The 44,517-nt window shown below is 70.2% G+C and carries 38 protein-coding genes and 1 pseudogene; 8 read left to right on the top strand and 31 right to left on the bottom strand.

The features are described 5' to 3' along the window. The 11 genes from lepB (ACVNF4_RS04875) to proS all read right to left on the bottom strand — a co-directional run. A partial coding sequence (lepB, locus tag ACVNF4_RS04875; protein ID WP_461801400.1) for a signal peptidase I occupies window positions 1-752 on the bottom strand: 752 nt, incomplete at its 3' end. A 155-nt stretch (window positions 753-907) separates the two neighbouring features. After that, window positions 908-1,945: a signal peptidase I gene (gene lepB / locus ACVNF4_RS04880; protein ID WP_461801401.1), complete on the bottom strand. Its 1,038-nt coding sequence runs from the start codon at window positions 1,943-1,945 to the stop codon at window positions 908-910. Further along, a complete protein-coding gene (gene lepB, locus ACVNF4_RS04885) occupies window positions 1,833-2,936 on the bottom strand; it encodes a signal peptidase I (RefSeq protein ID WP_461801402.1) in 1,104 nt (367 codons plus the stop codon). Before lepB (ACVNF4_RS04885) ends, lepB (ACVNF4_RS04880) begins: the two co-directional genes overlap by 113 nt. Next, entirely contained in the window at window positions 2,929-3,606 is a 678-nt protein-coding gene (lepB, locus tag ACVNF4_RS04890) for a signal peptidase I (RefSeq protein ID WP_461801403.1), read from the bottom strand. The genes lepB (ACVNF4_RS04885) and lepB (ACVNF4_RS04890) overlap by 8 nt, the downstream gene beginning before the upstream one ends. Window positions 3,607-3,651: 45 nt before the next feature. Then, window positions 3,652-4,002, bottom strand: a complete 351-nt coding sequence (rplS, locus tag ACVNF4_RS04895; RefSeq protein WP_461801404.1) for a 50S ribosomal protein L19 — start codon at window positions 4,000-4,002, stop codon at window positions 3,652-3,654. Between the two features lie 140 nt (window positions 4,003-4,142). Next, window positions 4,143-4,976 (bottom strand): tRNA (guanosine(37)-N1)-methyltransferase TrmD, encoded by an 834-nt coding sequence (gene trmD / locus ACVNF4_RS04900; RefSeq protein ID WP_461801405.1) that lies wholly within the window; start codon window positions 4,974-4,976, stop codon window positions 4,143-4,145. Next, window positions 4,976-5,524: a ribosome maturation factor RimM gene (gene rimM, locus ACVNF4_RS04905; protein ID WP_461801406.1), complete on the bottom strand. Its 549-nt coding sequence runs from the start codon at window positions 5,522-5,524 to the stop codon at window positions 4,976-4,978. Before rimM ends, trmD begins: the two co-directional genes overlap by 1 nt. Window positions 5,525-5,630: 106 nt before the next feature. Further along, window positions 5,631-5,870, bottom strand: a complete 240-nt coding sequence (locus tag ACVNF4_RS04910; protein ID WP_005479813.1) for an RNA-binding protein — start codon at window positions 5,868-5,870, stop codon at window positions 5,631-5,633. Window positions 5,871-5,875: 5 nt separating this feature from the next. Beyond that, window positions 5,876-6,295, bottom strand: a complete 420-nt coding sequence (gene rpsP, locus ACVNF4_RS04915; protein ID WP_461801407.1) for a 30S ribosomal protein S16 — start codon at window positions 6,293-6,295, stop codon at window positions 5,876-5,878. Window positions 6,296-6,548: 253 nt separating this feature from the next. Next, on the bottom strand, window positions 6,549-7,145 hold the full coding sequence (locus ACVNF4_RS04920; RefSeq protein ID WP_461801408.1) for a hypothetical protein: 597 nt from the start codon (window positions 7,143-7,145) through the stop codon (window positions 6,549-6,551). A 262-nt stretch (window positions 7,146-7,407) separates the two neighbouring features. Further along, window positions 7,408-8,823 (bottom strand): proline--tRNA ligase, encoded by a 1,416-nt coding sequence (gene proS / locus ACVNF4_RS04925; RefSeq protein WP_461801409.1) that lies wholly within the window; start codon window positions 8,821-8,823, stop codon window positions 7,408-7,410. 201 nt (window positions 8,824-9,024) lie between these two features. On the opposite strand from proS, the gene ACVNF4_RS04930 reads away from it, so the two are divergent. Then, window positions 9,025-9,804: a class I SAM-dependent methyltransferase gene (locus ACVNF4_RS04930; RefSeq protein ID WP_461801410.1), complete on the top strand. Its 780-nt coding sequence runs from the start codon at window positions 9,025-9,027 to the stop codon at window positions 9,802-9,804. Here ACVNF4_RS04930 and ftsH read toward each other — a convergent pair. The 6 genes from ftsH to nsdA all read right to left on the bottom strand — a co-directional run bounded on the left by ftsH (window position 9,801) and on the right by nsdA (window position 19,543). After that, window positions 9,801-11,735 carry an ATP-dependent zinc metalloprotease FtsH gene (gene ftsH, locus ACVNF4_RS04935; protein WP_461801411.1) on the bottom strand — a complete coding sequence of 645 codons (1,935 nt, stop codon included), beginning with the start codon at window positions 11,733-11,735 and terminating at the stop codon, window positions 9,801-9,803. The genes ACVNF4_RS04930 and ftsH overlap by 4 nt on opposite strands. 107 nt (window positions 11,736-11,842) lie before the next feature. Then, a complete protein-coding gene (gene ffh / locus ACVNF4_RS04940; protein ID WP_461801412.1) occupies window positions 11,843-13,393 on the bottom strand; it encodes a signal recognition particle protein in 1,551 nt (516 codons plus the stop codon). A 217-nt stretch (window positions 13,394-13,610) separates the two neighbouring features. Further along, entirely contained in the window at window positions 13,611-16,049 is a 2,439-nt protein-coding gene (locus tag ACVNF4_RS04945) for a [protein-PII] uridylyltransferase (RefSeq protein WP_461801413.1), read from the bottom strand. Between the two features lie 26 nt (window positions 16,050-16,075). After that, the gene (locus tag ACVNF4_RS04950) at window positions 16,076-16,414 is read right to left on the bottom strand and encodes a P-II family nitrogen regulator (protein ID WP_055725071.1); all 339 of its coding nucleotides are present in this window, start codon (window positions 16,412-16,414) and stop codon (window positions 16,076-16,078) included. Beyond that, on the bottom strand, window positions 16,411-17,748 hold the full coding sequence (locus ACVNF4_RS04955; RefSeq protein WP_461801414.1) for an ammonium transporter: 1,338 nt from the start codon (window positions 17,746-17,748) through the stop codon (window positions 16,411-16,413). Before ACVNF4_RS04955 ends, ACVNF4_RS04950 begins: the two co-directional genes overlap by 4 nt. 316 nt (window positions 17,749-18,064) lie before the next feature. Continuing rightward, window positions 18,065-19,543: a transcriptional repressor NsdA gene (gene nsdA / locus ACVNF4_RS04960; protein ID WP_461801415.1), complete on the bottom strand. Its 1,479-nt coding sequence runs from the start codon at window positions 19,541-19,543 to the stop codon at window positions 18,065-18,067. 461 nt (window positions 19,544-20,004) lie between these two features. Between nsdA and ACVNF4_RS04965 the strand changes: the two genes are divergently transcribed. Continuing rightward, entirely contained in the window at window positions 20,005-20,658 is a 654-nt protein-coding gene (locus ACVNF4_RS04965; RefSeq protein ID WP_461801416.1) for a bifunctional DNA primase/polymerase, read from the top strand. A 177-nt stretch (window positions 20,659-20,835) separates the two neighbouring features. Here ACVNF4_RS04965 and ftsY read toward each other — a convergent pair whose 3' ends face one another. Next, window positions 20,836-22,014, bottom strand: coding sequence for a signal recognition particle-docking protein FtsY (gene ftsY / locus ACVNF4_RS04970; protein ID WP_461801417.1), 1,179 nt, complete (start codon window positions 22,012-22,014; stop codon window positions 20,836-20,838). Window positions 22,015-22,145: 131 nt separating this feature from the next. Between ftsY and ACVNF4_RS04975 the strand changes: the two genes are divergently transcribed. Both ACVNF4_RS04975 and ACVNF4_RS04980 read left to right on the top strand, forming a co-directional pair. Then, window positions 22,146-23,117, top strand: coding sequence for an LLM class flavin-dependent oxidoreductase (locus tag ACVNF4_RS04975; protein WP_461801418.1), 972 nt, complete (start codon window positions 22,146-22,148; stop codon window positions 23,115-23,117). Window positions 23,118-23,147: 30 nt separating this feature from the next. Then, entirely contained in the window at window positions 23,148-23,654 is a 507-nt protein-coding gene (locus ACVNF4_RS04980; RefSeq protein WP_461801419.1) for a hypothetical protein, read from the top strand. Here ACVNF4_RS04980 and ACVNF4_RS04985 read toward each other — a convergent pair. From ACVNF4_RS04985 to ACVNF4_RS05000, 4 genes are all read right to left on the bottom strand, one after another. Further along, window positions 23,567-24,982 carry a sugar porter family MFS transporter gene (locus tag ACVNF4_RS04985; RefSeq protein WP_461801420.1) on the bottom strand — a complete coding sequence of 472 codons (1,416 nt, stop codon included), beginning with the start codon at window positions 24,980-24,982 and terminating at the stop codon, window positions 23,567-23,569. The genes ACVNF4_RS04980 and ACVNF4_RS04985 overlap by 88 nt on opposite strands. Window positions 24,983-25,188: 206 nt before the next feature. Further along, window positions 25,189-28,779 (bottom strand): chromosome segregation protein SMC, encoded by a 3,591-nt coding sequence (gene smc / locus ACVNF4_RS04990; RefSeq protein WP_461801421.1) that lies wholly within the window; start codon window positions 28,777-28,779, stop codon window positions 25,189-25,191. A 202-nt stretch (window positions 28,780-28,981) separates the two neighbouring features. After that, window positions 28,982-29,185, bottom strand: coding sequence for a hypothetical protein (locus tag ACVNF4_RS04995; RefSeq protein WP_010353869.1), 204 nt, complete (start codon window positions 29,183-29,185; stop codon window positions 28,982-28,984). A 367-nt stretch (window positions 29,186-29,552) separates the two neighbouring features. Continuing rightward, window positions 29,553-29,834 (bottom strand): acylphosphatase, encoded by a 282-nt coding sequence (locus tag ACVNF4_RS05000; protein WP_461801422.1) that lies wholly within the window; start codon window positions 29,832-29,834, stop codon window positions 29,553-29,555. Window positions 29,835-29,971: 137 nt separating this feature from the next. Between ACVNF4_RS05000 and ACVNF4_RS05005 the strand changes: the two genes are divergently transcribed. Then, on the top strand, window positions 29,972-30,955 hold the full coding sequence (locus ACVNF4_RS05005; protein WP_461801423.1) for a CAP domain-containing protein: 984 nt from the start codon (window positions 29,972-29,974) through the stop codon (window positions 30,953-30,955). 80 nt (window positions 30,956-31,035) lie between these two features. Further along, the gene (locus ACVNF4_RS05010; protein ID WP_461801424.1) at window positions 31,036-31,434 is read left to right on the top strand and encodes a winged helix-turn-helix transcriptional regulator; all 399 of its coding nucleotides are present in this window, start codon (window positions 31,036-31,038) and stop codon (window positions 31,432-31,434) included. Between the two features lie 283 nt (window positions 31,435-31,717). On the opposite strand, the gene mutM is transcribed toward ACVNF4_RS05010, so the two are convergent. From mutM to recG, 8 genes are all read right to left on the bottom strand, one after another. Then, window positions 31,718-32,578, bottom strand: coding sequence for a bifunctional DNA-formamidopyrimidine glycosylase/DNA-(apurinic or apyrimidinic site) lyase (gene mutM, locus ACVNF4_RS05015; protein ID WP_461801425.1), 861 nt, complete (start codon window positions 32,576-32,578; stop codon window positions 31,718-31,720). A gap of 68 nt (window positions 32,579-32,646) precedes the next feature. After that, complete coding sequence (rnc, locus tag ACVNF4_RS05020) at window positions 32,647-33,435, bottom strand: ribonuclease III (RefSeq protein ID WP_461801432.1); 789 nt, start codon at window positions 33,433-33,435, stop codon at window positions 32,647-32,649. 17 nt (window positions 33,436-33,452) lie between these two features. Next, window positions 33,453-33,626, bottom strand: a complete 174-nt coding sequence (gene rpmF, locus ACVNF4_RS05025) for a 50S ribosomal protein L32 (protein ID WP_015657589.1) — start codon at window positions 33,624-33,626, stop codon at window positions 33,453-33,455. Window positions 33,627-33,628: 2 nt separating this feature from the next. Then, a complete protein-coding gene (locus tag ACVNF4_RS05030; RefSeq protein ID WP_461801426.1) occupies window positions 33,629-34,276 on the bottom strand; it encodes a YceD family protein in 648 nt (215 codons plus the stop codon). A 134-nt stretch (window positions 34,277-34,410) separates the two neighbouring features. Continuing rightward, window positions 34,411-35,493, bottom strand: coding sequence for a DivIVA domain-containing protein (locus ACVNF4_RS05035; RefSeq protein WP_461801427.1), 1,083 nt, complete (start codon window positions 35,491-35,493; stop codon window positions 34,411-34,413). A gap of 66 nt (window positions 35,494-35,559) precedes the next feature. Continuing rightward, on the bottom strand, window positions 35,560-36,039 hold the full coding sequence (coaD, locus tag ACVNF4_RS05040; RefSeq protein ID WP_461801433.1) for a pantetheine-phosphate adenylyltransferase: 480 nt from the start codon (window positions 36,037-36,039) through the stop codon (window positions 35,560-35,562). A 26-nt stretch (window positions 36,040-36,065) separates the two neighbouring features. Beyond that, on the bottom strand, window positions 36,066-36,680 hold the full coding sequence (gene rsmD / locus ACVNF4_RS05045) for a 16S rRNA (guanine(966)-N(2))-methyltransferase RsmD (RefSeq protein ID WP_461801428.1): 615 nt from the start codon (window positions 36,678-36,680) through the stop codon (window positions 36,066-36,068). 42 nt (window positions 36,681-36,722) lie between these two features. Continuing rightward, complete coding sequence (recG, locus tag ACVNF4_RS05050; RefSeq protein ID WP_461801429.1) at window positions 36,723-38,924, bottom strand: ATP-dependent DNA helicase RecG; 2,202 nt, start codon at window positions 38,922-38,924, stop codon at window positions 36,723-36,725. A 170-nt stretch (window positions 38,925-39,094) separates the two neighbouring features. Here recG and ACVNF4_RS05055 point away from each other — a divergent pair, with 170 nt between their 5' ends. Continuing rightward, window positions 39,095-40,927 carry an HSP90 family protein gene (locus ACVNF4_RS05055; protein ID WP_461801430.1) on the top strand — a complete coding sequence of 611 codons (1,833 nt, stop codon included), beginning with the start codon at window positions 39,095-39,097 and terminating at the stop codon, window positions 40,925-40,927. After that, window positions 40,920-43,877 (top strand): tetratricopeptide repeat protein, encoded by a 2,958-nt coding sequence (locus ACVNF4_RS05060; RefSeq protein ID WP_461801431.1) that lies wholly within the window; start codon window positions 40,920-40,922, stop codon window positions 43,875-43,877. The genes ACVNF4_RS05055 and ACVNF4_RS05060 overlap by 8 nt, the downstream gene beginning before the upstream one ends. 49 nt (window positions 43,878-43,926) lie before the next feature. Here ACVNF4_RS05060 and ACVNF4_RS05065 read toward each other — a convergent pair. After that, window positions 43,927-44,517: pseudogene (locus tag ACVNF4_RS05065) on the bottom strand (DAK2 domain-containing protein); the annotation flags it as partial.

Consider the following 44,517-nt stretch of genomic DNA (forward strand, 5'->3'; position numbering starts at 1 on the left):
CCACCGGCCTCGCCGCCACCGGCTCCCCTTCCAACCACCCCCGCCACCGGCCCATACGCCGCCCCCGCGAACACCAGCACCCCACCCACCACAATCAACGCGACGATCACCCGAACCGGCCCAGGCTCGGACAGCGCGCCCAGTTCCTCGAACCCCGTCGGCGCCTTCAGCATCCCGTTCATAGGCCACACAACGGCGTCCACGCGAGCCTTCACGGCGCTGCGGGCGACCGTGCCCCGCGCCGCGTCCGTGAGGTGGGCGGTGGAGTCCAAGGAGCCCTGGCGTTCGTCGCCGAGGAGGAAGAGGCGGCCCTTGGGGACGGTGATCGTCGGGAAGCCGGTGATCTCGGCGATCCCGTCGGCCAGGTAGGGCTCGGTGATCTGCTTGCCGTTGACGGTCAGCTTCCCGCCGGTGCAGCAGGCGACGGTGTCCCCGCCGACCGCGACGACCCGCTTGACGACAGCCGCGTTCTCCACCCACGTCTTGTCGTTGAAGACGACGACGTCCCCGCGCCGGACCTCGTCCCCGTCCACCCGCTCCGCGAGCACCCGGTCACCGCCCTTGATGGTGGGTGCCATGGAGTTGGTCGGCACGGTGTAGGGCCGGTAGACGAGCGCCGCCCAGGCGAACCCGCCCAGGAACATCACGATCCCCAACGCGACCACCGCCCCGGACAGCCGCTGCCCCAGTCGGCTGCCCGCCGAAGCCTGCCCGCCGCGCGAAGCCGTACTCGTCACACTCACAGCACCCATGACCCGGCACCCTACCCGGCGGTACCGAACCAGGTCAGCCCCTTCTCCGACCCGGAACCACCCCCAAAAACGCCCAGGGCCCGCCGAACCACACGAAGTGTGTCCGGCGGGCCCTGGGAAAGCACCAGCAAGATCCCGCAGGGAGCGGCTCTGTCTCAGTCCCGCGCCGCGGAACCGGAAGCCGAGACCCCCGCGTCCGCCGAGACGCCCGCCCGCTTCTTCCGCCGCCACAACACCACCGGCACCATGCCCGTCAGCGCGATCGCGGGCGGCGCGGCGTTCAGCGCCGCCGAGGACTGGTCGCTCAGCCCGGACTGGTCGAACGTGTCCGGCACCGGCAGGGTCCCCCACCGGTTGATGGGCCACGCCTTGACGATCGCGCGTCCCACGACCTCGTCGACGGGAACCATCCCGTGGTTCTTGTCGGCCTGGTTGTACCGGGAGTCACGGGAGTTCTGCCGGTGGTCGCCCATCACCCAGATCATGCCCTTGGGCACCTTGACGGTGAACTGCCCGCCCTGGTCGTCCATGGAGCAGGGCGTGTTCCCGGGGTACACGTACGGCTCGTTGAGGGCCTTGCCGTTGACCTTGAGCGGCCCGGTCCCCTTGCACTCGATGGTGTCGCCGCCGACCCCGATGACCCGCTTGATCAGGTCCTTCTCCTGCGCGGACGGCATGAGGCCGATCCAGCTCAGGAACGTCTGGATCGCGTTCGGGTCGGCGGTCGGCTCACCGGCGAGCCAGTTGTCCGGGTCGTGGAAGACGACGACCTCACCGCGCTCGGGCTCGGACCCGAACCACGGCGTGAGCTTGTCGACGAGAACCCGGTCGCCCTGCTGGAGGGTGTTCTGCATCGAGTCGGAGGGGATCGAGAACGCCTGCACGAGGAACGTCTTGATCAGCAGCGCCAGGACGAGCGCGATACCGATGAGGATCGGCAGCTCCTTCCAGAAGGAGCGCGGCTTCTTCGCCTTCGGCGCGGCCCCGTCGTCCCCGGAAGAACCCGAAGCCCCATCCACCCCAGGCGGCTGCTCCCCCGGACGCTCCCCGTCCGGGGCCGGACCCTCACTCACCGAACTCCTACTCCCTGAGGTCACGGCGTCGTCCGTCCCCGGGACGGCGTCTTCCACGGAACGTCCGCGGTGATCCTCGCCGTCCTGACCGGACCGTGCGCCAACCGCCACATCCCCCACGCCAGCTCCTCACTCTGTGCCGCTGCCTGCCCCACATACGGCGCAGGCCCACTACTCCCATAACGAGCGGGAGTTCCGCAGGGCTCGGGAGTCGGACTGTTCTGTTCGGATCGTCCGGAGCAACCCTATGCGACGGCGAGGAGGCGGCGGCCTTCTGCGACGTGGACTTGGCCACGGAAGCAAAGGTTTGCGGATCCTTGAAGCTCGTCCAGTGCCCGACCGGCCAGGCGATGACCATGGCCCGCCCGACGACCTCGTCCTCGGAGACCGTGCCGCCGTAGGACGTGTTCTGGTGGGAGCGGGAGTCCGCGGAGTTGGCCCGGTGGTCGCCCATCACCCACAGCCGGCCCTTGGGGACGGTGACCTGGAAGGGCGTCTGGGAGGGCTCGTTGCCCGGGTACAGGTACGACGCCTCCTCCAGCGGCACCCCGTTGACGGTGACCTTGCCGCCGGCGTCACAGCACTTGACGACGTCCCCGCCGACCCCGACGACCCGCTTGATCAGGTCCTTCTCGTTGTCGGAGGGCAGCAGCCCGATGAAGGTGAGTGCTTCTTTGGCCTGTTTGAGGACGACGGGGTCGCTCTTCTTCTTCGTCGTCTGCTCGTCCTGGAGCCATCCGCCGGGGTCCTTGAAGACGACGACGTCCCCGCGCTCGGGCTTGGAGCCGAACCAGGGCGTGAACTTGTCGACGAGGACGCGGTCCCCGATCTGGATGGTCTGTTCCATGGAGCCCGACGGGATGACGAACGCCTGCACCAGGAAGGTCTTCAGCACCAGGGCGATCAGCACGGCCACCCCGACGAGCAGGGGTATCTCCCGCATCGCGGAGCGCCGCCGCTTGCGCTTGACCTTCCGCTGGAGCTTGCGCCGCTCCGCGCGGGAGCGTCCGCTCGCCGCCTTCTGTCCCCCCGAGGTCCGCCGTGAGCCGGTGGGCAGGAGCTGTGCTGCCGCGCCGTCCGGTTCCTGGCGCCGTCGGCCGCGGTTACCCATGCGCACCCTCCGGCACGCGCGCGTAGGCGCCCTCCTCGTCCCGCAGCCGCCCGATCCGGCCCCAGGGCCAGACGACGTACTGAGCGCGCCCGACGACGGCGCCGACGGGGATCATCCCGCCGCCCGGCGAGCCGAGGTGGTCGCGGGAGTCGCTGGAGCGGCTGCGGTGGTCGCCGAGGACGAAGAGCGTGCCCTGCGGCACGACCACGGCGAAGGGCACCGAGGACGGGCTGTCGCCCGGGAAGAGGAACGCCGACTCGTCGACGGACCGGCCGTTCACCTGGATCCTCCCCTCCTTGTCGCAGCAGACCACGCGGTCACCGCCTACCCCCACTACGCGTTTGACGTAGTCGGAGTTCCCGAAGTACCCGGTGCCGTCGAACACGATGACGTCGCCGCGCCGCGGTTCGCCACCGAAACGGTACGCCAACCTATTTACGAGAACCCGGTCCCCGATCCTCAATCCGTTCTCCATGGATCCGCTGGGAATCTGGAACGGCTTGGCCACGAACGCGTTGAGGAGGAGGAGAAAGACCAGGCAGAGGAGGAGGCAGACGCTGATCCGGCCGCCGGGCACCCATGCGAAACGCGACCGGCCCTCCGGGTCGTCCGCCTGATCGGCGGGACCTGGTGAGCGGTCGCGTTCGGTTGATCGTACTTCGGTGTCCATCGGGGCCAGATGCTATCCGGCCCCGCTGTGACGACCGCCGTGAGATCAGTTGTCGCGCTTCTCCTTGATCTTCGCGGCCTTGCCGCGCAGCTCACGGAGGTAGTACAACTTGGCGCGACGGACGTCACCGCGGGTGACGAGCTCGATCTTCTCGACGATCGGGGTGTGCACCGGGAAGGTGCGCTCGACGCCGACGGAGAAGGAGACCTTGCGGACCGTGAAGGTCTCGCGGACACCGGCGCCCTGACGGCGGATGACTACGCCCTTGAACTGCTGCACACGGGAGCGGTTGCCCTCGATGACGCGGACGTGGACGTTGACGGTGTCACCCGGGCGGAAGGCCGGGACGTCGGTACGCAGCGACGCGGCGTCGACGGTGTCGAGCAGGTGAGACATTTCGTCTGCTTTCTTCGCCCATGCCACAGGTCATGAGCGGTACATAGGATTTTCACTACGAAGGTCGCTGCCCGGCCGCGAGGCGGACGTCGTGTCCCCCTGTGGCAGGGGCGCACACCGGACGGCACAGCAGCAGCGACCTATTCTTCCACGTCAACCGCACGACGCCAAAATCGGCCGTACGCGGCGCCCGCGGGATCGGGCGCCCAGCCGAGGATCGAGAGCATCTCCCGGTCCTTCTTGTCGAAGCCCTTCGGGTCGCAGCGCTCGATCAGGTCGGGCCGGTTCGCGGTGGTCCGCTTCAGCGCCTCGTCGCGCCGCCAGCGGGCGATCTTCCCGTGGTGGCCGCTGAGCAGCGTCTCCGGGATCTCCCGGCCACGCCACGCGGGCGGCTTGGTGTAGACGGGCCCTTCGAGGAGGTTCGCCATCGCGCCCGGCGCGAAGGAGTCGTCCCGGTGCGACTCGGCGTTGCCCAGCACCCCGGGCAGCAGCCGCGCCACGGCCTCGGTGACGACGAGGACGGCCGCCTCTCCGCCGGCGAGGACGTAGTCGCCGATGGACACCTCGTACACCGGCATCCGCGTCGCGTACTCGTCGATCACCCGGCGGTCGATGCCCTCGTAGCGGGCCGGGGTGAAGACCAGCCAGGGCCGCTCGGAGAGTTCGACGGCGAGTTCCTGGGTGAAGGGGCGTCCGCTGGGCGTGGGGACGATCAGCGCGGGCGTGTGCGCGCCGGTCTCGTACCCGTCGGCGAGGACGGTGTCGAGGGCGTCTCCCCAGGGGTCGGTCTTCATGACCATGCCGGGGCCGCCGCCGTAGGGGGTGTCGTCGACCGTGTTGTGCCGGTCGTACGTCCACGCGCGGAGGTCGTGGATGTGCACGCCGAGCTGCCCGCGCGCGCGTGCCTTGCCGACGAGGGAGACGTTCAGGGGGTCGAGGTACTCGGGGAAGATCGTGACGATGTCGAGCCGCATCAGGAGTCGCCCTCGTCCCGGGAGGAAGCGATCTCGGCGCGGTCGTCGATCAGCCCCGGAGGCGGCGTGATGATCGCCCGCTGTTCCTCCAGGTCGATCTCCGTGACGATCTCGGAGACGAACGGGATCATCACCTCGGTGCCGTCGGGGCGTTCGACGATGAAGAGGTCCTGGGAGGGCAGGTGGGAGATCTCGGTGATCCGGCCCACCTCGACGCCGTCGGCGGTCACCACGTCCAGGTCCATGAGCTGGTGGTCGTAGTACTCGTCCTCCTCCTCGGGCAGTTCCTCGGGGTCCACGTCCGCGATCAGCAGGGTGTTCCGCAGGGCCTCGGCACCGTTGCGTTCGGTGACGCCCTCGAAGCGCAGGAGGAGACGGCCGCTGTGCACGCGGCCGGTGGCGATGGTGAGGGGACCGGCGGACGCCGGATCGGTCGCGAGGACGGCGCCCGGGGCGAGCCGCAGTTCCGGCTCGTCGGTGCGGACCTCGACGGTGACCTCGCCCTTGATGCCGTGGGCACGGCCGACGCGAGCGACTACCAACTGCACTGTGCTTGATCTCCTGTCGAACATTGAGCCCATACGACTGCGGGCCGGGGACAGCCCCCCGTTGGGAAAGCCCTCCCCGGCCCGAGCCGGTGCTGCGTGCGATACGTCAGCGAACGTGATCGACGTCGACCAGGTCGACGCGGACCCCGCGCCCGCCGATGGCACCCACGACGGTGCGCAGAGCGCGCGCGGTGCGGCCGTTGCGGCCGATCACCTTGCCGAGGTCGTCGGGGTGGACCCGGACCTCCAGCACGCGCCCGCGGCGCAGGTCGCGCGAGGCGACCTGCACGTCGTCAGGGTTGTCGACGATGCCCTTCACGAGGTGCTCAAGCGCCTCTTCGAGCATGCTGCTCAGGCCTCGGCAGACTCGGACTCGGCGGCGGCCTCGTCCTTCTTCTCGGCCTTCTTCTTCTGGGTGATCGCCTCACCCTTGCCCTCGTCCTCGCCACCAAGGGCCTCGAACGAGACGCGGACCTTCTTCGGCTCGGCCACGAGCAGCGGAGCCGGGGCGGGCTCGCCCTTGAACTTCTGCCAGTCGCCGGTCTTCTTCAGGATGGCGAGGACGGGCTCGGTCGGCTGCGCGCCGACACCCAGCCAGTAGGCGACGCGGTCGGCGTCCACCTCCATCACCGAAGGGTTGTACGTCGGGTGGTACTTGCCGATCTCCTCGATCGCACGGCCGTCACGGCGGGTGCGGGAGTCGGCGACGACGATGCGGTAGTGAGGCGAACGGATCTTGCCCAGACGCTTCAGCTTGATCTTGACTGCCACGGGAGTGGACTCTCCTGGTTTTTGACGTGGTTGGGCACGACGAGCGAGCCGCGTGGGGTTGCGGTACCCGAGTGCCCGATGGACGCGTCAGCCGGAGGAGAGAGGGGTCCTGTGCGACTGTCGAGTACAACGAACCATTGTGCCACAGGGTAAAAGGGGATTCAGCCTCGGGTCGATGCCGTGCGCACCTCGGCGCGCACGGCATCAGGCGGCCGAACCGGCAGCCACGAGATGCCGGTCGGTACGCCACCCGCTACGCGGCCCCCACGATCTCGGGGATCCGGAACGGCTTTCCGCACCCCCCGCAGACGATCGGCGCCTGTGCGAGGACCGAGGGGACGACCCGCACGTTGCGCCCGCAGTCGCAGACGGCCTTGACGCGGACACCGCCCCCGGAGGAGCCGTGCCGTGCCGCCGGGCCCCGGAAGGCCCGCGTCGTCTCCGCGGTGGTCGCCGCGGTGTGGGCCTTCAGGGCCCGCTGGAGCCGCTCGATGGTCGGCCGGTAGCGCCGCTTGGCCTCGGGACTCAGCGTCACCAGTGAGAAACCGCTGCTGGGGTGCGGCTCCTCGGGGTGATCGAGCCCGAGTTCCTCGGCGATCGAGAGGAATCTGCGGTTGTGGTACCGCCCCGCACGGGACGTGTCACGCACGCCGCGCGCGGCGGCGATGCCATGGACTGCTTCGTGCAGCAGTCGCTCGAAGGAGAGTTCGTGACCGCACGCGGACGACGACTCCCCGATCAGGGACTCTGGCGCGGCAAGATCGGGCAGTTCGGGGTGGTACCGCTGGATGTCGGCCCACGCCTGTGCCAGCTCTGCGGCGAGAACAGGTGGTGTCTGTGTCGTGCTCACGTAATGACAACGAGCGGGAGTGCCGCTGTGTTCCTATTCCGGGCCATCCCAAATAATTTGCACGTACCCGTCAGTTGCCGCTGATGCGCGAAGACGAGGGCGGGTGCGCTGATCTGCGGAGAAGCCTCACAGCTCACCGCAAGGTGGTGCGTAGCCACAGATACGCCCCGGCGTGTACGCCGCCTCCACGCGCCGGGGGAGCTGGGAACCCCCGGGATGCAAGAGGTCTTTCGGCCGCCCTCACGCCCCCGGAGCCTCGCCCTCAGTATGCGCGCGCGACGACCGCGACAGTACCGGGTGCGTCCCCGTCGTCCGGCACCGACCCGTCCTCCGCGAGCAGACACCGTACGGTCAACGCCCTTGCCCCCAGCCTGACTTCGCCTTCTTCGCCGAGCACGGCCCACGGCACCCGGGCCCAGCCGCCCGCGCTCGCCGCCTCGATCGTCTCCTCGACGGTCCGGCACTCCGCGGTACGGGACTCGCGGCGCTCACGGGACTGCCGGAGCAGGAGTGCCTGGTCGTCCTCCAGGTACCCGGGAAGCAGCGCGGGAAGCGCGTCCAGCGTGACAGGCTCCTTGGTGCCGGGGATGCGGCGGACGAGGGTCGCCGTGCCGTCGGCCAGGTCACGCGGGCCGACCTCCACGCGCACGGGGACGCCCTTCAGCTCCCAGTCGACCGCGCGGCGCCCGAAAGGCGTGTCGGCACGGTCGTCCACCTTGACCCTGAGGCCCGCCGCGCGCAGCCGTTCGGCGACCTCGCGGACCTTGGCGAGAACCGCGTCGTCGTCCTTCACCGCCACCACGACCACCTGGACGTGGGCGAGCCGGGGCGGGACGCGCAGGCCGGCGTCGTCGCCGTGGGTCATCACCAGGGCGCCGATCAGGCGGGTCGTCGAACCCCAGGACGTCTGCCAGACGTGCTCCTGGCGGCCGTCCTTCGACAGGTAGCGGGTGTCGAAGGCCTTCGCGAAGTTCTGGCCCAGCTCATGGCTGGTGACCATCTGGAGGGCCTTGCCGTCGCCCATCATGCTCTCCAGCGTGAGCGTGTTGACCGCCCCCGCGAACCGTTCCTTCGGGGTCTTGCGGCCCGCGACGAAGTCGATGCCGAGGACGTTCTCCAGGAAGTCCCCGTACACCTCGCGCTGGATCCGCGCCGCGAAGTCCCGCGCCTCCTCGTACGTCGCGTGCGCCGTGTGGCCCTCCTGCCACAGGAACTCCGAGGTACGCAGGAAGAGGCGGGGGCGCAGCTCCCAACGGACCACGTTCGCCCACTGGTTGATCAGCAGGGGGAGGTCCCGGTAGCTCTGGACCCACTTCGAGAAGTACTCGTTGACGATCGTCTCGGAGGTGGGGCGGACCACCGCCGGCTCCTCCAGCGCCTTGCCGCCGCCGTGCGTGACGACCGCCAGCTCCGGCGCGAACCCCTCCACGTGATCGGCCTCACGGGTCAGGTACGACTCGGGGATCAGCAGCGGGAAGTACGCGTTCTCCGCACCGACCGCCTTGATCCGCGCGTCCAGCTCCGCCTGCGTCCGCTCCCACAGCCCGTACCCGTACGGCCGGATCACCATCGTGCCGCGCACCGGCCCGTTGTCGGCCAGCTCGGCCTTGGTGATCAGATCCTGGTACCAGCGCGGGAAGTCCACGTCGCGCGGCGTGAGAACGGGTGCTTTCGCCATGGCCGGATGCTACGGGCCCACGTTGCCGGGATGTGAATTCTTTTCGCCCGCGCCGACAGGCCCGTAAACCAGGCCCTTCGACCCCTGGACGGCTCCCCCGTCCGGGAGTTACCTGAAAAGTGCCGCGGCATCGCACGGGGGCCGAGTCGATCCGCACGGCGACACACCCGACGAACCTCTCGGCGATTGGGGCGCTCTTCGATGACACCTACGCTCGTGCGCCAGACCCACCCCCCGGCGGGCACCGCCCCGCACGCCGAACCGGGCGCCCGCGCGCGTGACTGGTCCGAGATCCAGGAACGGATGCTCGTCCCCCTCTACGAGGCCGCGTACGACCGCCTCGACGTCGGCCCTGGCACCCGGCTCCTCGCCCTCGGCTGCGGATCGGGCCTCGCCCTCCTGATGGCCGCCTCCCGAGGCGCCACCGTCACCGGGATCGAACGCCACTGCCCCGACCGCCTCACCCTGGCCCGCGAACGCCTCCTCCCCGACACCTGGTCCCCCCGCGCGCGCACCGACACCCACCTCACCGAGACACTGACGGCACCGGACGAGCCTTACACCCTCATCGCCGCCTTCGACGACCCCGGGCTCCTCGACGACGCCGTCCGCCTCGCCGAACACGGCGCACCGGTCGTCCTCACCGGCTGGGGGCCACCCGAACGCTGCGCCACCTGGACCGTCCTGCGCGCCGCCGACCCCGAGCACGACGGACCGCGCCCCGCCCGCCGCGACGACCTGGAGGACCTCGCCCGCCGCGCGGGCCTCACACCCGACGGCTCCGGACGCGTCGCCTGCCCCTTCGGCTACGCCGACGCCGACAGCGCGGTACGCGGACTGCTCTCCACCGGTTTGCTGGACGCGGCCGACGAAGAGCAGGTGGCCAAGGAGCTGCGGGAGGCGCTGCACCCGTACGCCCGCCGGGACGGCACGGTCTGGATGCCGAACGTGTTCCGGTACCTCATCGCCCGCGTGCGCTAGTCGACGTCCTTCGTCAGCCGCGTAACCCCCGCGACCCGGTACGCGTCCGCCTCCTCCAGCGTCTCGCTCTCCAGCAGCGCCGCCGCCAGCGCGTCCAACTGGCCCCGGTGCTCGGTCAGTTTGCGGCACGCCTCCTCGTAGCACTCGTCGACGATGCGCCGCATCTCACCGTCGATGACGTCGAGGGTCTGCGGCGCCGCCGCGAGCCCGTACGCGGACTGGGCGTCGTTCGGGAGGGCCGACAGCCGGCCCACGCGCTCGCTCATGCCCCAGCGGGCGACCATCCCGCGCGCGATGTTCGTGACCTGCTCCAGATCGCTCTCCGCACCCGTCGTGATCACCCCGTACACCACCTGCTCGGCCGCCATCCCGCCGAGCGCGCCGATGATCCGGCCCCGCAGGTATTCCTCGGTGTACGCGTACTTGTCGGCGTCCGGCGTCGACAGCGTGACACCGAGCGCACGCCCGCGCGGGACGATCGTGATCTTGCGGACGGGGTCGGCGCCCGGCTGGAGCATGCCCAGGAGCGCGTGTCCGCCCTCGTGGTACGCGGTACGCCGACGCTCCTCCTCCGGCATCACGAGCGGCCGTTCCGCACCCAGCTGGACCTTCTCCAGCGCCTCCGAGAGGTCGCCCTGCGTGACCTGCTCCTGCTTGCGCTTGACGGCCAGGAGAGCCGCCTCGTTCGCGAGGTTCGCCAGCTCCGCACCCGTCATACCCGGCGTCGTGCGGGCGACCTGGGCCAGGTCGACGTCCGGGGCCAGCGGGATCTGCCGGGTGTGGATCTCCAGGATCGCCTTGCGGCCACCCCGGTCGGGAGGCGACACCTGCACGACACGGTCGAAACGGCCGGGACGCGTCAGCGCCGGGTCCAGGACGTCGGCACGGTTCGTCGCCGCGATCACGATCACGCCCTCCGAACCCGAGAAGCCGTCCATCTCGGTCAGGATCTGGTTCAGCGTCTGCTCACGCTCGTCGTGCCCGCCCATCCCCGAACCGCCGCCCCGCGCACGCCCGATGGTGTCGATCTCGTCGATGAAGATGATCGACGGCGCCACCTTCCGCGCCTCCGCGAACAGCTCCCGCACCCGCGACGCCCCCACACCGACGATCATCTCGATGAACTCCGACGCCGACGCCGAGAAGAACGGCACCCCCGCCTCCCCGGCCACCGCCCGCGCCAGCAGCGTCTTCCCGGTGCCGGGAGGGCCCGCGAGGAGGACACCGCGCGGCATCTTCGCGCCCATCTTCCGATAGGCGTCCGGGTTCTTCAGGAAGTCCACGACGTCGTTCAGCTCGCCCTCGACCTCGTCGATACCGGCCACGTCCTCGAACGTCGTCCGCTTCTGCCCCGCCTCCAGCTCCACCGGCTTCGGCGCGGACCTGCGGCCCAGCATCCCGCCCGCCCCGCCGAGTCCCCCGCTCATCCGGCGCGCGATGACGATCCACAGCACGACCAGGAGCAGCATCGGCGCCAGCGAGATCAGCAGGTTCACCAGGAAACTGCGGTGCTGGACGACCGGCTCGGCGGTGACGGTGACGTTGTTCTTCGCCAGCCCCTCCCACAGCTTGTCGTCCGCGAACGTCGGGCGCTCGGTGTTGAACTTCGTGTACTTCTCACCGCCGTCCGGGTTCTTCTGCTCCTTCTTCAGCTGACCCTGGATCGCGTCGCCCTTGGCGTAGATCTTCGAGACGTTCCCCGCGGAGACCTGCTTGCTGAACTCCGTGTACGAGATCGTCGGCTCGTCCTCGCCGCCGAAGTACGACAGGACCACGTTCGCCAGCAGGTACACGACCAGCGCCGTGAAGATCAGCCGCCACCAGCCACCCCGCATCCGCCGCCCACCCGGCGGCTTCGGCGGCTCCTCGGGGGTCCCCTCGGTACGCCAGGGCTGGTCCGGCGACTTGCGCGGCGGGGCAGGGTTCGTCATACCCGGACGGTACGTCAGCCTCCGGCAGGGAGCACATAAAGGGCACCCTTCCGAAGAGGGGCGCCCTTTACGCGTTGTCACACAGGATGATCTACATCCCGGACATGTCAGCCCATGAACTTCTTGAACTCGTCCGGCAGCTCGAAGTCCTGCGCACCCTGCTGCGGCAGGCCGAACGCGTTGCCGCCCTGCGCCGCCGCCTCCCGGCGCTGCGCCTCCTCCAGCTCCTGCTGCTTGCGCTTCATCGGGTTGCCGGAGCGCTGCTTGCCCTTCGCCTGCTTCGGCTGCTTCTTGGAACGGCCGGGGCCGCCGCCCATCCCCGGAATCCCCGGCATGCCGGGCATCCCGCCGCCCTGCGCCATCCTCGACATCATCTTCCGCGCCTCGAAGAACCGCTCCACCAGGCCCTTCACCGCGCTGACCTCGACGCCGGAACCCTTCGCGATACGGGCGCGGCGCGAGCCGTTGATGATGTTCGGGTCCTGGCGCTCCGCCGGGGTCATCGACTTGATGATCGCGGCCGTGCGGTCGACGTCCCGCTCGTCGAGGCTGTTGATCTGGTCCTTGATCTGACCCATGCCGGGCAGCATCCCGAGGAGCTTCGAGATGGACCCCATCTTCCTGACCTGTTCCATCTGGGACAGGAAGTCGTCCAGGGTGAAGTCCTGGCCCTTCTTCGACGCCAGCTTCGAGGCCATCTTCTGGGCCTCTTCCTGACTGAACGTCTTCTCCGCCTGCTCGATCAGGGTGAGGAGGTCACCCATGTCGAGGATGCGGGAGGCCATCCGGTCCGGGTGGAACGCGTCGAAGTCCTCCAGCTTCTCACCGTTCGACGCGAACATGATCGGCTTGCCGGTGACCTGCCGGATCGACAGCGCGGCACCGCCTCGGGCGTCACCGTCGAGCTTCGACAGGACGACACCGTCGAAACCGACGCCGTCGCGGAAGGCTTCCGCCGTGTTGACGGCGTCCTGGCCGATCATGGCGTCGACGACGAAAAGGATCTCGTCGGGGCTGACGGCATCCCGGATATCCGCCGCCTGCTGCATCAGCTCGGCGTCGATACCCAGCCGACCGGCCGTGTCCACGATCACAATGTCGTGGACCTTCGACTTCGCGAACTCGATCGAGTCCTTCGCGACCGTCACCGGGTCCCCGACACCGTTCCCCGGCTGCGGCGCGTACACGGCAACCCCGGCCCGCTCGGCGACGACGCTGAGCTGGTTCACGGCGTTGGGTCGCTGGAGGTCACAGGCCACGAGGAGGGGGGAGTGCCCCTGGTCCTTCAGCCACTTGCCGAGCTTGCCGGCGAGGGTGGTCTTACCGGCGCCCTGGAGGCCGGCGAGCATGATGACGGTGGGGGCGGTCTTGGCGAAGCGGAGACGGCGGGTTTCGCCGCCGAGGATCTGGACGAGTTCCTCGTTGACGACCTTGATGATCTGCTGGGCAGGGTTCAGCGCCTTGGAAACCTCGGCGCCGAGCGCCCGTTCCTTGACGTTCTTGATGAAGGAACGAACGACCGGGAGGGCGACGTCCGCTTCGAGGAGTGCGATGCGGATCTCACGGGCCGTGGCGTCGATGTCCGCCTCGGAGAGCCGCCCCTTGCCGCGCAGGCCCTTGAAAGTCGCTGACAGGCGGTCGGAAAGAGTATCGAACACGGCGGCGTCGGTCCTCGGAGTCGGGAGCAGTATGAGTGCCTTCCAGGGTATCCGGCCGCGCTACGGATTCGCCCCCGCCCGCTGGATACGCGGGCGGGGGCGGAAAACCCCGCAGGCGCGGGGACCACTCTTTGCCGATCTTGAGGACGTGCTGTCCCGGCGGAACACCCCCGCAGCTGCGGGGACCACTCAGCTAAACGCACAAGCTGCCGAATAGTTACGCCCGCAACGTCTCCTCCAGCTTCCGAGCCACCGCCCCCGCCTCCTCCACAGGCAACGGCACCCCAGCCCCCGACGTCACATAGAACGCGTCAACAGCGTTGGCCCCCAGCGTGCTCACATGCATGCTCCGCACCCGCACCCCCGAGTCCTCCAGCGCCGCCCCGATCCGGAACAGCAGCCCAGGCGCGTCCTGTGCCCGCACCTCGATGACAGTGGCGTGCCGGGAGGCGGCCGAAGCGACGGTCACCCGGGGAGGCGGAGCGATCCACCCCCGGCGGCGCGGATACGCGGCGTCCCGTTCGGCAAGGCGACCGGCGATGTCCAGGGAGCCGTCCAGCGCACGCACCAGATCCGCCCGCAGACGAGCGGCCTGCGGAAGCGACCCGTACTCAGCCGCGACCCTCCAGTCCAGCAGCAGCACAGAACCCTGATCCACCCCGTCCGGCAGCTCCAGTTCCCGCAACTCGGCGGTACGGACCGTCAGTCGGTGCATCGCCAGCACGCCGGCCACAGCGGGCAGCACCCCCGGCTGATCCGGCACCGCGATCAGCAGCTCCACCCCCAGCGGCTCGCCGGGATCCATCTCCTCCTCCGGCGTCTGCGCGCGCAGCGCCAAAACGGGCCCGCCCATGCGGTGTGCCTCGATGGAGAGGCGCTCCTGCTCAGCGGTGGGGGCGGAGGTGTCGGGGGCGGCGGGTTCCTCGCCCGCGAGGACCGCGCTCACCCTCTTCACCAGCTCCGTGACCAGCGAGCCCCGCCAGGAGGACCACGCCGCAGGGCCGGTCGCCAGCGCGTCCGCCTCCGTCAGCGCGTGCAACAGCTCCAGCGTGCTCTGTGTGCCGACCGCCTCCGCGACGGAGCGGACGGTGGCGGGGTCGTCGAGGTCGCGCCGGGTGGCGGTGTCGACCAGCAGCAGGTGGTGCCGGACGAGGGCCGCCAGCACCGCGACGTCCGTGCGGTCGAAGCCGATGCGTGCGGCGACGTCCTTGACGATGATCTCGCCGGCGACGGAGTGGTCGCCGGGCCAGCCCTTGCCGATGTCGTGGAGCAGGGCGGAGACCAGCAACAGGTCCGGGCGGCTGACGCGACGCGTGAACTCCGAGGCGCGGACGGCCGTCTCGATGAGGTGGCGGTCGACGGTCCAGATGTGGACGGCGTTGCGCTGGGGGCGGCAGCGGACGCGTTCCCAGTCGGGCAGGAGGCGGGTGATGAGTCCCTCGGCCTCCAGGGCTTCCCAGACGTCGATGGTGGGTCGGCCGGAGCCGAGGAGGGTCACGAGTTGTTCGCGGGCTTCGGCGGGCCAGGGTGTCGGCAGGGTCCGTACGGTCGCGGCGAGGCGGCGTACGGCGTGCAGGGAGAGCGGGAGGCCCGCCTGAGCGGCTGCGGCTGCGGCGCGCAGGGGAAGGACGGGGTCGCGTTCGGGGCGGGCGGCGCGGGCGAGGACGACTTCGCCGTCCTGTTCGACGACGCCTTCGGCGAGCGGTGAGCGTTCGACGGTCTGTTTCCCGCCGCCGAGCATGGCCCGCAGCCTGGGTCGGACGGCGCGTGCGCGCAGGACGCGGCTGACTTCGCGCCAGGTGACGTCGCTGGCGTAGGAGATGAGGCGGGCGGACTCGTAGACCTGGCGGAGCAGGGTGTCGGCGTCGAGGAGGCCGAGTTCGGCGGCGACCTGGTCCTGTTCCTGGAGGGCGAGGCGGTCGGTGGCGCGGCCGGTGGTGAGGTGGAGGGCGTCGCGGACGTCGAGGAGTCGGCGGCGGGCTTCGGCGAGGCCTTCGCGGGGTGCGTCGGCGAGCCAGGAGGCGGCGACGGCGCGCAGGGCGGTGGCGTCGCGCAGGCCGCCGCGGGCTTCTTTGAGGTCGGGTTCGAGGAGGTACTGCAACTCGCCCTGGCGGTCGGCGCGTTCGGCGCAGAGTTCGCGGAGTTCGGGGAGGCGTTTGGGGGCCTGGTTGCGCCAGTCCGCGAGGATCGACGTCCGCAGTCCGGAGGTGAGGCCGAGGTCGCCGGCGAGGTGGCGGGCGTCGAGGAGGCCGAGGTGGACCTTGAGGTCCTCGCCGGCTGTCTTGCGGGCTTCGGCGGGGGTGCGAACAGAGTGGTCGAGGTCGAGGCCGAGGTCCCAGACGGGGTACCAGAGGCGGTCGGCGACGGTGGCGACGGCTTTGGGGTCGCTGCCGTCGTGGAGCAGGAGGAGGTCGAGGTCGCTGCGGGGGGAGAGTTCGCCGCGTCCGTAGCCGCCGACGGCGACCAGGGAGATGCCTTTCAGGTCTCCGGCGGCTGAGGTGAACAGGCCGGCCAGCCAGTCGTCCGTCAGTTCGGAGAGGGCCGTACGGCGCGGCGGCCCGGCTGCTCTCCCCTCGGTGAGGAGGTGCAGCCGGGCCGCCGCGTAGCCGCTGGGTCCCGAGTCCTCTGCTTCGCTTCGCTCGTCCGTACTCGTCACCCAGCGACTCCTGTTCTGTTCTTCGGTCAGAGCGCGTCCGGGCCGCGCTCGCCGGTGCGGACCCGTACGGCCGTGTCGACCGGGAGGGACCAGACCTTGCCGTCACCGATCTTGCCGGTGCGGGCGGCCTTGACGATGACGTCGATCAGCTGCTCGGCGTCGTCGTCCTCGGCCAGTACTTCGATGCGGATCTTGGGGACGAGGTCGACGGTGTACTCGGCACCGCGGTAGACCTCGGTGTGTCCCCTCTGCCGACCGTAACCGCTCGCTTCGGTGACCGTCAGTCCGTGGACGCCGAAGGCCTGGAGGGCTTCCTTGATCTCGTCGAGCCGGTGAGGCTTGACGACGGCGGTGATGAGCTTCATGCGTCCACCTTCTTGGAATCGGCGCCGACTCCGGCGGGGACGGCGGTGGCGGACTTGACGATGCCGCCGCCGGCACCGCTGAAGTCGTAGGCGGTCTCGGCGTGCTCGGCCTGGTCGATGCCGGAGATCTCCTCGTCCTCGTCGACGCGCATCCCGATGGTTTTGTCGAGGAGGAAGGCGAGGATCGCGGAGGCGATCAGGGAGTAGGCGAGGACGCCGCCGACCCCGGCGAGCTGCTTCCACAGCTGGTCGGCGTTGCCGCCGTAGAAGAGGCCCTTGACGTCGGACTGGCCCTTGCCGCTGGCGAAGAAGCCGATGAGGACGGAGCCGAGGATGCCGCCGACCATGTGGACGCCGACGACGTCGAGGGAGTCGTCGTAGCCGAACTTGTACTTGAGGCCGACGGCCATGGCGCAGACGACGCCGGTGATGGCGCCGATGGCGATGGCGCCGATCGGGGTGATCGCGCCGCCGGAGGGCGTGATGGCGACGAGGCCGGCGACCGCGCCGGAGGCGGCGCCGAGGGTGGTGAAGGCGCCGTGGCGGATCTTCTCGTAGGCGAGCCAGCCGAGCATGGCGGCGGCGGTGGCGATCTGGGTGTTGACGAACATCAGCGCGCCGACGCCGTCGTCGTTGCCGAGCCAGGAGCCCGCGTTGAAGCCGAACCAGCCGAACCACAGGAGGCCCGCGCCGAGCATGACCAGCGGGAGGCTGTGCGGGCGCATCGGGTCCTTCTTGAAGCCGACGCGCTTGCCGATGACGAGGATGACGCCGAGGGCCGCCGCGCCCGCGTTGATGTGGACGGCCGTGCCGCCGGCGAAGTCGATGACGCCGAGTTCGAAGGCCCAGCCGCCGGTGCCCCAGACCCAGTGGGCGACGGGGAAGTAGACGAGGGTGGCCCACAGGGCGACGAAGAGCGCCCAGGCGGAGAACTTGACGCGGTCGGCGAGGGCGCCGCTTATCAGGGCCGGGGTGATGATGGCGAACATCATCTGGAAGACGGCGAAGACGAACACCGGGACGGTGTAGCCGGACCAGATGTCCATCTTGTCGATGCCGGTCCAGCCGACGAAGTCCGACTCCCAGCCGATGATCGAGCCGTGGTCCGTGCCGAACGCCATGGTGAAGCCGTAGAGCACCCACAGGATGGTGACGATGCCCATGCTGATGAAACTCATCATCAGCATGTTCAGCGTGCTCTTGACGCGGACCATGCCTCCGTAGAAGAAGGCGAGGCCCGGGGTCATCAGCAGTACCAGGGCGGAACAGATCAGCATGAAGCCGGTGTTGGCGGCAGACAGTTTGTCTGCGGCGAGCGTGATGGCTGGAGCCATCGGCGTCTCCTCGTCGTCGTACGGCCCCGTGCGGGCGAAGCCTCGGCTGCGGAGTGGGGGCGGGCCGGTTATGGGGCTTGAGATTGGCCTAGCGCGGTTTCGGCCGTCGCCCCTGGCTGTTTCGCGGCGGTGACGAAGGAGTCGTGCGTGTTACGCGTCGATGAATTGCCTGATGTTCGGCTCGGGGATCGTTATCGTGGCGCAACCTTCCCCTTCCGGACACAGGCCGGCCGCGGTCGGACCTCCGAATGACCTGGCATGGGGGAGCCGAGTCGGGCAGTCGGGAGGGCCGGCCGCGGCCGGGGTCTCAGGTGGTTCAGACCGCTTCGGCGGTCTCGGGGAGTTCGGCGGCGAGGCGGTCGGTGAGGTCGACGACGTCGGTCAGGTCGCCGAATTCGCGGGCGGCGTTGTCGACGGTCTTTCGGATACGAGTGTTGACGCGTTCGGAACGGACCCGCCTGGCCGCGTCGATCGCCTCGGTGGCGTATTTGGCGCTCTGTTCGGGCTCCCGCTTGAGGAGGTGGACGGTGGCGACGCCGATCAGGTTGAGGGCGTAGGAGCGCTGGTAGTCGTCGGACTCCTTGGCGAAGAGGTCGACGGCGCGCAGCATGAGGGGTTCGGCGAGGGAGGCGTACGTGGGGCTGCGGCCGGCGACGTAGGCGAGGTCGCGGAAGGAGTGGGAGTTCTCGCCGTAGAGCTCGGCCTCGGTGAAGAAGCCGATCCAGTCGGGGTCCGGCTCGTCCCACTCGTCCGCTTCGGCGAAGGTGTCCTCGGCCATCCGGACGGCCCGTTTGCAGCGGCCGGGCTGGCCCATGTTGGCGTAGGCGCGGGCCTCCATCGCATACAGCATGGACTGGGTGCGCGGGCCCGCGCAGTCGCGGCTGCCGTACTGGGCGAGGTGGATGAGTTCCAGGGCGTCCTCGGGGCGGCCGAGGTGGATCATCTGGCGGCTCATGTTGGAGAGGATGTACGACCCGAGGGGCCGGTCCCCGGCTTCCTTCGCGGCGTGCAGGGCGAGGACGAAGTACTTCTGGGCGGTGGGCTGGAGGCCGATGTCGTAGGACATCCAGCCGGCGAGTTCGGCGAGTTCGGCTGCGACCTTGAAGAGGCGTTTGGCGGTGTCCTCGGGGTGGGGTTCCTGGAGGAGGTCGGTCACCTCGTGGAGCTGTCCGACGACGGCTTTGCGGCGCAGGCCGCCTCCGCACTGGGCGTCCCACTTGCGGAACATCGTGGTCGTCGTCTCCAGGAGTTCCAGTTCCTGTGGGGAGAGGCGGCCTCGGGCGCGGCTGGTGGGGAGTGAGCCGGTGTCGCGGGGGGTGCTCGGCGGGGAGGGGACGAGCCAGCGCTGCATGGGCTCGATGAGGGTGGGCCCGGCGGAGAGGGCGAGGGAGGTGCCGAGGAAGCCGCGGCGGGCGAGCATGAGGTCGCTGCGGGAGAACTCGCTGAGCAGGGCGATGGTCTGGGGGCCGGTCCAGGGGAGGTCGACGCCGCCGGCGGACGGGGACTGGCGGGCGGCGCGCAGTCCGAGGTCCTCGACGGAGACGACGCAGCCGAACCGTTCGGAGAACAGCTCGGAGAGGATGCGCGGGATGGGCTCGCGGGGGTTCTCGCCGTCGAGCCAGCGGCGGACGCGGGAGGTGTCGGTGGAGATGTGGTTGGCACCGAGCTGGCGGGCGCGGCGGTTGACCTGGCGGGCGAGTTCGCCCTTGGACCAGCCGCTGCGCACGAACCAGGAGGTGAGCAGCTCGTTGGGGCGCTTGTCCGCGCTCGATCCGCTGCCTTCGTTGCCGCTCACTGGAACGCCCCCATCCCTGAGACCACTTGCCGTACGGACAGCGTCGCCCGTACTGCGCCAAGCCTTATCAGAATGCCGGTAAATAGCCCTGCCGTCCGGTGTTTGTCACCCTTCGAACGGAAGGACGACTTGCCTCCGGCATACCCACAGGTGCGTGTACCCCCAGGCCCCGCACACTCAAAGTAATCCTACGATCACCCGTCCGGCCATGGCGTTCGGGGAATCGCCACCATTCGCCACCCCTTCGGATGAACTCAGGGTGGCGTGTACGCGATTGACTTGACGCGGGACAGCCGGAGGGGACGAAAGGATGCACTCGGGGGCGCGCACCGCCAGCTTCACCACCCCTGTGCTTCAGTGCGCCGCCCCGCTCCGACGGCATCCCGGAGATCATGAGTACGGAGAGTCACGCCCCGCACCCTTTGCGTGACCACCGGTGCGTCGGACCCGTTGGAGGGGGCATGGGCTTCACGATCGGCGGCATTCGCGAGATCCGTTCCGGCGCGCGCAGGCGCGGTCGCTCCCCCGAGTGCACGGCCATCGCCGAGTTCACGGGCCTGTGGAGATGGGACGTCGCCCCCGGCGCCCACATCCTGGCGGGCGCCTGCTCCTGCGGCCGCCCCTGCCGCACCCCGGGTGCACACCCCCTCGACCACACCCCCCACCTCCCCGCCGGCGCCACCCTCGACGAGGTCACGTCCCTCTGGTCCGACCTCCCCGACGCCACCGTCATGCTCCCCGTCGGCCACACCTTCGACGTCATCGAGGTCGCCGAAGCAGCGGGCCGCCGCGCGTTAATCCGCCTGGAACGCATGGGCCTCCCCCTGGGCCCGGTAGCGGCGACCCCTGAAGGCCGCGCCCACTTCTTCGTGGCCCCAGGGGCAGCGTGCTCCCTCCCCGACCTCCTGTACCGCATGGGCTGGGACGACCCGACAGCGCTGGACCTACGGGGCCTGGGCAAGGGTTCCTACATCACGGCCCCACCCTCGGACAGAGCGGGCCTGGGCCCGGTGACGTGGCTCCGCCCCCCGGACCTGGACTCGGCGACGAAGCCACCGGCGGCGAGGCTGCTGCTGGGGACGCTGGCGTACGTGGCACACAGGTCGAGGGCGTGAAGAACGCCGAAGTGCCCGCTCCCAGAACGGAACGGGCACTTTAGAACGAGCGGCGAGGTGTGGTCTTTCAGGGGCGCGGGGCTGTGTTCAATTTGCGGCTTCCGCCGCGTGGGCGCGAGCGACCACAACGCACCCGCAGCCGCCGAACGACAGAACCCGGCACCCCAGTAGGCACCCCTAGTCCCCGATAAGCGCATCGACGAACGCCTCAGGCTCGAACGGCGCCAGATCGTCCGCCCCCTCCCCCAGCCCGATCAACTTCACCGGCACCCCCAGCTCCCGCTGCACCGCCACCACGATCCCGCCCTTGGCGGTCCCGTCCAGCTTCGTCAGCACGATGCCCGTGATGTCGACGACCTCGGCGAACACCCGGGCCTGAACGAGCCCGTTCTGCCCAGTGGTCGCGTCGAGAACGAGCAGCACCTCATCGAGCGGCGCCTGCTTCTCGACGACCCGCTTGACCTTCCCCAGCTCATCCATGAGCCCGGTCTTGGTGTGCAGCCGCCCGGCGGTGTCGATGAGGACGACGTCGACCCCCATCTCCTTGCCCTCCTTCACCGCGTCGAAGGCGATGGAGGCAGGGTCACCCCCCTCGGGCCCGCGCACGGTGTACGCCCCGACCCGCTCCCCCCACGTCTGCAACTGATCGGCGGCGGCGGCACGAAACGTATCCGCAGCCCCGAGCACGACGGTCCGCCCGTCGGCGACGAGCACTCGCGCCAGCTTCCCCGTCGTCGTCGTCTTCCCGGTCCCGTTGACCCCGACGACCATGACGACACCCGGCTTGCGTCCCTCCGGCTCGGTCCGGACCGCGCGGTCCACGTCCGTGCCGACCAGCTTGAGCAGTTCCTCGCGCAGCAGCCCGCGCAGCTCGTCCGGCGTCCGGGTGCCGAGCACCTTCACGCGCTCGCGGAGTCCGTCGACGAGTTCCTGGGTCGGCATGACACCGACGTCGGCGGTGAGCAGGATCTCCTCGATCTCGTCCCACGTGTCGTCGTCGAGGTGCTCGCGCGACAGCAGCGTGAGCAGCCCCTTGCCGAGGGCGTTCTGGGAGCGGGAGAGCCGGGCGCGGAGGCGGACGAGGCGGCCTGCGGTGGGCTCGGGGACCTCGATCGCGGGAGCGGCGGGCTCCTCGGCGACCGGCAGGTCGACTTCCTCTATGGTGCGCCGCTCTTCGTCGCGCGGCGTCTCGGCCTCGTCCCCGACGTGCGGTTCGGCCGGCGGCGCGGTCAGGTCGGGCGTGACGGACGGCGGCGGAGCGGGCAGCGACTTCTTGCGCCGCCCCCCGACCACGAGCCCGCCGATCGCACCGAGCAGGACGACGGCGATGATGACTACAAGGATGACGGTTTCCATAACCCGTCCAGTATGCGTGACCTCTCCCGTCCCGCACGGTCCCCGGCACCGCCGTGCCGTACCCCTGGTTACCTGACGTCCTGTCAGCTATGGTCCCGTCCCCACTGCCGTAGGCGACGAAGGGGTCCGCCATGCCCGTCTCCGTGCTCCGCTTCAACCTGGCCGCGCCGGGTGCCACCCCCGCCGAGCTGGCGGCCCGCTATCAGGCGGCCCTGCGGATGGCCGTCCATGCCGACGCGCACGGGGTGACGACCGTGCAGACCGAGGAGCACCACGGCGCCGAGAACAACTGGCTGCCGTCGCCGTTCACGTTCGCGGGGGCAGTGCTGGGGGCGACGCAGCGCCTCGCGGTGACCGTCTCGGCCGCCATCGGCCCCCTTCACGACCCGCTGCGCCTCGCCGAGGACATCGCCGTCCTCGACCTCCTGAGCGCCGGGCGCCTCATGACGGTCGTCGGCATCGGCTACCGGCGTGCGGAGTACGACCGGGCGGGTGTCCCGTGGGAGCGGCGGGGCCGTCTCCAGGACGAGTTGCTGGAGACCCTCCTGAAGGCGTGGACGGGCGAGGAGTTCACGTACCGGGGCCGCACGGTACGCGTCACCCCGCGCCCTGCGACGTCCCCCCACCCGCTCCTCCTGGTCGGCGGTTCTTCGGAAGCCGCCGCCCGCCGAGCCGCCCGCCTCGGCCTCCCGTTCTTCCCCAGCGCCCACCTCCCCCACCTGGAGACCTACTACAAGGAACGCCTGACGGAGTACGGCACCGACGGCTGGACCCTGATGCCCCCCGCCGAGACCCCCCTCCTCCACCTCTCGGAGAACCCCGACGCCACCTGGTCCGCCTACGGCCACCACTTCCTCCACGAGGCCCGCACGTACGCCTCCTGGCAGTCGACCGGCATCCACTCGGTGGTCCGCTCCGCCGCGACAACGGTCGACGACCTCCGCGCAGAGGGCATCTACCGCATCCTCACCCCGGACGACTGCCTCACCCAGGGCCTCGACAACCTCGTCCTCCACCCCTTGGCCGGCGGCATGCCTGTGGAGGAGGGGTGGCGGAGCCTGCGGCTGTTCACGGAGCGGGTGTTGCCGGAGGCCGGGGCTTGAGGGTGGCACCGGTGTTTGAATGTGCGGCCCATGAGCCTCTGCGTAGACGTATTCATGCGGGACGAGACCGGCGAGCGCCGCATCCTCGGCGTGCCGGCCGGCTTCGAGAGCCGGCACGCCACGGTGTGGGGTTCGGCGACCGTACGGTCCCTGGGCGCGCGCCTCTTCCCCGTGCTGGCCGACGGCGATCTGTACGTGGAGGCCGCGGACGTATCGGAGCTCCTGCGCGAGGTCCTGCTGCTGCGGGAGCATCTCGATCTGGCCGCCACCAACACCGAACGGCCCAGGGGGCTGGAGGAGCACCGGTCAGGAGATCGGCGGTGGGGTCGTCATCTGGTGAGTCGTCCCGGACACAGAACCGCCGCCCCCGGCGGACCGGGAGCGGCGGACGTGTTCGGGGAGAGGGACAGCGGGGATTGGGTCCCTCTCCCCGGGCTCGGGGGGGGCGGTCAGCCCATTTCCTCCAGGGACTTGCCCTTGGTCTCCTTGACGTACCGGAGGACGAAGGGGATGGAGAGGGCGGCGAAGACCGTGTAGATGATGTAGGTGGCCGAGAGGTTCCAGTCGGCCAGGGACGGGAAGCTCGCGGTGATGGCCCAGTTGGCGATCCACTGCGCGGAGGCGGCCACGCCGAGTGCGGCTGCACGGATGCGGTTGGGGAACATCTCGCCGAGGAAGACCCAGACGACGACACCCCAGGACAGGGCGAAGAAGAGGACGAAGATGTGGGCGGCGACGAGGGCCGTCCAGCCCTGGGCGGTGGGGAGCTTGCCGTCGACGAGGTCGTAGGAGAAGGCCCAGGCCTCCAGCGCCAGGCCGATCACCATGCCGATGGAGCCGATGAGGGCGAGGGGCTTGCGGCCCACCCGGTCGACGAAGATCATCGCGATGACCGTGCCGACGATGTTGATGATCGACGTCGTGAAGGAGTAGAAGAACGAGTCGGTCGGGTCGACACCCACGGACTGCCACAGCGTCGAGGAGTAGTAGAACGCGACGTTGATGCCGACGAACTGCTGGAAGACGGAGAGGCCGATGCCGATCCAGACGATCGGCTTGAAGAAGAAGCCCCCGCCGAGCAGGTCCTTGAACGTCGACTTGTGCTCACTGCTCATCGCGTGCTCGATCTCGGCGACCCGCGCGTCCAGATCCGCGCTCTCCCCCTCGACCTCCGCGAGGATCTCCCGCGCCCGCTCCCGCTTGCCCACGGACAGCAGGAACCGCGGCGACTCGGGGATCGCGAAGGACAGCAGCCCGTACAGCACCGCCGGTACGACCATCACACCCAGCATGACCTGCCACGCCTCGATGCCCATCAGCTTCCCGCGCTGGTCACCGCCGGCCGCGTTCAGCAGCCCCCAGTTGACGAGCTGCGAGATCGCGATGCCGATGACGATCGCGGCCTGCTGGAAGGAGCCGAGGCGTCCCCGGTACGCGGGCGGTGCGACCTCGGCGATGTAGGCGGGGCCGATGACGGACGCCATCCCGATGGCGAACCCGCCGACGACCCGCCACAGCGCGAGGTCCCACAGCGCGAACGGCAGCGCGGACCCGACGGCGGAGACGGTGAACAGCACGGCGGAGATCTGCATGCACCGGATACGGCCGATCCGGTCGGCGATCCGCCCCGCGGTCGCCGCCCCGATCGCACAGCCGATCAGCGCGATGGCGATGACCTGTGCGAGCGCGGCGGAGCCGATGTCGTAGCGGTCCCGGATCGCCTCGACGGCGCCGTTGATGACGGAGCTGTCGTACCCGAAGAGGAAGCCGCCCATCGCGGCGGCAGCGGCGATGAAGATGACGTGCCCGAGATGGTCGGGATGAGCCGGGGCTCCCGCCTTTGTTCCCTGCGCTGTGCTGGTCACGATCAACTCCTCGGGCCTCCGGCAACGCTGCCGGCCTCAGTCAGCCCTTCCAGTGGCGCACAGCACGCCGCCGCCCACCACCTGAAGGGAAAAGCAACGCCCCAGAGGCTATGCCTTCAAGTTCTGAAGTTCCAAGGTGGGGTGATGTGAGAAAGCAGGCACTGACTACGGGGAATGCGCGAGGAGTGTGTTCAAGTCTTGAAGACTCATCGCAGCCGCTGCGAGATCACCTTCGACACCCCGTCCCCCTGCATCGACACCCCGTACAGCGCGTCGGCGACCTCCATCGTCCGCTTCTGGTGCGTGATGACGATCAGCTGCGACGACTCCTGAAGCTCCTGCATGATCCGGATCAGCCGCTGGAGGTTCGTGTCGTCGAGGGCCGCCTCCACCTCGTCCATCACGTAGAACGGGCTCGGCCGCGCCTTGAAGATCGACACCAGCAGCGCGACGGCCGTCAGCGACCGTTCCCCGCCCGACAGCAGCGACAGCCGCTTCACCTTCTTCCCCGGCGGACGCGCCTCGACATCCACCCCGGTCGTCAGCATGTTGTCGGGGTCCGTCAGGATCAGCCGCCCCTCACCGCCCGGGAAGAGCCGCCCGAACACCCCCTCGAACTCCCGCGCGGTATCCCGGTACGCCTCGCTGAAGACCTGCTCGACCCGCTCGTCGACCTCCTTCACGACCTGGAGGAGATCCGTGCGCGTCTTCTTCAGGTCTTCAAGCTGCTCGCTGAGGAACTTGTGCCGTTCCTCCAGCGCCGCGAACTCCTCAAGCGCCAGCGGGTTCACCTTTCCGAGCTGCTGGTACGCCCGTTCGGCCGCCTTCAGCCGCTTCTCCTGCTCGGCGCGGACGAACGGCACCGGCTGGGGATCCTCCTGCGGCTCCTCCCCCTCCGCCGGGGGTGACGGCGGGACGAGCTGGTGCGGGCCGTACTCCGTGACGAGGCCCTCCGGTTCGACGCCGAGTTCCTCCAGCGCCTTCGTCTCGACCTGCTCGATCCGCATCCGCTTCTCGGCGCCGAGCACCTCACCCTTGTGCACCGAGTCGGTCAGCTTGTCCAACTCGCCCTTGAGGTCCCGGCCGACAGTGCGTTCCGCCGCCAACTCCTGTTCCCTCACGGCTTTTTCGGCCTCAGCCTCGGCGCGTTCGGCTTCCGCCGTGCGGACCGACTCCTCCACGTGGGCGAGGAGTTGGCGCGCACCCTGCGCGATGGCGCCGGCCACCTCCGCCTCGTACTTCAGACGGCGTTGCCGTTGTTCCGCCCTCGACCTCGCGTCACGCTCCGCTTTCGCCGCGCGGTCCAGCGAATCCGCCCTGCCTGCGAGGGCCTTGACGCGTTCCTCGTGGGTGCGGGCCTGGAGGCGGGCCTCCATCTCCGTCTGGCGTGCGTTCGCGCCGTCCGCGGCGAGGCGGTCGCGGGTGGAGGTGTCGGGTTCCTCCTCGACCGGGGACTCCTCGGTGACGGCGAGGCGTTCGGCTAGGATCTCGACTTCTTCCAGGGCCTTTTCGAGGGCGTCCTGTGCTCGGACGGCTGCCGCTGTGGCTCTTTCCGCTTCACCTGCTGCGCCTCTCGACTGGCCTGCGAGGCGGCCGAGTTGTTGGGCGACGGTGGATTTCTCCTTGTCGGCGGCTCGTCTGCGGTCGGTCAGGCTTTCCAGCAACTCGGCACATTCTGCGCGGTGTTGCTTTGCGGTGGCTTGTTGTTCCGCCAACTCCTCGCAGCTTGCGGCCAGTTCCTCCAGCTCCGCTGCGGCTTCGTCCACCGACGCCTGGACTTCGAGGAGGCTGGGGGCGCCGGCGGAGCCGCCGTGGGCGAGGTGGGCTGAGAGGAGGTCGCCTTCGGTGGTGACTGCGGTCAAGTGAGGGTGGGTGCGGATGAGTTGTTCGGCTTGGTCGAGGGTGTCCACTACGGCGGTGTTGTGGAGGAGGTGGTGGATTGCAGGGAGGAGGTGGGAGGGTGCGCGGACGAACTCGGTCGCAATAGGCAGTCCGGCGGGTGCGGGATCGTCGTGGCTGGTCGCGCCCACGCGGCGGTAGCCGCAGATCGAACACAGCCCCGCGCCCCTAAAAACCTCACCTCCCGTCAGTAGAAAAGTTGCCCTGCCTCCGTCCTGCTTGCGCAGCAGCCTGATCGCCTCCGCCGCCGCCCCCGGACTGCTCACCGCCACCGCGTCCGCCGCCGCCCCGAACGCCGCTGCCAACGCGATCTCGTACCCCGGCCTGATCGTCAACAGCTCTGCCGCCGGGCCCAGTACACCTGTCAGCCGGTCCTTCGCCGCCAGCACTATCCCCGTGCCGTCCTTGCGGCGAAGCCCCAGCGACAACGCCTCGTGCCTCGCCTTCGTCGCCGCCCGTTCACGCTCCGCCGTGGTCGTCGCCTCGCGCGCCGCGCTCAACGCGGCCTCTGCCTCGGAGAGTTCGCGTTTCGCCACTGCATGCGCCTCGGCCAACTCCGCGTCGTCCGCATCGAGTCCGTCCACCTCCGCCTTCAGCGCCTCGTACTCCTCCTGGGCCGTGACCGCCCTCTCCTGGGCCTCGTCGCGGGCCGCGGTCAGGCGGTCGATCTCGGACTGGGCCGAAGTGGCGCGGGAGCGGGCCGCGTTGACCTGGCCGGTGAGGCGGGCGAGGTGTTCGCGGTGGTCGGCGATGGTGCGGGCGGCGTCTTTGAGGCGGCGCTCTTCGGTGGCCAACTCGCGTTCGAGGTCGGCTCGGTGGGAGACGGTGTCTTCGAGGGCGCGTTCGGCGGCTTCGAGGGCGGCCTCCAGTTCCGCTTCCTGTTCACGGACTCGGGCCGCTTCCCGTTCGAGGTCCTCGGGGTCGCGACCCCGGCGTTCCTCGGGGGGTGCGGAGGTGGCGCTCTTCACGCGGGCGTCGGCGAGGGAGATGGTGCCCCGGACGCGTTCGGCGAGCTGGGAGAGTTCGTGCCAGGTCGCTTGCGCGCGCTGGAGGCGCGGGGTGAGGCGGCGGACCTCGTCTTCGAGGTGGGCCTCGCGCTGGAGGGCCTTCTTGAGGTCCTGTTCGGCCGCGTCCTTGCGTTCCTTGAGTGCCGCCTCGTCGGCGATCTCCGTCTGGAGGGCCGCGCGGAGGCGGACCAGGTCGTCGGCGAGGAGGCGCAGGCGGGCGTCACGCAGGTCGGCCTGGATGACGGCGGCACGGCGGGCGACGGCGGCCTGTCGGCCGAGCGGCTTGAGCTGGCGGCGGAGTTCGTCGGTGAGGTCCTGGACGCGGGAGAGGTTGGCCTGCATCGCGTCGAGCTTGCGCAGCGCCTTCTCCTTGCGCTTGCGGTGCTTGAGGACGCCCGCCGCCTCCTCGATGAACGCGCGGCGGCCCATGGGGTCGGCGTGCAGGACGGAGTCCAGCTGGCCCTGGCCGACGATGACGTGCATCTCGCGGCCGATGCCGGAGTCGCTCAACAGGTCCTGGATGTCGAGGAGCCGGCAGGTGTCGCCGTTGATCTGGTACTCGCTGGAGCCGCCCCGGAACATGATCCGGGTGATCGTGACCTCGGCGTACTCGATGGGCAGGGCGCCGTCGGAGTTGTCGATGGTGAGGGACACCTCGGCGCGACCGAGCGGAGGGCGCCCGGTGGTGCCGGCGAAGATGACGTCCTCCATCTTGCCGCCGCGCAGGGATTTCGCGCTGTGCTCACCCATGACCCAGGTGAGGGCGTCGACGACGTTCGACTTTCCCGACCCGTTGGGCCCCACGACGCAGGTGATCCCCGGTTCGAACCGGAGGGTGGTCGCGGAGGCGAACGATTTGAACCCACGGAGGGTCAGGGCCTTGAGGTGCACGCCGTCGGACTCTACCCGCCGGGTTCGCACCGGTCGGTGAACGCCGGGCGGCCTCGCGGTTTCGCGGGTGAACGCGCCGGGCACACCACACGTTAAAGAGAAGGGGCAGGGCGCAGGCGGGGGAAAGAAAAGAAGGGACGCCGAAGCGTCCCTTGCAGATCTTGACAACTCAAAGCGGTGCCGTAGAGCGGTGCAGCAGCGATCAGGTGAACGCGGGCTCCGGCTGGTGTGCGTCGATGCTCTCCATGAGCCTGTCGTGAGAAGCGGCAGCCGTCAGAGCGTCGTTCTCGGCCTGGATACGGCCGAGTTCGGATTCCAGATCCTGGACGCGCTGCTGGAGCCGTCGCATCTCGGCGAGGAGTCGCGGGTCGGAACCGCCGACGTAACCGAGAAGCGCCTTTGCCATGATGGATGGTCCTCCACACTGAGTGACCGACCGAGACGGTGTGGGTCGTGAGGGATTCGCACCCGACCTCTGGGCAGGATCTGTTGTTGCTGCCGTTCATCCATGCCAAACAGCTAGGTGCGCGGGGTTCCCTCAGAGTCTCACCAAAAAGTTTGACGGTCAACACGATCACACGCCGTGCGGAGCGCTCCGCGGGATCCGCACGGCGGCGGGGAACGGCGGCGCGGGCCTCGCGCGGCCGGAGGGTGTGACGGTCACAGTTGAACGGGGAGCCTGCCAGAGCGCGCCCTTCTTGGCAACCACCTGCTTCTTTCTCTCCGACGCCCCCGACGCCGCCCCTCCTGACGGCCCCCCGGGGCGCCCGGCGTCACCGGATCGCGAAGCCGTCGTACCCGCCTCGTGGTGTGTCCCAAATCTCGGTGACGCCGTCCACGCGGCCGGGCGTGTCGTCGCCTGTCAGCCAGTCGAGCAGCCCTTCGCAGTCACCACGGGTCCCCTCGGCGACGACTTGTACGCGCCCGTCGGCCAAATTGAGAGCAAAACCACTCAGCCCTCCGATCTCCAGCGCCTTGGCCCGCGTGAACCAGCGGAATCCCACGCCCTGTACGTGTCCTCGGACCCAGGCGACCAGTCGTGCATCCTCACTCATAGAGGCAACCTAACCGGCCCGATGTAGCGCAGGACACTTCCTCCCCTGGCGTCATGGGGTACCGTCCCCACCCGGACGAAACGCACCCGTTCGAGTGATTCAGGGACGGGTACGCCGCAGGACGAGGAAGGCCGGACATGGGACGCCACCGACGCTCAGGCGCCGAGACCCCTGCGGAGGGTGCCGCGAGCCACGTCCAGGGCATGGGCACTCCGCTCTCGGAGGCGTACGCCGACGCCAACGCGCGCAGCGCCGAGTACCTGTACGGAACGGGGGCGGACGGGGGCACCGATGCCGACGGTCCGCGCCGGCGTCGTCAAAGCGGCAGGCGGAAGAGTGTGCGGGCCGGGTTGCTCGGGGTGTCCGTGGCGGTCGCGCTCGGGGCGGTCGCCGTGACGTCGGGGGTCGTTCCGGGGCTGGAGAGCTACCGGCTCGGCGGGGGCAGCTCCTCGGACGCCTCCGGAGGGCGGGCCCAGGTCTCGGACTCGCCGACCAACGCGGCTTCCGAGCAGGGGGGTGCGGTGCCGGGGGCGTCCGTGCCGTCGGCGTCGCCCTCTCCGGAGAAGGAGAAGCGGGCGGCGGAGAAGAAGGTGGCTGAGGCGAAACCTTCCGCCAGTCCGTCCGAGGCGCCGGTGGAGGAAGCTTCCGCCCCTGCTCCCGCTCCCGCGAAGAAGTCGGCCGCCCCTGAGGCGCCGGCCGCGCGGCAACCCGACAGCTCCAAGGCGTCGGCCGCCGTCTCGTCGGAGCTTCAGGCTGCCGCCCAGGTGCTCGTGCTGGTCAACGAGGAGCGGGCGAAGGTCGGTTGCAGCGCGCTCTCCGCGAACAGCGCTCTCGCCGAGCTCGCCCGGAAGTTCAGCGAGGACATGGCCGCGCGCGGGTTCTTCGACCACACCGACCCCGACGGCAAGTCCCCCTGGGACCGGGCCGCCGCAGCCGGGATCAGCGATCTCGCGGGCGAGAACATAGCCCGCGGGCAGGGCGATCCCGCCGCCGTGATGGAGGCGTGGATGAACAGCCCCGGCCACAAGGCGAACATCCTGAACTGCGACTTCAAGACGCTGGGCGTGGGGGTGCACTTCGGTTCGGGCGGGCCGTGGTGGACGCAGGACTTCGGCTACTGACGACGCGCACACAGGAAAGTGCGCTAACCCTGAGAAAGTGCAACCTGTCGGTAAGCGCTGATGTCCCTTACCCTTTTCCTATGACCAGCGCCCAGGAGACTCCCATCGAGGAGCTGCCGTTCAACGTGTTCGCCCGAGCCTGTCCCTCCCGGACCACCCTCGAACACGTCACCGGCCGCTGGGGCGGACTGACCCTCGGCGCCCTCCACGAAGGCTCCCTGCGCTTCAACGAACTCCGCCGCCGCGTGGACGGCGTCAGCGAGAAGATGCTCTCCCAGACCCTCCACGCCCTGGAACGCGACGGCCTGGTCCACCGCGAGGCCCAGCCCACCAACCCCCCACGCGTCGACTACGAACTCACCCCCCTCGGCCACCAGGTCGCCGCCCGCCTCCTCTCCCTCATCACCCTCGTCGAGGGCCACATGGACGAGGTCATGACGGCGCGTGTCCGGTACGACGAGACACACGGCGACCGCTGAGACACCGTGGACGCGGCCGATCAACGGACCGGAACTCGCAGGTCACGCCGGGTACTTCGACCAGCCGAGCCACTTCGTGTGCCGCGCCGACGGGGAGATCATCGCGAGCCGGACACCGGAGGGCGAAGCGCATGATCGCCTACCCCACCTCGCGGGACGCGCCCGCGCGCACCGACACACCAGCACGCCGCGACGGCACCACCGCGTGGGCGCGAACAACCACGACGCACCCGCACCCGCCGACCGGCAAGCCCCGTCGACGCCCCCGCACGACCTCGCGCCCCTACCCCGCGACCCGCGGCGCCCGCTGGCACCTCGGGCAGAAGTAGCTCGACCGGTTCATCCAGGCCCGCCGGGCCATCGGCGTCCCGCAGCGGTTGCACGGTTCGCCCTCGCGGCCGTACGCGTCGAGGGAGCGGTCGAAGTAGCCGGATTCGCCGTTGACGTTGACGTAGAGGCTGTCGAAGCTGGTGCCGCCGACGGAGAGGGCGGCGTTCATGACGTCGCGGACGTGGCCGAGGAGTTCGGTGGTGCGGGGGCGGGTGAAGCCAGGGGTGGGGCGGTCGTAGTGGAGGCGGGAGCGCCAGAGCGCCTCGTCCGCGTAGATGTTGCCGACGCCGCTGATCAGGGACTGGTCCAGCAGAGCGCGTTTGATGGTGGTGCGCTTGCGTCGGAGGGCCTGGTGGAACGCCTCGTCGTCGAAGAGGGGGTCCAGCGGGTCGCGGGCGATGTGGCCGATGACGTCCGGGAGGCCGTCGTCCGTCGTGTCGTGGAGGGAGAGACCGCCGAAGGTGCGCTGGTCCACGAAACGGAGTTCCGTCTCGACCTCGTCCGCGAAACGGACCCTGATGCGCAGGTGCTTCTCGTCGGCGGTGTCCGGGGGCTGGACAAGGAGCTGGCCGCTCATGCCGAGGTGCGCGAGGATCGCCTGGCCGCTGTCCGCGAGGGGCAGCCACAGGTATTTGCCGCGCCGGGAGGGTGTGCCGATGCGGTGGCCCTTCAGCCGGTGCGCGAAGTCGTCCGCGCCGGCGAGATGACGGCGGACGGCTCTCGCGTGGAGCACCTCCGCGTCGGCGACCGTACGCCCGGCCACCCACCGTTCCAGACCCCGCCGGACGACCTCGACCTCGGGCAACTCGGGCATGGCACTCCCCGGATGTGAGCCGAGCGCCCGGCCCCGGCGAGGGGGCGGGCGCTCGGTCGGCTGTTCTCTTACGCGGAGGCGGACTCGGCGTCGGTGGCGGCCTCCTCGGCCGCCGCCTCTTCCTGTTTGATCCGTTCGTCCGCGGCGGCGCGAATCGCACGCCACGCGGACTCGGCGGCTTGCTGCTCCGCCTCCTTCTTGCTGCGGCCGGTGCCGGTGCCGTACGAGACGCCTCCGACGCGGGCGGCAGCAGTGAAGGTCTTCTCGTGGTCGGGACCGGTCTCCGTGACCAGGTACTCGGGGACTCCGAGCCCTTCGGTCGCGGTGAGCTCCTGGAGGCTGGTCTTCCAGTCCAGGCCGGCACCGAGGTTCGAGGACTTCTCGATGAGCGGGTCGAACAGGCGGTGAACCAGTTCGGAGGCCGCGTCGAGGCCCTGGTCGAGATAGACCGCGCCGATCACCGCTTCGAGGGTGTCGGCGAGGATGGACGCCTTGTCCCGGCCGCCCGTGCCCTCTTCACCCCGGCCGAGCCGGATGAAGGAGCCGAGGTCGAGGCCGCGGCCGACTTCCGCCAGTGCGCGTGAGTTGACCACCGCGGCCCGCAGCTTGGCCAGTTGGCCTTCGGGCAGGTCGGGGTGGGTGGTGTACAGCGTGTCGGTGACGACGAGACCGAGCACGGAGTCCCCGAGGAACTCCAGCCGCTCGTTCGTCGGCAGACCGCCGTTCTCGTACGCGTAGGAACGGTGCGTCAGCGCACGCACCAGAAGGGCGGACTCCAGCTGATAGCCGAGCCGCCCTTCCAGAAGCGTGTGGGACGAGGCCGTGTTGTCCGCAGAGTTTTTCTTCGGCGTGGACACAGTGCCTCTCACCAGCCTCAGACTTCGAGGACCTGGCGCTTGTTGTAGGTGCCGCAAGACGGGCACGCGATGTGCTGCTGCTTGGGCTCGTGGCAGCGCTCGCACGCAACCAGGGGGGTGACCGCAGCCTTCCACTGCGACCGGCGGTGGCGCGTGTTGCTGCGCGACATCTTCCGCTTCGGAACAGCCACGGCTACTTCTCCTGCTTCTCGTCGACGCCGGTTTCAGCGCCGCTGATCTTGTCCTTCTCGTCGGATTCGAGCGAACCCGAGAGTTCCTGCAATGCCGCCCAACGGATGTCGACGGCGTCGTGGTGGTGACCGGGGTCGTCCGCGAGCCGCACTCCGCACTCGGAGCACAGGCCCTGGCAGTCTTCCCGGCACACCGGCTGCATCGGCAGTGCGAGCACCACCGCGTCCCGCAGCACGGGTTCGAGGTCGAACAGGCCGTCCTCGATGAAGAGCGTGTCCTCGTCGTCCTCGGCGTCGTCGTCGGGTTCCGCCTGTTTCGGGCGGCCCCGCTCATCGGCGTCGGGGTACGAGAACATCTCCTGGAACTCCGCGTCGAGATCGAACTCGACCGGCTCCAGACACCTTACGCACTCCCCTTCGGCCTGTGCACGGGCGGTGCCTGTGACAAGCACCCCTTCCATGACGGACTCCAGGCGGAGTTCCAGTTCGAGGGGGGCGCCTTCCGGCACCCCGACGACTCCTTGGATCCCGAGATCCTTGGGGGCGTCGATCTCACGGGTCAGGCGCTTGAGCGCGCCAGGACGCCGGCCCAGCTCGTGCGTGTCGAACACGAGGGGGTTGCGGTGGTCGAGGCGGGCGTTCGCGGCCATTCCTGTTTCTGATCTCTTCCGAACTGGAGGGACGCCGCCCAGCGGTGCTTCGGGGCAGCGGTGATCGCGGACGTGCACGCGACCGAAGAGCCAGGATACTGGAGCTTTCTCCCATAGCCCAATCGGGGTCCCGGCTAGAGCCCTCGTCCCTGTTCGTAGGCCCGCAACTGCTCCGGCGTGATCATGCCGGTGTCGAAGAGGCTCGTCTCGTCGAGGGCGTACGACTGCTGGGGCTGGGCTTGCTGCTGAGGCTGCTGGACCTGCGCCTCGTACGCCTGCTGCTGACCGTCGTACCCCTGGTAGGCGCTCGCCGCGTACGGGTCGGCCTGCTGGTAGCCGTACGGGTCCGGCTGCGCGTACGGCTGGTCGTAGCCGCCGTAGCCGTCCTGGTAGCCGTAGGCGGGCTGCTGGTCGTAGCCCTGGACGACGGGCTGCCCGGCGGACGCCGTGGCCTGGGCCGGGATCGGGGTCGAGCCGGTCCGGGAGGACTCCTCACGGTCGGAGAGGGCCGCGAGGTCGGCGAGGTAGTCGGCGTCGGAGGAGTGCTGGTAGGTCGTGTTGTCGTCGGCGAGGGCGCTGAGGTCGTCGCTGGCGATCCGGCCGTGCAGTTTGTCGCGGCCCCGGCCGACGGCCTCCAGCGTCTTGGCGAGGACCGCCTCGAAGGCGCCCAGCTTGGCGTCGACGTAGCTGTCGGCGTCCTTGCGGAGGGTCTCGGGGTCGTGGCTGCGCTCGGGGGCGTCCTCGTCCTCGTAGCCGTTCTCGTCCAGGCCGGGGCCCGTGCCGAGGAGCTTCTCGCGGCCCCGGCCGACCGAACCGAGGGTCTTGGTGAGGACGACCTCGAAGTTGGCGAGCTTGGAGTCGACGTACTCGTCGGCCTCGGCGCGGACCTCGTCGGCCTCCTGGCGGGCCTCCGTAAGGATGCGGTCGGCCTCGGCCTGGGAGCGGCGGGCGACCTCCGTGCCGGAGATCAGCGAGCCGCGCTCGGCGTGCGCGGTGGTGATGATCCGGTCCGCCTCCTGGCGGGCCTGCTCGACCATCTGGTCACGGTCGCCGATCAGCTCCTGGGCCTGGGCGAGGGAGTCGGGCAGCGCGGCCCGGACCTCCTCCAGCAGGGCGAGCAGGTCGGCGCGGTTGACCACGCACGAGGCCGACATGGGCATCGACCTCGCACCGGACACCGCGGCGACGATCTCGTCCAGCTTCTTCTGTACGTCCACCTAGGCTCGCCACTCTCTACCGCTGTGTTGGAGACGGACAAGGCGACTGTAGCCTCCGACGCCCCATCAGTCCTTGCGCAGGCGCTCGTTGAGCGCTTCCAGGACGACCGGCGGCACGAGGTGCGCGATGTCACCGCCCCAGTTCGCGACCTCCTTGACGAGCGAGGAGGACAGGAAGCTGTAGGTCGGGTTGGTGGGCACGAACAGGGTCTCGACGCCGGTGAGGCCGTTGTTCATCTGGGCCATCTGCAACTCGTAGTCGAAGTCGCTGACCGCTCTGAGGCCCTTGACGATCGCCGGGATGTCCCGCTGTTTGCAGAAGTCGACCAGCAGGCCGTGGAAGGACTCCACGCGGACGTTGCCGTACTCGGCGGTGACCTGGCGGATCAGGTCGATCCGCTCCTCGACCTCGAAGAGGCCGTTCTTCGCCTTGTTGATCATCACCGCGACGTACACCTCGTCGTAAAGGCGGGAGGCGCGGGAGATGATGTCGAGGTGTCCGTTGGTGATGGGGTCGAACGACCCGGGGCAGACGGCGCGGCGCACTGGTGGTCCCTCGCTCTCCGGTCCGGTCATCGTGCGTCTTCGCACGTGGCGTTGGCGCCCGTGGCGGTGTCGTCGCCCGTGGCGGCGCGACCGTACCAAAACGTCCCTTCGCCGTAGCGACGGGCCTTGACCGGCTCGAACCCCTCCGGCCAGTGGAACTCTCCGCCTCTGGTGCTGCGTTCCACGGTGACGATCGCGTCGGGTGCGAGCCAGCGTTCCGTGCGGAGTGTGAGGAGGATCTCGCGAAGATCGTGATCTGTGACGGCGTACGGGGGGTCGAGGAAGACGATGTCGTACGGGGTGGCGGGGGGTGCCTGGACGATCTGTTCGGCCTTGCCCTGTCTGACCTCGGCGCCGGGGAGGGCGAGGTTCCTGACGTTCTCGCGGATGGACTTGACGGCTTTGGGGTCGGTCTCCACCAGGAGGGTGTGGGCCGCGCCCCGGGAGAGGGCCTCCAGGCCGACGGCGCCCGAGCCCGCGTAGAGGTCGAGGACGCGTTCGTCCGTGAAGGGACCGGCGAGCAGGGACTCCCAGGTGGACATGAGGGCTTCGCGTGCCCGGTCGGAGGTGGGGCGGGTACCGGTGCCTGGGGGGACGGCCAGTCGACGTCCGCCGGCGGTGCCGGCGATCACGCGAGTCATCTTGAGGTCCTTGGTCGGGGACGGGTGCGGGTCCAGTGTGGCTCAGCCCTTCTCCAAGTACTGCTCCCGCTCGTCGTCCAGCAGCGCGTCCAGCGCCGTCCGCAGCCCCGGCAGCCCCTCCAGTTCCGGGTTCTCCCCCACCAGCCGGGTCGCCTCGTCCCTGGCCTGCGCGATGACCTCCTCGTCCTCGATGACCTCCAGGACCCGCAGCGAGGAGCGGGCCCCCGACTGGGCCTGGCCGAGCACGTCGCCCTCTCTGCGCTGTTCCAGGTCGATGCGGGACAGCTCGAAGCCGTCCAGTGTGGAGGCGACGGCTGTGAGCCGCTGGCGGGCTGGGCTGGCCTCCGGCATCTCGGTGACGAGGAGACAGAGCCCGGCGGCAGAGCCTCGCCCGACCCGGCCCCTCAACTGGTGGAGCTGGGAGACGCCGAAGCGGTCGGCGTCCATGATGACCATGGCGGTGGCGTTGGGGACGTTGACGCCGACCTCGATGACGGTGGTGGCGACGAGGACGTGGGTCTCGCCGGCCGCGAACCTCCGCATCACCGCGTCCTTGTCGTCGGGGTGCATACGGCCGTGCAGCACCTCCACCTGGATCCCGTGGAGCGGCCCCTTGGAGAGCTGGTCGGCGACGTCCAGCACCGCCAGCGGGGGCCGCTTCTCGCCGTCCGGTGTCTCCTTCTTGGCCTTCTTGGCGTCCTCCTCGTCCCCGATGCGGGGGCACACGACGTACGCCTGATGCCCCTTGCCGACCTCCTCGCGGACGCGTTCCCAGGCGCGCGTGAGGAAGTGGGGTTTGTCGGCGGCCGGCACGACATGCGTGGCGATCGGGGAGCGGCCCGCCGGAAGCTGGTCGAGCACGGACGTCTCCAGATCACCGAAGACGGTCATCGCGACGGTCCTCGGGATGGGCGTGGCCGTCATCACCAGCAGATGCGGCGGCTGCTTCCCCTTCCCCCGCAGCGCGTCCCGCTGCTCCACCCCGAACCGGTGCTGCTCATCGACCACGACCAGCCCCAGATCATGGAACTGCACCTTGTCCTCGATCAGCGCGTGCGTCCCGATGACGATCCCGGCTTCCCCGGTCACCAGATCCAGCAGCGCCTGCCTCCGCGCGGCCATCCCCATCGACCCGGTGAGCACGACCACCTTCGTCGCCCTCTCCGACCCGCCCAGCATCCCGCCCTCGGCCAGATCCCCCATCATCTCCACGACCGACCGGTGATGCTGCTGCGCCAGCACCTCGGTGGGCGCGAGCATCGCGGCCTGCCCACCCGCGTCGACGACGGCGAGCATGGCGCGCAGGGCGACCAGCGTCTTTCCGCTGCCGACCTCCCCCTGAAGCAGCCGGTGCATCGGATGGCTCGTCGCGAGGTCGTCGAAGATTTCGCGGGAGACCTTCTGCTGGCCGTCGGTGAGGGTGAAGGGGAGGCGGTCGTCGAAGGCGGTGAGGAGGCCGTCGGGGGAGGGGACGCGGGGGACGGCGGGGAGGAGGGTGTCGGCGTGGCGGCGGCGGGCGAGGGCGACTTGGAGGACGAAGGCCTCGTCCCATTTGAGGCGGGCGCGGGCGTCGGCGACGTCGGCTTTGGTGTGGGGGCGGTGGATCTTGAGGAGGGCTTCGGGGAGGGGGAGGAGGGCGCGGCCTTCGCGGAGGGTGGGCGGGAGGGGGTCGAGGGCTTCCTGGGCCAGCGGGAGGATCGTCTGGATCGCCTTGGCGAGCTTCCAGGACTCCAGTTTGGCCGTGGCCGGGTAGAGGGGGATCAGGGTGCCCGCCCAGGTTTCCACCGACTCGTCGTCGGCGTCGGTGGTCTTGAGGAGCTGGTAGGCGGGGTGGGCGAGCTGGAGGCGGCGGTTGAAGACGGAGACCTTGCCGGAGAACATCGCGCGGGTGCCGGGGAGGAGTTCCTTGTGGGGTTTGTGCACGCCGTTGCCGAAGAAGACGAGCTGGAGGCGCCCGCTGCCGTCGGTGATGGTGACTTCCAGTCGCTGGCCCTTGCCGCGGGGGGCTTTGGAGGAAGCGAACGTGTGCAGGCGGGCGTCCGCGACCATCGCGACGACCGTCACGTGTTCGTCCATCGGGAGGTCCGCGAGGTGCGTGAGCTGGCCGCGCTCCTCGTATCTGCGCGGATAGTGGTGCAGGAGGTCGCCGACCGTGTGCAGGCCGAGGTTCTCGGCCATCACCTTCGCGGTGGCGGGGCCGAGCACTTTTTTGAGTGGTTCTTCCAGTGCGGGCACGAGATCCATTGCACACCACGCCACTGACAATGCCCGACACGTGTCTTGAAACCCCTGGTCAGACGCGTCGCTTGGGCCCTAGTATGTCGCGCCTCACGCCATCCCTTCCGCGGTCACCTCCCCATTCCGGGACCGCCCGACCCCGCGCCGAAGCACGTCCCCCCACCGGCGCTGCGACGATGGACTCCCAGACCTCACAGTCATCCCAGGCATCCCAGTCACCTCACACGTTCCAGGTCGACCTGCGTGGTCTGGTGGACCTGCTCTCCCATCACCTCTACTCCAGTCCCAGGGTCTACCTCCGCGAGCTGCTCCAGAACGCCGTGGACGCGATCACCGCCCGGCAGGCGGAGGATCCCGGGGCCCCGGCGCGCGTGCGGCTGTTCACGGACGGCACTCAGCTTCGGGTGGAGGACTCCGGCATCGGGCTGACCGAGTCCGACGTGCACAGTCTGCTGGCGACGATCGGCCGCAGCTCCAAGCGTGCCGAGGGCCTCCAGGAGACGCGTTCGGACTTCCTGGGCCAGTTCGGGATCGGTCTGCTGGCCTGTTTCGTGGTCGCCGAGCGGATCCGCGTGGTCTCCCGGAGCGCGCGCACGCCGCAGGCGCGTCCGGTGGAGTGGACGGCGCGCGACGACGGCTCGTACTCCGTGCGCACGCTCCCGGACGAGGCGCGTCCCGAGCCGGGGACGACGGTGTACCTCCAGGCGCGCGCGGGCGCGGCCGAGTGGCTGGCTCAGGCGCGGGTCCTGGCGCTGGCGAAGGACTTCGGCTCGCTGCTGCCGTACGACGTGCGGGTGGGCGAGGAGGCGGTGACGGACCTGCCGGCGCCCTGGGACCGCCCGTACCCCTCCCCCGCGAACCGCCGGGTGGCGCTGGCGCGGCACTGTCACGCGCTGTTCGGGTTCACGCCGCTGGACTCGATCGAGCTGTCGGTGCCGCTGGCGGGCATCCGGGGTGTGGCGTACGTGCTGCCGGCGGCGGTGTCCCCGGCGCAGCGGGCGACGCACCGGGTGCACCTGAAGGGCATGCTGCTCACGGAGCGCGCCGAACAGCTCCTGCCGGACTGGGCATTCTTCGTGCGCTGTGTCCTGGACACGGACTCCCTGCGGCCCACGGCGTCGCGCGAGTCGCTGTACGAGGACGAGACGCTGGCGGCCGTCCGGGAGGCGCTCGGGGAGCGGATCAGGGCGTGGCTGACGGGTCTCGCGGCGGGCGACCCGGAGCGGCTGGCGGCGTTTTTGGCGGTGCATCACCTGGGCGTGAAGTCCCTGGCGCGGCACGATCCGGAGATGCTGCGGACGATGCTGCCGTGGCTGCCGTTCGAGACGACGGACGGCCGGCTGTCGCTGGAGGAGTTCGCGCAGCGCCACCCGGTGGTGCACTTCACGCGGACGGTCGAGGAGTACCGCCAGGTCGCCCCGATCGCCTCGGCGCAGGGCATCGGTGTGATCAACGGCGGTTACACGTACGACAGCGAGCTGGTGGAGGCGTTGCCGTCGGTGCGTGCGGGCACGTCGGTCGCGGAGCTGGACGCGGACACGGTGACGGCTCATCTGGACGCCGTGGACACGGCGGAGGAGCTGGCGCTGTCGGCATTCCTGACGGCGGCGCGCGCGAAGCTGGACCCCCTGGGGTGCGACGTGGTGCTGAGGGCGTTCCATCCGCTGTCGGTGCCGGCGCTGCATCTGGACGACCGTCAGGCGCGGCACGAGCAGGCGCGCGCGGACGCGGAGTCGCAGGCGGACGACCTGTGGGCGGGCATCCTGGGGTCGTTGCGGGGTGGTGCGCCGCGCGCGCGGCTGGTGCTGAACCATCTGAACCCGCTGGTCCGGCGGATCAGTTCCCTGAAGGACGCGGAGCTGATCGGCACGGCGACGGAGTCGTTGTACGGGCAGGCGCTGCTGATGGCGCAGCGTCCGCTCAGGCCGGCCGATTCGGCGTTGCTGAACCGGGCGTTCATCGGTCTGCTGGAGTGGGCCACTCATGGTGAGGGCGGCAAGGATGAGTGAGTTCGGGGAGATCAGGGACTTCGATTCGCTGCGGCGGGCGATGGCGGAGAACGGTGAGGAGCCGGAGGGTCCGGCGCGCAACGCGCGCGCGGAGCAGTTGCTCGCCGAGGCGGAGAAGCTGAACGTGCCGCTGGCGGTGATCGAGGCGCTCGGGCATCAGCTGAAGGTCTACAACTACAGCTCCGAGAAGGCGAAGATGTTCGTCCCGTTCGCGCGGCTGCTGCGCATGTGGGACGAGCGTCCTGAGGACTTCGACGAGTACGAGGCGCACTCGCTGCACTGGGTCTTCAAGTGGATGTCGGCGGGGATGCTGGACCAGCCGCACATCCCGCTCGCGTCGGTGGAGAAGTGGCTCGGCGAGATGGAGCACCGCTACCGGCTGGCGGGGCACTCGGAGCGGGCGGTGCGCAGCGCGGAGTTCAGTGTCGCCGCGCACGTGGGCGACCTGGCGCGCGCGGAGCGGGCGTTCACGGCGTGGCTGGCGGCGGACCGGGACCAGATGGCCGACTGCCACGCGTGCGAGCTGCACGGCCAGGGCTGGTGGCGTGCGGAGTGCGGGCAGGACGAGGAGGCGCTGCGGCTGTGGGCGCCGGTCCTGGACGGCGAGTACGTGTGCGCGCACGAGCCGCACACCGTCCTGGCGTCGTCCCTGCTGCCGCTGCTGCGCCTGGGGCGGCTGGAGGAGGCGCGGGCGAACCACCTGCGGGGGTTCCGGCTGGTGCGGTCCATGGAGTCGATGCGGGGCGCGTACGCGGACCACGTCGAGTTCTGCGCGCTCACCGGGAACGAGGCGCGGGCGCTGGAGCTGCTGGCGGAGCGGCCGGCGTACTTCACGGACGCCGGTCATCCGCGCAGCAAGCTGGACTTCCTGAGTGTCGTCACCCTGCTGACGGACCGCCTGGTCGCGCTCGGCGTGGGCGGGCAGCGGGTGCCGGGTCCGGCGGGCGGAACGTGGACGGCGGCGGAACTGGCGTCCCACGCGCGCGGGGAGGCGCTCCAGTTGGCCGCCTCGTTCGACGCCCACAACGGCACGGCGCACGTGACGGAGCGGGCCCTGGCGCGGATGGCGCAGGAGCCGCTGGCCGGCCGGTTGCCGCTGGGGGTGCGCGGAGCGCGTCCGGTGGTGTCGGCGGCCTCCCCGGTGCCGGCGCCCCGGGTGCCGGAGCCGTCGGGTGAGCCGGATCTCGCGGGGCTCCTGGCGGAGGCCCGCCGGCAGTCGGACACCCTCCAGCCGCGTGCCGTGGAGGCGTGGCTGGCGGTGGGTGAGGCTGCGGCGGCCGGGGACGTGGAGCTGGAGCCGCGTGACCGCGCGGAGCTGGCCGAGCACGAGGGCATGGCCCGGGGCGCGGAGGGGCTCGCGTCATTCGACGAGGCGGCCCACTGGTACGCGGAGGCGGACGACCCCGGCGAGTCCCTCGCGGCACGCGCGCGTGGGGTGTACGTCCGGGCGCTGGCCGGTGACGTGGAGGAGGCTCTCGCGGCGGTGGAGGAGCCGTACGACCGGGTCCTCGCCCTGTACGCGGAGGGCGGCACCGGGGTGCGGCAGGCGGCCGGGGTGCTGATGAGCAGGGCGCGGATCCTGATGCGGTGCGCGCACGGGGCGGCGGAGCAGGAGGAGGGCGACGCGGACACGCGGGAGGACGTGTTCTCGGTCGCGGAGGCCGCGGTGCGGGAGGTGCTGGCGCTGGTCGGCGGGCGGGCCGGGGACGACGTCCGGTTGCACGCGCGCGTGGCGGAGGCGCACGCGATGCTGGCGGAGCTGGCGGCGCTGGGCGGCGATCCGGAGGGTGCGGCGCAGTTGTTCGCGCGGGCGTCCGCCGAGTTCGTCGCGGCGGGGCTGCCGTGGTTCGCGGTCGAGTACGAGGCCCGGCTCGCGTCGCTGGCGCACCACCTGGGCGACATGACGCAGGCCGAGCGGGCGCTGCGGGCGGCCCTGGAGCACGGCGGACCGGTCCTGGAGCCCGTGGGACGGGCGCAGCTGCACCTCCAGCTCGCGGAGGTCGTCGGGGGCCGGGGAGACGCCGAGGAGGCCGCTGAGCACGCCCTGGAGGCCGCGCACTGGGCCGACGAGGCGGGTGAGGGTCCGACGTTCGGGGCGTGGGCCCGGCACCAGCTGGGCGGTCACCTGGTCCGGCAGGGCCGGTGGGCGGAGGCCGCGGAGGTGCTGGAGTCGGCGCTGGCGGACCTGACCGCCGACACGCACGGCGACGGGACGGTCGTCCAGACGAAGTGGTGGCTCGGTGACTGTCTGAGCGAGCTCGGGGAGCACCGGGAGGCCGCCGAGCGGCGTCTCCAGGCGGCCGAGATCGCCCGGCACTGGCCGGAGCAGCACGACCACGCGACGCTGGCGCACCTCGCTGCGGAGTCCCTGGGCCAGGCGGACCTGCTCCCGGAGGCCGACCAGGCGTACGCGCGCGCCGGTGAGCTGTGGCGGGACCTCGGCAACGTCCACGGCCTGGTGCGTTCCCTGCGCGCCCGCGCGTGGCTGGCGCTGCGCACCGACGACGGCGTGTCCGGCGCGCGCGAGCTGATGACGGCGGCGGTCACGGAGTGCGCGGACGCGCTGGACGCGGCGGACGACCCGGAGTCCCGGCACCGGCTGGTCTCCGAGCTGGGCCACACCCACCGCCAGTTCGGCGACCTGCTGGCCCGTTCGGCGCCGGAGGACGCGGACGACGACTCGATCCGCGCGGCCCTGGAGGAGGCGCTCGCGCAGATCTCCGACGCGGTCGCCGTCTTCGCCGCCCTCGCGGACGACGCCCTGCACGCGCGCACGTCCGCCGAACTGGCCGCCGGCTGGCTGGAGGCCGACCTCGGGCGCCCGCAGGACGCGGCGGCCCGCGCGCGGGGGGTGCTGGCGGCGTACAGGGCAGAGGGGGACGACGAAACGGTTGCGTCCCGGCGTACGGAGGCGGAGCAGTTGCTTCAGGGGGTGCAGGAAGAGAGCTGAACTCTCTACAGAAAGAGAGCTGAACTCTCTAATTCCGACTGCCCCAGCTCTACTCGACGCCGATGAGCAGCAGGGAGCCCTGGCGGCCACCCCGGTACACCACCGTGTCGACCGCCAGGTACGCCTCCCGCACGCGCGCCTCCAGCTGACCGGCGACGTCCTCGGGAGCGTCGTCCCCGAGGACGAGGGTGACCAGTTCGCCGCCCGCCGAGAGCATCCGGTCGAGGACCGTGCGGGCCGTGTCGGTGACGTCCGTGCCGATGACGGCGACGTCTCCGTCGACCAGCCCGAGGACGTCGCCGGCCTGGCAGATGCCGGCCATCGTCCAGGACTGGCGTTCGGCGACGGTGACCTCGGCGTAGCGGGTGGCGCCGGCGGCGGAGGTCATGGAGACGACGTCCTCGTCGAAGCGGCGGTCGGGTTCGTGGACGGCGAGGGCGGCGATGCCCTGGACCGCCGAGCGGGTCGGGATCAGGGCGACGCGGATGCCCTCCGTGCGGGACTGCTCCGCCGCGGCGGCGGCCGTGTGGCGCAGGTCGGCGTCGTTGGGCAGCAGGACCACCTCACGCGCGTGCGCGCGCCCGACGGCCTCGACCAGTTCCCCGCTCGCGGGCGGCTCCCCCGGCCTGGCCAGCACGGT

The sequence above is a fragment of the Streptomyces sp. S6 genome, from assembly GCF_054880855.1.

Coding starts and splice junctions, on each gene's coding strand:
- lepB (WP_461801402.1), bottom strand. CDS start 2,936: ATGGGTAACCGCGGCCGACGGCGCCAGGAACCGGACGGCGCGGCAGCA.
- lepB (WP_461801403.1), bottom strand. CDS start 3,606: ATGGACACCGAAGTACGATCAACCGAACGCGACCGCTCACCAGGTCCC.
- rplS (WP_461801404.1), bottom strand. CDS start 4,002: ATGTCTCACCTGCTCGACACCGTCGACGCCGCGTCGCTGCGTACCGAC.
- trmD (WP_461801405.1), bottom strand. CDS start 4,976: ATGCGGCTCGACATCGTCACGATCTTCCCCGAGTACCTCGACCCCCTG.
- ACVNF4_RS04910 (WP_005479813.1), bottom strand. CDS start 5,870: ATGCTCGAAGAGGCGCTTGAGCACCTCGTGAAGGGCATCGTCGACAAC.
- proS (WP_461801409.1), bottom strand. CDS start 8,823: ATGGCGAAAGCACCCGTTCTCACGCCGCGCGACGTGGACTTCCCGCGC.
- ACVNF4_RS04930 (WP_461801410.1), top strand. CDS start 9,025: ATGACACCTACGCTCGTGCGCCAGACCCACCCCCCGGCGGGCACCGCC.
- ftsH (WP_461801411.1), bottom strand. CDS start 11,735: ATGACGAACCCTGCCCCGCCGCGCAAGTCGCCGGACCAGCCCTGGCGT.
- ACVNF4_RS04950 (WP_055725071.1), bottom strand. CDS start 16,414: ATGAAGCTCATCACCGCCGTCGTCAAGCCTCACCGGCTCGACGAGATC.
- ACVNF4_RS04955 (WP_461801414.1), bottom strand. CDS start 17,748: ATGGCTCCAGCCATCACGCTCGCCGCAGACAAACTGTCTGCCGCCAAC.
- ACVNF4_RS04965 (WP_461801416.1), top strand. CDS start 20,005: ATGGGCTTCACGATCGGCGGCATTCGCGAGATCCGTTCCGGCGCGCGC.
- ftsY (WP_461801417.1), bottom strand. CDS start 22,014: ATGGAAACCGTCATCCTTGTAGTCATCATCGCCGTCGTCCTGCTCGGT.
- ACVNF4_RS04975 (WP_461801418.1), top strand. CDS start 22,146: ATGCCCGTCTCCGTGCTCCGCTTCAACCTGGCCGCGCCGGGTGCCACC.
- ACVNF4_RS04980 (WP_461801419.1), top strand. CDS start 23,148: ATGAGCCTCTGCGTAGACGTATTCATGCGGGACGAGACCGGCGAGCGC.
- ACVNF4_RS04995 (WP_010353869.1), bottom strand. CDS start 29,185: ATGGCAAAGGCGCTTCTCGGTTACGTCGGCGGTTCCGACCCGCGACTC.
- ACVNF4_RS05000 (WP_461801422.1), bottom strand. CDS start 29,834: ATGAGTGAGGATGCACGACTGGTCGCCTGGGTCCGAGGACACGTACAG.
- ACVNF4_RS05005 (WP_461801423.1), top strand. CDS start 29,972: ATGGGACGCCACCGACGCTCAGGCGCCGAGACCCCTGCGGAGGGTGCC.
- ACVNF4_RS05010 (WP_461801424.1), top strand. CDS start 31,036: ATGACCAGCGCCCAGGAGACTCCCATCGAGGAGCTGCCGTTCAACGTG.
- mutM (WP_461801425.1), bottom strand. CDS start 32,578: ATGCCCGAGTTGCCCGAGGTCGAGGTCGTCCGGCGGGGTCTGGAACGG.
- ACVNF4_RS05030 (WP_461801426.1), bottom strand. CDS start 34,276: ATGGCCGCGAACGCCCGCCTCGACCACCGCAACCCCCTCGTGTTCGAC.
- rsmD (WP_461801428.1), bottom strand. CDS start 36,680: ATGACTCGCGTGATCGCCGGCACCGCCGGCGGACGTCGACTGGCCGTC.
- recG (WP_461801429.1), bottom strand. CDS start 38,924: ATGGATCTCGTGCCCGCACTGGAAGAACCACTCAAAAAAGTGCTCGGC.
- ACVNF4_RS05055 (WP_461801430.1), top strand. CDS start 39,095: ATGGACTCCCAGACCTCACAGTCATCCCAGGCATCCCAGTCACCTCAC.
- ACVNF4_RS05060 (WP_461801431.1), top strand. CDS start 40,920: ATGAGTGAGTTCGGGGAGATCAGGGACTTCGATTCGCTGCGGCGGGCG.